Source organism: Coleofasciculus sp. E1-EBD-02 (assembly GCF_040218245.1).
GTDB lineage: Bacteria > Cyanobacteriota > Cyanobacteriia > Cyanobacteriales > Coleofasciculaceae > Coleofasciculus.
The window spans coordinates 1-57,671 of record NZ_JAVJQN010000154.1 but is presented as its reverse complement, the minus strand read 5'-3'; the positions used below and the strand labels follow the sequence as shown (position 1 = coordinate 57,671).

General features: G+C 45.3%; 51 protein-coding genes and 2 pseudogenes (1 of these 53 running past the window's edge). 25 read left to right on the top strand and 28 right to left on the bottom strand.

What is annotated here, in order from left to right:
• Positions 1–67, top strand: the 3' portion of a protein-coding gene (locus RIC07_RS25120) for a Uma2 family endonuclease (RefSeq protein ID WP_446396888.1). 593 nt of this gene lie to the left of the window's left edge; 67 of the gene's 660 nt are visible here — the last part of the coding sequence; the start codon falls outside the window, past its left edge; its stop codon occupies positions 65–67.
• Positions 68–404: 337 nt separating this feature from the next.
• Here RIC07_RS25120 and RIC07_RS25115 read toward each other — a convergent pair whose 3' ends face one another.
• The 3 genes from RIC07_RS25115 to RIC07_RS25105 form a co-directional block, all read right to left on the bottom strand.
• Entirely contained in the window at positions 405–989 is a 585-nt protein-coding gene (locus RIC07_RS25115; protein ID WP_446396887.1) for a general stress protein, read from the bottom strand.
• Positions 990–1,477: 488 nt separating this feature from the next.
• Complete coding sequence (locus RIC07_RS25110; protein WP_446396886.1) at positions 1,478–1,948, bottom strand: BON domain-containing protein; 471 nt, start codon at positions 1,946–1,948, stop codon at positions 1,478–1,480.
• 54 nt (positions 1,949–2,002) lie between these two features.
• Positions 2,003–2,644, bottom strand: coding sequence for a general stress protein (locus RIC07_RS25105; protein ID WP_446396885.1), 642 nt, complete (start codon positions 2,642–2,644; stop codon positions 2,003–2,005).
• Between the two features lie 201 nt (positions 2,645–2,845).
• Here RIC07_RS25105 and RIC07_RS25100 point away from each other — a divergent pair, with 201 nt between their 5' ends.
• Both RIC07_RS25100 and RIC07_RS25095 read left to right on the top strand, forming a co-directional pair.
• The gene (locus RIC07_RS25100; RefSeq protein WP_446396884.1) at positions 2,846–5,680 is read left to right on the top strand and encodes a pentapeptide repeat-containing protein; all 2,835 of its coding nucleotides are present in this window, start codon (positions 2,846–2,848) and stop codon (positions 5,678–5,680) included.
• Between the two features lie 123 nt (positions 5,681–5,803).
• A complete protein-coding gene (locus RIC07_RS25095; protein WP_446396883.1) occupies positions 5,804–6,034 on the top strand; it encodes a hypothetical protein in 231 nt (76 codons plus the stop codon).
• A 24-nt stretch (positions 6,035–6,058) separates the two neighbouring features.
• On the opposite strand, the gene RIC07_RS25090 is transcribed toward RIC07_RS25095, so the two are convergent.
• Positions 6,059–7,780, bottom strand: a complete 1,722-nt coding sequence (locus RIC07_RS25090) for a hypothetical protein (protein WP_446396882.1) — start codon at positions 7,778–7,780, stop codon at positions 6,059–6,061.
• A gap of 271 nt (positions 7,781–8,051) precedes the next feature.
• On the bottom strand, positions 8,052–8,270 hold the full coding sequence (locus tag RIC07_RS25085) for a DUF2442 domain-containing protein (RefSeq protein WP_446396893.1): 219 nt from the start codon (positions 8,268–8,270) through the stop codon (positions 8,052–8,054).
• Positions 8,271–8,432: 162 nt separating this feature from the next.
• Here RIC07_RS25085 and RIC07_RS25080 point away from each other — a divergent pair, with 162 nt between their 5' ends.
• Both RIC07_RS25080 and RIC07_RS25075 read left to right on the top strand, forming a co-directional pair.
• Positions 8,433–8,831 carry a DUF433 domain-containing protein gene (locus RIC07_RS25080; protein ID WP_446396881.1) on the top strand — a complete coding sequence of 133 codons (399 nt, stop codon included), beginning with the start codon at positions 8,433–8,435 and terminating at the stop codon, positions 8,829–8,831.
• Entirely contained in the window at positions 8,824–9,180 is a 357-nt protein-coding gene (locus tag RIC07_RS25075; protein WP_446396880.1) for a DUF5615 family PIN-like protein, read from the top strand. Before RIC07_RS25080 ends, RIC07_RS25075 begins: the two co-directional genes overlap by 8 nt.
• A gap of 39 nt (positions 9,181–9,219) precedes the next feature.
• Here the strand turns inward: RIC07_RS25075 and RIC07_RS25070 are convergent, their stop codons facing one another.
• The 3 genes from RIC07_RS25070 to RIC07_RS25060 all read right to left on the bottom strand — a co-directional run bounded on the left by RIC07_RS25070 (position 9,220) and on the right by RIC07_RS25060 (position 11,453).
• Positions 9,220–9,573, bottom strand: a complete 354-nt coding sequence (locus RIC07_RS25070) for a DUF2442 domain-containing protein (RefSeq protein ID WP_446396879.1) — start codon at positions 9,571–9,573, stop codon at positions 9,220–9,222.
• Positions 9,574–9,648: 75 nt separating this feature from the next.
• Positions 9,649–10,269 carry a DUF4276 family protein gene (locus RIC07_RS25065; RefSeq protein WP_446396878.1) on the bottom strand — a complete coding sequence of 207 codons (621 nt, stop codon included), beginning with the start codon at positions 10,267–10,269 and terminating at the stop codon, positions 9,649–9,651.
• The gene (locus RIC07_RS25060; RefSeq protein ID WP_446396877.1) at positions 10,263–11,453 is read right to left on the bottom strand and encodes an AAA family ATPase; all 1,191 of its coding nucleotides are present in this window, start codon (positions 11,451–11,453) and stop codon (positions 10,263–10,265) included. The genes RIC07_RS25065 and RIC07_RS25060 overlap by 7 nt, the downstream gene beginning before the upstream one ends.
• A 236-nt stretch (positions 11,454–11,689) precedes the next feature.
• Here RIC07_RS25060 and RIC07_RS25055 point away from each other — a divergent pair, with 236 nt between their 5' ends.
• A complete protein-coding gene (locus RIC07_RS25055) occupies positions 11,690–12,685 on the top strand; it encodes a DNA cytosine methyltransferase (RefSeq protein ID WP_446396876.1) in 996 nt (331 codons plus the stop codon).
• A 103-nt stretch (positions 12,686–12,788) separates the two neighbouring features.
• Positions 12,789–13,988 carry a DNA cytosine methyltransferase gene (locus RIC07_RS25050; protein WP_446396875.1) on the top strand — a complete coding sequence of 400 codons (1,200 nt, stop codon included), beginning with the start codon at positions 12,789–12,791 and terminating at the stop codon, positions 13,986–13,988.
• Between the two features lie 13 nt (positions 13,989–14,001).
• Here the strand turns inward: RIC07_RS25050 and RIC07_RS25045 are convergent, their stop codons facing one another.
• On the bottom strand, positions 14,002–14,349 hold the full coding sequence (locus RIC07_RS25045) for a Cfr10I/Bse634I family restriction endonuclease (RefSeq protein ID WP_446396892.1): 348 nt from the start codon (positions 14,347–14,349) through the stop codon (positions 14,002–14,004).
• Position 14,350: 1 nt separating this feature from the next.
• Between RIC07_RS25045 and recQ the strand changes: the two genes are divergently transcribed.
• On the top strand, positions 14,351–16,480 hold the full coding sequence (gene recQ, locus RIC07_RS25040; protein WP_446396891.1) for a DNA helicase RecQ: 2,130 nt from the start codon (positions 14,351–14,353) through the stop codon (positions 16,478–16,480).
• A 404-nt stretch (positions 16,481–16,884) separates the two neighbouring features.
• On the opposite strand, the gene RIC07_RS25035 is transcribed toward recQ, so the two are convergent.
• Positions 16,885–17,067 carry a hypothetical protein gene (locus RIC07_RS25035; protein ID WP_446396874.1) on the bottom strand — a complete coding sequence of 61 codons (183 nt, stop codon included), beginning with the start codon at positions 17,065–17,067 and terminating at the stop codon, positions 16,885–16,887.
• A 51-nt stretch (positions 17,068–17,118) separates the two neighbouring features.
• The gene (locus tag RIC07_RS25030; protein ID WP_446396873.1) at positions 17,119–20,316 is read right to left on the bottom strand and encodes a PAS domain S-box protein; all 3,198 of its coding nucleotides are present in this window, start codon (positions 20,314–20,316) and stop codon (positions 17,119–17,121) included.
• A gap of 658 nt (positions 20,317–20,974) precedes the next feature.
• Between RIC07_RS25030 and RIC07_RS25025 the strand changes: the two genes are divergently transcribed.
• Positions 20,975–21,541 carry a hypothetical protein gene (locus tag RIC07_RS25025; protein WP_446396872.1) on the top strand — a complete coding sequence of 189 codons (567 nt, stop codon included), beginning with the start codon at positions 20,975–20,977 and terminating at the stop codon, positions 21,539–21,541.
• A 128-nt stretch (positions 21,542–21,669) separates the two neighbouring features.
• On the opposite strand, the gene aroB is transcribed toward RIC07_RS25025, so the two are convergent.
• Entirely contained in the window at positions 21,670–22,764 is a 1,095-nt protein-coding gene (gene aroB, locus RIC07_RS25020) for a 3-dehydroquinate synthase (RefSeq protein WP_446396871.1), read from the bottom strand.
• 88 nt (positions 22,765–22,852) lie between these two features.
• Here aroB and petL point away from each other — a divergent pair, with 88 nt between their 5' ends.
• Positions 22,853–22,954 carry a cytochrome b6-f complex subunit PetL gene (gene petL / locus RIC07_RS25015; RefSeq protein WP_044207473.1) on the top strand — a complete coding sequence of 34 codons (102 nt, stop codon included), beginning with the start codon at positions 22,853–22,855 and terminating at the stop codon, positions 22,952–22,954.
• A gap of 311 nt (positions 22,955–23,265) precedes the next feature.
• Here petL and RIC07_RS25010 read toward each other — a convergent pair whose 3' ends face one another.
• Positions 23,266–24,498 (bottom strand): DUF1501 domain-containing protein, encoded by a 1,233-nt coding sequence (locus RIC07_RS25010; protein ID WP_446396870.1) that lies wholly within the window; start codon positions 24,496–24,498, stop codon positions 23,266–23,268.
• Between the two features lie 255 nt (positions 24,499–24,753).
• Here RIC07_RS25010 and RIC07_RS25005 point away from each other — a divergent pair, with 255 nt between their 5' ends.
• Complete coding sequence (locus RIC07_RS25005; protein WP_446380346.1) at positions 24,754–26,133, top strand: RNA-guided endonuclease InsQ/TnpB family protein; 1,380 nt, start codon at positions 24,754–24,756, stop codon at positions 26,131–26,133.
• A 40-nt stretch (positions 26,134–26,173) separates the two neighbouring features.
• Here the strand turns inward: RIC07_RS25005 and RIC07_RS25000 are convergent, their stop codons facing one another.
• Both RIC07_RS25000 and RIC07_RS24995 read right to left on the bottom strand, forming a co-directional pair.
• Complete coding sequence (locus tag RIC07_RS25000) at positions 26,174–27,493, bottom strand: peptidoglycan-binding protein (protein WP_446396869.1); 1,320 nt, start codon at positions 27,491–27,493, stop codon at positions 26,174–26,176.
• A gap of 170 nt (positions 27,494–27,663) precedes the next feature.
• Positions 27,664–28,788 (bottom strand): DMT family transporter, encoded by a 1,125-nt coding sequence (locus RIC07_RS24995; protein WP_446396868.1) that lies wholly within the window; start codon positions 28,786–28,788, stop codon positions 27,664–27,666.
• 296 nt (positions 28,789–29,084) lie between these two features.
• On the opposite strand from RIC07_RS24995, the gene sppA reads away from it, so the two are divergent.
• Positions 29,085–29,909, top strand: coding sequence for a signal peptide peptidase SppA (gene sppA / locus RIC07_RS24990; protein ID WP_446370336.1), 825 nt, complete (start codon positions 29,085–29,087; stop codon positions 29,907–29,909).
• Between the two features lie 243 nt (positions 29,910–30,152).
• Complete coding sequence (gene aroH / locus RIC07_RS24985) at positions 30,153–30,536, top strand: chorismate mutase (protein ID WP_446396867.1); 384 nt, start codon at positions 30,153–30,155, stop codon at positions 30,534–30,536.
• A gap of 157 nt (positions 30,537–30,693) precedes the next feature.
• Here the strand turns inward: aroH and RIC07_RS24980 are convergent, their stop codons facing one another.
• The 3 genes and pseudogenes from RIC07_RS24980 to RIC07_RS24970 all read right to left on the bottom strand — a co-directional run bounded on the left by RIC07_RS24980 (position 30,694) and on the right by RIC07_RS24970 (position 34,588).
• Positions 30,694–33,426 carry a cation-translocating P-type ATPase gene (locus tag RIC07_RS24980; RefSeq protein ID WP_446396866.1) on the bottom strand — a complete coding sequence of 911 codons (2,733 nt, stop codon included), beginning with the start codon at positions 33,424–33,426 and terminating at the stop codon, positions 30,694–30,696.
• A 185-nt stretch (positions 33,427–33,611) separates the two neighbouring features.
• A pseudogene (locus tag RIC07_RS24975) lies at positions 33,612–33,854 on the bottom strand (Uma2 family endonuclease); the annotation flags it as partial.
• A 26-nt stretch (positions 33,855–33,880) separates the two neighbouring features.
• Entirely contained in the window at positions 33,881–34,588 is a 708-nt protein-coding gene (locus tag RIC07_RS24970) for a hypothetical protein (RefSeq protein ID WP_446396865.1), read from the bottom strand.
• Positions 34,589–34,777: 189 nt separating this feature from the next.
• Here RIC07_RS24970 and speA point away from each other — a divergent pair, with 189 nt between their 5' ends.
• Positions 34,778–36,877, top strand: a complete 2,100-nt coding sequence (speA, locus tag RIC07_RS24965) for a biosynthetic arginine decarboxylase (protein WP_446396864.1) — start codon at positions 34,778–34,780, stop codon at positions 36,875–36,877.
• Positions 36,878–37,035: 158 nt separating this feature from the next.
• Here speA and RIC07_RS24960 read toward each other — a convergent pair whose 3' ends face one another.
• Both RIC07_RS24960 and RIC07_RS24955 read right to left on the bottom strand, forming a co-directional pair.
• On the bottom strand, positions 37,036–38,202 hold the full coding sequence (locus tag RIC07_RS24960; RefSeq protein ID WP_006101514.1) for a sugar phosphate nucleotidyltransferase: 1,167 nt from the start codon (positions 38,200–38,202) through the stop codon (positions 37,036–37,038).
• Positions 38,203–38,585: 383 nt separating this feature from the next.
• On the bottom strand, positions 38,586–39,386 hold the full coding sequence (locus RIC07_RS24955) for a segregation/condensation protein A (protein WP_446396863.1): 801 nt from the start codon (positions 39,384–39,386) through the stop codon (positions 38,586–38,588).
• Here RIC07_RS24955 and RIC07_RS24950 point away from each other — a divergent pair.
• Positions 39,378–39,569, top strand: coding sequence for a hypothetical protein (locus RIC07_RS24950; protein WP_446396862.1), 192 nt, complete (start codon positions 39,378–39,380; stop codon positions 39,567–39,569). The genes RIC07_RS24955 and RIC07_RS24950 overlap by 9 nt on opposite strands.
• A 26-nt stretch (positions 39,570–39,595) precedes the next feature.
• Here RIC07_RS24950 and RIC07_RS24945 read toward each other — a convergent pair whose 3' ends face one another.
• Positions 39,596–39,961 carry a lipopolysaccharide assembly protein LapA domain-containing protein gene (locus RIC07_RS24945; RefSeq protein ID WP_446396861.1) on the bottom strand — a complete coding sequence of 122 codons (366 nt, stop codon included), beginning with the start codon at positions 39,959–39,961 and terminating at the stop codon, positions 39,596–39,598.
• Positions 39,962–40,044: 83 nt separating this feature from the next.
• On the opposite strand from RIC07_RS24945, the gene pdxH reads away from it, so the two are divergent.
• Both pdxH and RIC07_RS24935 read left to right on the top strand, forming a co-directional pair.
• Complete coding sequence (gene pdxH / locus RIC07_RS24940) at positions 40,045–40,689, top strand: pyridoxamine 5'-phosphate oxidase (RefSeq protein ID WP_446396860.1); 645 nt, start codon at positions 40,045–40,047, stop codon at positions 40,687–40,689.
• A gap of 222 nt (positions 40,690–40,911) precedes the next feature.
• Positions 40,912–42,192 carry an ABC transporter substrate-binding protein gene (locus tag RIC07_RS24935; protein WP_446396859.1) on the top strand — a complete coding sequence of 427 codons (1,281 nt, stop codon included), beginning with the start codon at positions 40,912–40,914 and terminating at the stop codon, positions 42,190–42,192.
• A gap of 25 nt (positions 42,193–42,217) precedes the next feature.
• Here the strand turns inward: RIC07_RS24935 and RIC07_RS24930 are convergent, their stop codons facing one another.
• Complete coding sequence (locus RIC07_RS24930) at positions 42,218–42,856, bottom strand: Uma2 family endonuclease (RefSeq protein WP_446396858.1); 639 nt, start codon at positions 42,854–42,856, stop codon at positions 42,218–42,220.
• A 332-nt stretch (positions 42,857–43,188) separates the two neighbouring features.
• The gene (locus tag RIC07_RS24925; RefSeq protein ID WP_446396857.1) at positions 43,189–43,380 is read right to left on the bottom strand and encodes a hypothetical protein; all 192 of its coding nucleotides are present in this window, start codon (positions 43,378–43,380) and stop codon (positions 43,189–43,191) included.
• On the opposite strand from RIC07_RS24925, the gene RIC07_RS24920 reads away from it, so the two are divergent.
• Positions 43,379–44,170 (top strand): Uma2 family endonuclease, encoded by a 792-nt coding sequence (locus tag RIC07_RS24920; RefSeq protein ID WP_446396856.1) that lies wholly within the window; start codon positions 43,379–43,381, stop codon positions 44,168–44,170. The genes RIC07_RS24925 and RIC07_RS24920 overlap by 2 nt on opposite strands.
• 150 nt (positions 44,171–44,320) lie before the next feature.
• Here RIC07_RS24920 and hpsU read toward each other — a convergent pair whose 3' ends face one another.
• The 3 genes from hpsU to RIC07_RS24905 form a co-directional block, all read right to left on the bottom strand.
• Positions 44,321–44,932: a hormogonium polysaccharide biosynthesis acetyltransferase HpsU gene (gene hpsU / locus RIC07_RS24915; RefSeq protein WP_446396855.1), complete on the bottom strand. Its 612-nt coding sequence runs from the start codon at positions 44,930–44,932 to the stop codon at positions 44,321–44,323.
• Positions 44,933–45,227: 295 nt separating this feature from the next.
• On the bottom strand, positions 45,228–46,184 hold the full coding sequence (locus RIC07_RS24910) for a glycosyltransferase family 2 protein (RefSeq protein WP_446380691.1): 957 nt from the start codon (positions 46,182–46,184) through the stop codon (positions 45,228–45,230).
• Positions 46,185–46,578: 394 nt separating this feature from the next.
• Positions 46,579–47,298 (bottom strand): hypothetical protein, encoded by a 720-nt coding sequence (locus RIC07_RS24905; RefSeq protein ID WP_446380689.1) that lies wholly within the window; start codon positions 47,296–47,298, stop codon positions 46,579–46,581.
• A 140-nt stretch (positions 47,299–47,438) separates the two neighbouring features.
• On the opposite strand from RIC07_RS24905, the gene cobU reads away from it, so the two are divergent.
• Entirely contained in the window at positions 47,439–48,023 is a 585-nt protein-coding gene (cobU, locus tag RIC07_RS24900) for a bifunctional adenosylcobinamide kinase/adenosylcobinamide-phosphate guanylyltransferase (RefSeq protein WP_446396854.1), read from the top strand.
• 54 nt (positions 48,024–48,077) lie between these two features.
• Positions 48,078–48,689 (top strand): hypothetical protein, encoded by a 612-nt coding sequence (locus RIC07_RS24895; protein WP_446396853.1) that lies wholly within the window; start codon positions 48,078–48,080, stop codon positions 48,687–48,689.
• A 186-nt stretch (positions 48,690–48,875) separates the two neighbouring features.
• Here the strand turns inward: RIC07_RS24895 and RIC07_RS24890 are convergent, their stop codons facing one another.
• Complete coding sequence (locus RIC07_RS24890) at positions 48,876–49,136, bottom strand: hypothetical protein (RefSeq protein WP_446396852.1); 261 nt, start codon at positions 49,134–49,136, stop codon at positions 48,876–48,878.
• Between the two features lie 104 nt (positions 49,137–49,240).
• On the opposite strand from RIC07_RS24890, the gene RIC07_RS24885 reads away from it, so the two are divergent.
• From RIC07_RS24885 to RIC07_RS24865, 5 genes are all read left to right on the top strand, one after another.
• Entirely contained in the window at positions 49,241–51,115 is a 1,875-nt protein-coding gene (locus tag RIC07_RS24885; RefSeq protein ID WP_446396851.1) for an adenylate/guanylate cyclase domain-containing protein, read from the top strand.
• Positions 51,116–51,473: 358 nt separating this feature from the next.
• Positions 51,474–51,683 (top strand): hypothetical protein, encoded by a 210-nt coding sequence (locus RIC07_RS24880; protein WP_006101310.1) that lies wholly within the window; start codon positions 51,474–51,476, stop codon positions 51,681–51,683.
• A gap of 135 nt (positions 51,684–51,818) precedes the next feature.
• Positions 51,819–54,215, top strand: coding sequence for a tetratricopeptide repeat protein (locus tag RIC07_RS24875; protein WP_446396850.1), 2,397 nt, complete (start codon positions 51,819–51,821; stop codon positions 54,213–54,215).
• A gap of 325 nt (positions 54,216–54,540) precedes the next feature.
• Positions 54,541–54,759, top strand: a complete 219-nt coding sequence (locus RIC07_RS24870; RefSeq protein WP_446380683.1) for a hypothetical protein — start codon at positions 54,541–54,543, stop codon at positions 54,757–54,759.
• 180 nt (positions 54,760–54,939) lie between these two features.
• Positions 54,940–57,405: an endonuclease MutS2 gene (locus tag RIC07_RS24865; protein ID WP_446396849.1), complete on the top strand. Its 2,466-nt coding sequence runs from the start codon at positions 54,940–54,942 to the stop codon at positions 57,403–57,405.
• Positions 57,406–57,465: 60 nt separating this feature from the next.
• On the opposite strand, the pseudogene RIC07_RS24860 reads toward RIC07_RS24865, so the two are convergent.
• Positions 57,466–57,671: pseudogene (locus RIC07_RS24860) on the bottom strand (IS5/IS1182 family transposase); the annotation flags it as partial.

Here is a 57,671-nt window from a genome sequence, read left to right as displayed (position 1 = left end):
CGAAGAACTTGCGGAACGCTACGCCGCCAAACTACGAGAATTAAATATCGATCCCGAAACACTCTAATGTAGGATCTGCTACAGGGAGTCTGGTGGTGGGGAGAGGCAATAGGGAATAGGCAATAGGCAACAGGGTGGCAGGCATCGCAAGGATTTGAGGAATATTAAACGAACTTAATCTTAATAAAGTTGAGTTGATTTCCACAAACCTACTTAAAGTAAGTATCGCTTAGTGTAACCAGATTATATTGTTTCATATCATGTCCCAAAGATTGCCCATAATTGCAATGCTGCAATAACAAGAGTTTCAGGCGTTTTTATTAGGGGTGTTTGACCGGACATGATATCAGTCGGTTTTAACCGACTTAAGCTATTAGCCAAGAACTTGAGTTCTTGGCATCTAACTAGCGAGAAGCGGTATTTCGAGGAGCCTCATAAATTTTCCATTCACGAATTCCCATCGGACTAAGAATAGCTTCCGCAAAACCAATTTGATCAGGGGTTCCTTCTACCATAATCAAATACTCACCTTTAGACACTAAATCGTGATAAACCTTAGCTTGCTCGTCAGGAACACCCCAACCGACTAAACCACCAACTAAACCGCCACCGACTGCGCCAACTGCACCGCCAGCAACGGCTGTCGCGAAAGCATTAGCCGCAACCGTACCAAACGCTAAAACCTGACCAGCGCCAGGGAGTAGAAACGCCGCGTAAGTAGTAATACCCAGGGCTTCCAATGCGCCCAAAACAACGCCACCAATTCCACCAGTCGCCGCACCTGCTTTAGTACCTTTACTGACTTGATGTCCTTTGCCTTTTTCCACATCAACACCAGCAAGTTCCTCATTCCTACCTGCATCTTTAGCAACGACAGAAATTTGCTGTTCAGGGAAATCTGCCCGTTTCAAATCCTGTACCGCTTTTTCCGCTTCTTCACGAGTCGGGAATACACCAAGCGCGTGTCTGTTGTGTTGGTCTTCAGCCATGTTTCTCTCGCTTTCTTTTAGGATTGTTTCAGCACAAATTCAGCCTTTGGTGCTAGATTTGTGCTTTCTTCCCACATCTACTACACATTGGGTAAGGTATTCATCTATCAATAGAGATAAATTTAATATCCAAAACCACCATTTGTAGAGGACTCTGAGGTACATAGAGTCTGCTGAATAAGTGTTTTGGTGGGGTAGGGAGCAGGGGAAGCTGGGGAAGCAGGGGGAGCTGGGGGAGCAATGATACATTTTCCCTGATAGCGGTGCAAGGGTATGAAAGGGTTTTACCTTATGTCCTTGAAAATGAGCCAATGTTCATGCTACTCAAAGCTTTGATATCTAAGGGTTTTGGAGTTGTGCAGCAAATCCTACATAGACAGATCCCCGACTTCTTCAAGAAGTCGGGGATCTTGCTTAAGGCTGTACCTCATAAACCTGAAATCTGCTGTATCTGTTGCCTGTTGCCTGTTCGTTAAAAAACAGAAAATTTAACTGTTATAAGGCGGTAAATTGGGTCCTACTTCAGCTTGGACATTGACATTCCGAACCCCTCTAATTTCCCTCGCCAAAGGTTCAATCCGTTCCAAATTCTCTTGCGTTTGCACGTATCCAGTTACCGTAACAATTCCCTGATTAGCCTGAATCGCTAGTTGAGAGGTTGGCAGGTTAACCTCTAACTTACTCCGCACTTCACTTTGGACATTGCGATTAGAGCGTTCCTCTCCCTCCCTAAACACATTGTATCGTTGCTCCCGCGCCCGAATATCAGAATTGGCTTGCGCTCGGCGGATGGGGTTCGTTGCATCGCTTTCATTTCCTAACACGGTGTCCAAGTCTGGAGGATTACCAACTCGATTAATCGAATCGGGAGCGCTAGTACTGGTTCTCGCTACATCACCACAGGCGGAAACCCCTAAACCTAAAACACCTGTCAAGCATAAGAGTGTAAATTTATTCATTTTTTCTGTCCTCTTCGACGGCAAATAATCAGTAAAGATGTATATCAATCCATCTCAATTCAGTTCGTGTTCTCGATAAACCGTTGATCTAGCCATCTGAGCATGAGGCTCATCAACAGCCGCAACTGGGAAATCTGTATTTATCCCATCCATCTCTGGCGCATTGTAAACTCCTAATTCTTCGATTCCTCCATCTTTAAGTAGAGAAATTGCCTGACGAATTTGCTCATCCGTACCTTCAACAATGACCAAAAAATCACCCCGTAAAAATCGTTCTTGATACGCTTTAGCCTGTTTTTTGGGAATCCCTAATCCAATCAGTGCGCCCAAAAGTCCACCACCAACCGCACCAATTCCTGTCCCGGCTAAGGTTGTGGCTACAGCAGTCCCCAAAGCATCGGCTAACATGATTGGACCAATCAGAGGAATCGAAGCAGCACCCACACCGACGAGTACGCCCGTTACCAGTCCAATAACACCACCGACAACAGCGCCATTCGCCGCCTGTTTACCCGTTTCATTACCCTTGCGAGTCTTCCTATCCGTATCGTGAAGCGACTCCTCTTCTAATTCTCTGGCAATCACGGTAACCTGATCCAGGGGAAAATTAGCCAGGTGGAGTTCCTGTAGTGCTTGCGTCACCGCGTCTCGGTTGGTAAAAATACCGATCGCACGTTTGTGTTGATGTAAAGCCATTGTTCTCTCCTTTTACACGCTAGAGATAAATTAGTCTGTCAAACTTTATTTATAAGTAAATCTTATCGTTTATCGGATATTATTTCCTCAATCAATAGGTGTAACTTTAGTCTCTATCCATAGAAAGAAGGAGGTTTATGCACTATGAATTTAAAGTTCCTGTTCCCTGTTCCCTGTTCCCTGTTCCCTTTCCCTTAACGAATGACGAATAAATTTATTACCACCGAACCGCTAGGTAAAGGAGGTGAAGGCGGTGAACAAAAAACCTGGGACGCCGTTCAGAACGCATTTCGCGATCGCACCTGTATCGGGTATTGGCGTTATCCCATATTTTCCAAGGTGGGTAAGTCTCGCAAGGAACCGGATATTCTGATTGTAGACGCCCAACTGGGTTTAATCGTGATTGAGATTAAATCCGTCACGATTGACCAAATTCTGGCGATTACGGGTCATCGCTGGGAGTTCCAAAACTATTACACCACCAGCAGCAACCCTTACCAACAAGCAGAAAATCAATTATTCTCCCTATTAGGGTACTGCGATCGCGAACCGATATTGCGCCGTAAAGTAACCGGACGGGCGTTAATTTGCCTTCCCTTAATTACTGAAACTGAATGGTATCAAAGCGGCTTCTACCAACTTCCTAGTTGTCCGCCAATCCTCTTTAAAGAGAATATTTCTTCCTGGAATGAAGTTGTTAGTCAATTGACGAGAGAGCAGACCCCTCAGAGACCCCTCCCTAACCCTCCCCTACGAGGGGAAGAAAACGGAATAAATTTTTATTTGGAGGGGCTTACGGCTCCCCCTTCCCCATCCCCCCTTCGAGGGGGGAACGAGGGGGGTAGGAAGGGGGCTGGGGGGTTAGGTTTTCTCGTCAAACGGATTCAGCAAACCTCTCCAATTATCAAAGGAACCCCGTTGAGTAACCAGCAGTGGAAATTACTGCAAGCGGTGATTAGTGGCACACCTGTTTTTCGGAAAAAACAACACCTGAAAGGACACAGAAATGCCATCCCAAAAAACATTAATGGCACACCGCAACAAACCCGTGGTAGTATTCTTGCCCAGGTACGCCAACACCTATCCGAATTCGATTTAGCCCAAGAACAAATCGCCAAATCCATTCCTCCGGGTCCCCAACGGATTCGGGGGATAGCGGGTTCCGGGAAAACCGTATTACTCTGTCAAAAAGCTGCCCATATTCATCTCAAGCATCCCGACTGGGATATTGCCCTGGTTTTCTTCAGCCGCAGCCTCTATCACGGAATTATTAGCCAACTGGATAAATGGTTGCGTCGCTTTAGTAGTGGCGAAATCAGATACGACGCCAAACGAAATCGCAAATTAAAAGTTCTCCACGCTTGGGGAGGGAGAAAACAACCGGGATTTTATAGTACCCTTTGCCGACACACAGGAGTAAAAGCACTTACGGTTAACGATATAGAAACCAAGCAACCGCATCAGGCATTAGCTGAAGTTTGTCTCAATCTTTTACAAGAGACAGCGATTCCAAAATTATACGATGTTATTTTAATTGATGAAGGTCAAGATTTAATTGTTGATGAATACCTTAAATTTGAAGGAAAACAGCCCTTTTACTGGATGGCATATCAAGCCTTACGCCCAGTTGACCCCACCCAACCTGAACAACGGCGGTTAATTTGGGCGTATGATGAAGCGCAAAGTTTAGAAAGTTTGAATATTCCTAATGCGAGTGAATTGTTTGGGGAAGATTTAGGACATTTAGTCACCGGACAATATGGGGGCGGAATTAGAAAAAGTGAAACCATGTATCGGTGTTATCGTACCCCAGGGGCAATTCTTACCGCCGCCCATGGAATTGGCATGGGATTATTACGACGGGGGGGAATGTTAACCGGAATTACCCGGATTGAGGATTGGCAAGCGATTGGCTATGAAGTCACTGGAACGTTTCGTCCAGGTCAACAAATTACTGTAAGACGCCCTCCAGAACATTCACCAAATCTGGTATCAAAACTTTGGCAGGGTTCTTTATTTGAGTTTATCGCTTATCGATCGCGTCAGGAAGAATTAACCGCCCTAGCCGATAATATTTTCTACAATCTTCGCTATGACGGGCTGAAACCGAGTCGCGAGATACTGGTGATTGTTTTGGGGTTAGGGTTAGAAGCGATGCGACTAGAAACAGCGGTGGCAGAGTTTTTAATGTCCCAGGGAATTGATATTTATCGTCCCAGTGCGCTGGATTGTAATATGCTGCACATTGATCAAGATACCCGTGATCCAAATAAGTTTTGGTGTGAGGGCGGCGTTACTGTGTCTCGTATCCATCGGGCGAAGGGAAATGAGGCAGATATGGTGTATGTGGTGGGGTTGGATAATGTGGCAAAAGATGAGAGTAATCTACAATTGCGGAATCAGTTATTTGTGGCATTAACCCGGGCAAAAGGGTGGGTGAAATTGAGTGGCGTGGGTTCTTATCCTTTGTATGAGGAGATGTGGCGGGTGATGCAGAGTGGGGATACCTTTACCTTTACCTTTCGCCATCCGCCCCAGCGAGAGATTAGTGTAACCGATGTTGGGGAAGTGCGATCGCGCTATCAGAGTGGCGGGAGAAATTTTCAGAATGCGGAGTTAGCGGGGGCGCAGTTAGCGGGGGCGGATTTGCGGAATGCTAATTTAATTGGCGCGATGTTGCGAGGGGCTAATTTACAGCAGGCGCAGTTAGATGGGGCAAAGTTGGTGATTGCGGATTTAAGTGAAGTTGACTTGAGTGGGGCGAGTTTACGCAAGGCGAAGTTAGTGGGGGCGAGTTTGAAGCAGGCGCGGTTAAGCGGGGCGGATTTGAGTTGGGCGAAGTTAGGGAATGCGGATTTAAGGGGGGCGGAGTTAGTGGGGGCGAAATTGGTGGGGGCGAGTTTGAGTGGGGCGGATTTAAGGGAGGCGAATTTGACGGGGGCGAATTTGGATAAAGCGGATTTGAGTGAGGTAAATTTCGAGGGGGCGAGGATGCCCGATGGGAGTATTTGTAAGACTAATTGGCGTGAAATGTGACAGGGTATGGTAGGGGCGGGTTTGACTACAACGGTGGCGGCGTTTGGAATTCACGTTGGTAAACCCGCCCTGGTTAAACGTATCAGCTATAAAATAAATGATAGGAGTGGGAGAAATTTAATAATGAATCTTACCGCTAAAATTCCAGATGCCTTGTATCAACAAGTTGCCGCTTTAGCCAAGCGAGAAAATATTTCTGTTGAACAATTAGTGACTATTGCTTTATCCGCTTGGATAACGAAAGACTATATCGAGGAAAAAGCTAAACAGGGACGTTGGGACAAATTTCAGCAGGTTTTACATAAAGTTCCTGATATTAAACTGGAAGTCGGCAATGATTTCAGTCATCTATAGAGTGATATTTTGCCTATTCTTTTTCTAGTCAAGCAAGCCAATAGCTAGACCATAATTTTTAAGTTTTTTGAGTACATAATTTGCTATTTCAGCCTGATACCCCCACTTTACCCACATCAACTCCAATCGAACTAATCCCGAATCTGTGGAGCAGAGCAAATCACTTCTAAGATTTATTCTTCCGCAAAGTTCAGCCTCGGTTGTAAAAGAAGAGACTAAGCCATCATCTTTTAGAGCTTTACCAATAGCTCTGTTTAACAATTCATCGTTCTTCTGAGCAATTGCTAAAAGTTTTTCAAAAGCTTTTATACTGCTACTACCGGGACGTCCACTGGAACTTGAACCTCTAGGCTCTGCTAGAAAAGCTTTAGCTAGATCACTTTTCCTAAGCCTCTCGGTTGCCTTACGCTCTTTGCTCGTCTGCATTCCAGCTTGTTTCATCTTTTCCCGTAATTCATCATCAGCATAGTTACTAATAAGAGAGCGTGCTGTTGTTATAGGTAAATAAATTATCTTAGCTTCCAGTACGGTTCCAAGAATGCCAACTTTGTCAGAATATTTTTGTAGTTCCTCAACTATATTGGCTTTTGTGGAATTCATCAAGCAAGAAATATCGGCTTGGGAGCGGACGCGGGATAGCGCCGCTACTTCTTGTGTAGGATTATTACTTGCAATTACCACAACCCACATTTTGAACTTTTCCTGAACTAACAGCTTTTCTACATTTTTCTCATTTTTTAGAAGCTCCTTACGCAAAACCCCTAAATAATGACCAATGGTTTTAGCTTGATCAATCAGTTCTTTAGCTCGCTCTTCTGAAATTCCTAAATCAACTAAAGAAGCTCCCTCATTTAGGGTTTCAATGGTACGGGTTGCAATATCTATATACTGATCGGGTGGTGGTCCCTTAAACCGATAGATGGTATCTTCTACACCTAATAGAGAATCGGCTCCAATACGTTTAGCTAAGGTAATAAGTCTTTCCTGTAAATCATCAGCATTACAAGACCATGCGATTAAAGTTCGTTCGCCAAAACGTGAGCGAATGAAGCTGTTAATAGAATGGAGATCTTTTTCTAACTGCTCTATGGAAAAGTCGGTGAGAGCTTCCCTTCCTTCAATAACAATGATTCGGAGTTTATTTAATCCTGTCTCAAACTTTCTCAAATCAGTTAATTTTTGGGGTACTGGCTCATCAGATTGAATTGATAAAGTTTCCGCTTGGGGTCGAAATAAATTAACTGTATGTAGAAAAGTTGATTTTCCAGAGCCAGACTCTCCTCTGAACACCCAAAAAGCTCCCCTACCAGCAGCTACCATATCAGCGTAAGTGTCATCAAGGTAAGCCAAGGCATCTTTCACAGGCACAATAATAGTCTTTAATTCGTGTTGGTCTTTAGCATGTCTCTCAAGAATATCAAATCGGTCAGGGACAAAAAGACGCCACTTATCCTTAGAATGACCTTCTGTATCTACCGATCTGCTGGTTGATTTATAGGAGGATTTGGCTGTGGCAGTTCGATTATCCTTGGAACTATTCTCTGATTGAGAAGGAAAATTTGACTGTAATGACTCGACATCCTTATGCTTATCTGCTGATTTCAAAAGGGAATCTTGCTGTGACGCTTCGATATTCTTAGATTCATCCGGTAATTTAGAATAAGGCTGCGATTCTTGAGAGTTATCGCACCAGTCGAATAAGGATAACTGATTTGGGTCTTGACTAAAATATTTTGGCTTCGGCATCTTGCTAGATTTTTAGGGGAGCAGTGTTATCAATTTCCATCAAACTTAGAGTTTACTGACCATCTTTTTATTCTGGGGCTAATAGTCTAAATTAAAACTTACCGGGGACAAAGGGATATATAGCAATCCTATTTAGGTTGTGGCAATTTTCAAAACTGAAACCCTTGCTATACATGGGTTTCAAGCCGTTCACTTGTTGCATCCTATTTAGGATTGCTATAGAAGTACAATCACGCCTTTGTTGCTTGGCATAGCGGAATGCGATCGCGCCCTAACTCACCTTCATCTTAACCTGAGCCATCCACGCTGCCGTGCCGAACACACCAGCCAAAAGCGCCGGAACACTAAAATCTGCATCCAGCTTCTCCCAGTGCAACCCATCCCCCGATGGCGTCACTTCAACTTCAGCCAAATCCTCTGGAGAAGCACCTGCTAACCCTTGCGCTAATGCTGGGGGAAAGCTAAACGTCGCGCCACTCTTCAAATTAATTACCAGGCGATAGAAGTGAGTCGTACAAGTCTAGCTGGTTTTCTGGACACACAACACACATAGGTGTTATCCTGCAACGCATCAATTTTTTCCCGCTCAATGAACTCTAATCCTGACTCAATTGATAGGATATGTCTAGAAATGTATCTGTTATAGCAATCAATGACATCTTACTCGCTAAACTTCCCCAATGAATTAAAGCAACAAGCCGAAAACTTGGCTTCTCAGCAAGGTATTCCTCTGGAAGCCTTCATTTTAGACGCGATCGCAGAAAAGGTAAATTCTCTGAAAGGACAACGTAACGAGCCAACCTTTGCTCATGTTACCTATCGTAACAGTGCTAGCGGTCAGCTTATACCGATTTTGCGTGGGACTAATCTACGAGTCCAGACAATAGTCATTGCGGCTCAACAATGGGGTTTATCCTCAAATCAGATAGCCGCTGAGTATGACTTGAATGCAGAACAAATCGATGAAGCCCTAGTATTTTACCACGCCCACCGTGAAGAAATTGAGCGTGCGATCGCGGCTGAACAAGCCATAGAAGCCGCTCATGTCTAAACTGAAACTGCACCTGGATGCTGATACATCAACTAAAGCTCTCCATAATGCCTTAGTTTCTCGTGGTCATGATGTGACACGCACACCCACCGAATGGATGCCTTTGGATGCCAGTGATGACGCTCAATTACTGGGAGCAACAGCACAAGAACGGTGTATTTTTACGTTCAATATCCGGGATTTTATGATTTTAGCTGAACGCTATCCTCAACATTGTGGCATTGTTTTAGCAGCACAAAGCAGTTGGACACTATCGAGTCTAATTTCTGCTTTAGATCAGTTGCTATCAGAAACACAAGCAGAGGAGTGGATTGGACAAGTTCGCTGGCTCAATCAGTGGCGAACCTGATAGCAGAATGAGTTAGTGACAGGGGAAAGCGATCGCGCCCTAACTTACCTTCATCTTAACTTGAGCCATCCACGCTGCCGTGCCGAACACACCAGCCAAAAGCGCCGGAACACTAAAATCCGTATCCAGCTTCTCCCAGTGCAACCCATCCCCCGATGGCGTCACTTCAACCTCAGCCAAATCCTCTGGAGAAGCATCGGCTAACCCTTGCGCTAATGTTGGGGGAAAGCTAAACGTCGCCCCACTCTTCAAATTAATTACCACGCGATCGCGACTCTGGTCATAATATGCTGATTCCGCCCTCGGTTCAACAGCATTGGCAATGTCTGCGGCTTCTCTTGCTTTTGCGATCGCGGCTTTGAGCCTTGTCTCATCCCAACCTGAATTAACCATGAATTTCCTCCCATTTTTTGAGTCATTCTATTTGATGTTCAGTTACGATTTTCAACGCTTTGACAGTCTACCTTTTCAGATTGTCTCTCCCATAATTTGGGCAAGAGTGGTAAAGAGGCGATCGCAATTCGGTGCGGCTTGACGTACTTTGGCAACATCCAATAATCCTAAAAGCTTTGAAGCGTGTTGTATCTTTTGGTATTCACCCTTGGATGTATGGCGAGTAGCTTGCTTTAAACTTGGCTCTAACGAATCCTTATCAATCTTCTCGACATTGGGATTTCTAGGAATTGAATTTTCTTTAAATCCTTTCCCATAGAATTTTTTGAGGGCATCAATGTCGGCAATGAACCAAGCCTCCATTGCTTGAACCATTAAATAGCAATGGGTATCATCAACGCTAGGTGAATCCCAATTATCCCTAGATTTCAAATGCGCCCAAGGTCGTTTTTTTACTGTTCCCTCTGAGTCAACCAGTAGGACATTGAAAGCATCAGGATAATCTTCTATAGCATTTTTAAAAGAGCTAAAAGCATTATTACGAGAACCACAGACAATAATATCCCATTTGATTCGCTTGCTCCGCGCTATCTGCACCAGATCTCTCATAAACCCGCTAAATCCTTGCCGCATTTGCCTTTTTGTATCCCGATCATCTCCACCCCCTTCTATGTAAATACGAATCTCTTTTACCATCGCGTTCCTCCAATCTCACCCATGCTCCAGAGTTCACCTAAAGAATAATTTTCTAGCCACTTTTGCAACCGTTCAGGGTTAAGTCGGCGTAGATGAGTTCCTTGATAATCTCGCTCACACACCAAAACTGATTCAGGAGGAAGAGAGGAAACTAAAGCCTCTGAATGCGTTGTAACAATTAACTGAGTTCGTTCAGACGCTTCGACTAACAAATCAGCGATAGTAGACATCATGTCTGGATGTAAGCCAATCTCTGGTTCTTCAATACATATCAGTGGCGGTGGGGTGGGGTCAAGAAGTAAAGCCAGTAAAAATAGATAGCGCAGTGTACCATCAGATAAACGAGTTGCAGGGATTGGTTGAATTAAACCCTCCTCGCGGATAAATATTTGAACTGTACCGCCATAAATCTTTACGGATAGTTCTTCTGCTTCTTCGTAAAATGTTTTGAGTTTATCGATAATTGCTCGACTTCCTACTTGGTGCTGTAAGTTGTTCAAAACAAGTCCGAGATTACTCCCGTCTTCTAACAAAGGGTGTTCCGGTAAGTCAGCTTTCTGTGGCAATCTCGGTTCTGAATCTCGTCCGATATGCCAGTCACGATATAGACTAATCTGGGAAAATTGATTACCTATATAGGTAAGTTCAGGATATTGATCTGGATCTTTCCTCTGAGATAAAACAGACTGATCGAGAATCAGATCGTCTCGACGTAGCGAACGTTGACTTCTTTGCCCATCAGATGGATTTTTAATGTTTAAAACTGGACGACCTTGTTGATAGCGATAATAAAAATAGACATCATCTTCACCGGGGTAGGAGCATTCATTCTCCACTGCTTCATCGACCAATTCTGGTTTTTGACCAACTACACTCAAACCCATGCGATAGCGAAGCGGCATCAGTCCTTCTGGGTAATCTATAGTCACCTCAATTTTAGCTATTGGAATTTCTTTTTGACCTTTCCAAAGTAAATCACTGACGCCTCCGCCTTTACGAATTGGGGCAGTTAAATCTGTGGGAGTTGCCTTCAGAAGTCCAATGGCTTCAATTAAGTTCGACTTGCCAGATGCATTGGCACCAATCAGCACATTAAGGGGTTGGAGTGCGATTTCTTCACCTTCATCTCCGTAGGATAGTAAGTTTTGCAATCGCATCGTGCGAATAAACTGTTTACCTTCCATTTCTTTACTTTAGCTTTCATTACCTGTCATAATATGCTGACTCCGCCCTAGGTTCAACAGCATTGGCAACTGCTGCGGCTTCTCTTACTTTTTGTTATCACTGCTGTGAATGTTGTCTTATCCAAACCTAAACCCGTCGTCGTAGAGATGTCTATGCTGCGTCTAAAGGCTGACCTATCAATTCAAGGTTAAGGTATGAAGAAGATAAGCGTGCGATCGCGTCCTAAAATAGGAGAATGCGAAACCAACTCCCCTATCTTGATTTCCTCTCTCAAGAACTTCAACTTCCCCCCATTGATGCGACAGCACCTTTGGTGATTGATCTATTTGCTGGCTGTGGGGGACTAGCACTAGGTTTTGAAGCCGCAGGATTTAGAACTATCGGTTATGAAAAATTAGCAGACGCCTGCACCACTTATCAGCACAACCTCCATGGTTTCTGCTATCAGACTACGCTAACACGCCAACCCGATTTAGTCGATGGAGCCGATGTCATCATTGGTGGTCCACCCTGTCAACCCTTTAGTGTTGGTGGACATCAACGGGGACTCAAAGACAGTCGCGATGGTTTCCCCATATTTCTTGACGCGGTGAAATCCTATCGCCCCCAGCTTGCGTTATTTGAAAACGTGCGGGGAATGCTGTTTCGCAATAAAACCTATTTTGAAGAAATTGTCAGCGCTCTCAGGGAACTAGGATATATCGTTGAATGGGATATCCTCAACGCCGCACATTATGGTGTTCCTCAGCGAAGAGAACGTCTTTTTTGTGTGGCTCACCGAGGCAGATGGGAATGGCATTCCAAAACCCATAAAAATTCACCGTATACGGTTGGTGAAGCCCTGGGAGAATTCGCTTTAATTGTACCCTCAAACGCTAAGTTTCTCACTCCCAGTATGGATGAATATATCAAAAAATACGAGAGAGCCTCTAAGTGCATTAGACCCAGAGATTTACACCTTGACGCCCCGTCGAGAACCGTTACTTGCCGAAATTTAAGCGCTCCTACAGGTGATATGTTGCGTATCCGTTTACCCGATGGACGTAGACGACGGTTAACGGTTCGTGAAGGAGCGCGTTTGCAAAGTTTTCCGGATTGGTTTGAATTCAAGGGTACTGAAGAAAGTCAATGTAACCAAATTGGCAATGCTGTTCCTCCCATTTTGGCAAAAGCTTTAGCCTGTTCGGTAAAAGCCTATTTACAAAAAAATGTAGTGATTCTCAAGATTTAATAGTACATCCAACTGTAGGGGCGCAAGGCTTGCGCCCTCACCTAATTACCTGATTATTTATTATCTAAAGTGGTATAATATTCCTATCTTTTAGAATTGATCAATGAGCATTCGCCCAAAACTATTCTCTTTCTTTGCTGGAACTGGATTTCTCGATTTAGGCTTTGAAGCCAGTGGTTTTGATATCGTTTATGTCAATGAAATGAATCACTCCTATATGGAGGCTTACCGTTACTCTAGACAAGTTCTGAATCTGCCATTACCTGAATATGGATACCATTATGCCGACAATGGAAATGTTGAGCAACTGACAGAAGGGGAACAAGCCCTACGTCTCTGGTATTTAATCCAGGATGCTCGGAAATCTAAAGATATTGTCGGTTTTCTTGGCGGACCTCCCTGTCCGGATTTCTCAGTTGGGGGAAAAAATCGAGGTAAGGACGGTGATAATGGTAAGCTTTCTGCTGCTTATGTTGAATTAATTTGCCAACATCAACCGGATTTCTTTTTATTTGAGAATGTTAAAGGATTGTGGAAAACGAAAAAACACCGCCTTTTTTTTGAACAGCTTAAAGAAAAGCTAAACCAGGCTGGCTATCTATTAACAGAGCGTCTAGTCAATGCCATAGAATACGGTGTTCCTCAAGATAGGGAGAGGATTATCCTGCTCGGATTTCGTAAAAGCTTAATCAGAGATATAAAACTCCCCGTTGAGCAAAGTGCAAAATTTATGCCTGAAGGAATTTTTCCCTGGACGACTTATATTTTATATCCGAAACAGACCGTTTTTTCTTGTCCTTGGGCTGCAACTGATCCATTTCAGGAAAATTCTCACTTGCCTTGCTCTAATCAGATTATTCAGGAACTAACGGTTGAATATTGGTTTAGGCAAAACGATGTCCTCAACCATCCGAATGCTCAACATCATTTTAAACCAAGAGCTGGTCTCAAGCGATTTCTTTCTGTGGCGGAGGGAGATGATTCCAGAAAGTCATACAAACGTCTTCACCGATGGCGTTACTCTCCTACGGCTTGTTACGGGAATAACGAAGTCCACTTGCATCCTTATAAAGCGCGTCGCTTATCTGTTGCTGAAGCGCTTGCTGTACAATCTTTACCTAAAACTTTTGTCCTTCCCGATAAAATGTCACTGACCAATATGTTTAAAACAATTGGTAATGGTGTTCCTTACTTAGCATCCAAGGCTATTGCTCAAAGTATTCTAGACTTTTTGTCAACAACCGAATGGCATTACGAACAGCCAAGTCAAAAGCAACTAGAGTTACCCCTGTCGATTCTTTGAGGTTCTTAGTTAATTATTCTTGAATAGCCGATTCGACTAATGGGACTAAATCCAGCTTGTAGTTATATAAGTATGTTCCATCTACAAGGCGGGAATCTTGTTCAATGGCAATGCCATGAGGAGCAATTGCTGTACTAAATATAGTTTGATCGGCATCACTCAGTTCACTGGCAACCATATAATATTTCCAGTTCTGTTGTAAAATATATCTCATTGCTTTAATCATGGCTGCTTCAAACAAGGGTTGATATCTCCGATCAGGGCGATTTGAAGTTTTAAGGGCGTGAGGATACCCGCTGGGTGGTATAAAATACCAAGGAGATGTCAAAATGATTGAGTCAAAAGCGCCCACAGCATCCATCATGTATCAGTTGCAATCCTTGGGGGACGCCCTCAAACAGTTTTTTGGATATACTACCTTCCGCCCAGGACAGCAGCAAATCGTTGAAGAAGCGCTTCAGAACCGTGATTTGCTGATTATTATGCCCACGGGGGGCGGTAAGTCGCTGTGTTTCCAACTCCCGGCTTTACTTAAACCAGGGTTAACGGTGGTGGTGTCGCCGTTAATTGCGCTGATGCAAGATCAGGTGGATGCCTTAGTGGATAACGGCATTGGGGCGACATTTCTTAATAGTACCTTGAGTTGGGATGCGGTGCGATCGCGGGAAATGGCAATCCTCAACGGTAAGATTAAACTGCTGTACGTTGCCCCAGAACGCTTACTGGCAGAGCGATTTGCTCCCTTTTTAGAACAAGTGCGATCGCAGGTGGGAATTTCGGCGTTTGCGGTTGATGAGGCGCATTGTGTCTCAGCCTGGGGACATGATTTTCGCCCGGAATATCGGCAAATTAAACAGTTACGTCAACGGTATCCTGATATTCCCATGATGGCGCTTACCGCTACGGCTACCAAGCGGGTGCAGCAGGATATTGTCCAACAACTTACACTCCGTCAACCGAGTATCCATATTGCCAGTTTTAATCGCCCCAACCTTTACTACGAAATTCAACCCAAACAGCGCCAAAGCTATAACCAACTCTTCAAAAAAGTTCAATCCCATAAAGGATCGGGAATTATCTATTGTCTCAGTCGTCGCAGTGTTGAAGAAGTAGCATTTCGGCTGCAAAAAGATGGCATTTCAGCCTTGCCTTATCATGCAGGAATGAGTGACATTGACCGATCCAGTAATCAAAATCGTTTTATTCGCGATGACGTGCAAGTGATTGTGGCAACTATTGCCTTTGGCATGGGAATTAATAAACTCGATGTCCGCTTTGTGATTCACTACGATTTACCCCGAAATTTAGAAGGGTATTATCAAGAATCGGGACGGGCAGGACGAGATGGAGAACCTGCCTATTGTACACTCTTTTATAGTCCCGGTGATGTGCCTAGACTGGATTATCTGATTGATCAAAAACCTGATCCGAGAGAACAGCGCGTTGCCCGTCAACAGTTACAGCAAATTCGCGACTACGCTGAAGGAACCGATTGTCGCCGCACAATTTTATTGAGATATTTCGGTGAACGGTTTAAGGGAAATTGTGATAACTGCGATAATTGTTGTCATCCTAAACCCGTTGAAGATTGGACAATTGAAGCGCAAAAGTTTTTGTCCTGTGTGGCGCGTTGTCGGGAACGATTTGGCATGACTCATATTATTGACGTGCTGCGGGGTTCCCGGAAAAAGAAGGTAGAACAGAATGGACATCACCTCCTCTCAACTTATGGAATTGGCAGGGATAAAAGCATTGACGCTTGGAAAATGCTGGCGCGATCGCTCTTGCATCAGGGGTTAATGGATGAAACGACGGATGGGTATCGGGTACTGAAGCTGAATAAACGCAGTTGGGAAGTGCTTCGCAAACAACGTTCTGTGCATATTGCGATTACTCAAACCCCTGTAGCAAAAGCTATATCCAATGTTAATCCGAGAACGGCGGAAATTGAATTGCTGTTTGAGAGACTGCGAAAACTACGTAAACAAATCGCGGATACTCAAGCGATTCCCCCTTATGTGATTTTCGCTGATTCTAGCCTTAAGTTAATGGCTCAAATAAAACCTAAAACCCTGGAGGAGTTTGCTCAAATATCGGGGGTAACGGCTCATAAGTTGACCCAGTACGGCGAGCGGTTTGTGTCGGAAGTTCGAGAGTTTTGTCAGGGGCAAAAGTTACCCGTTCCTCTGCCTTCAAATAGCCAAATGGTAACCTTACAACTGTATCAGCAAGGGTTAAGTATAGAGGAAATTGCGGAAAAACGGGGTTATGCTCCTAGCACCATTCTTACTCACTTAAGTGAGCTAATTGAGAAGAATCAGCCTATAGATTTAAACCGATTAGTAGCAGCAGAACGGCAAAAGCCCATCTTGCAAGCGATTCAGAATGTTGGGACAAACTCCCTGAGAAGCCTGCGGGAAGAGTTGGGAGAGGATTATAGTTATGGTGAAATTCGACTTGTGCGATCGTGGTGGATTCGGGAGAAGAGTTAAGGATTGATGGGTTTAGGGTGTCGGGTGTCGGGTGTCGGGTTTAGGGTGTCGGGTGTCGGGTGTCGGGTTTAGGGTGTCGGGTTTAGGGTGTCGGGTGTCGGGTTTAGGGTGTCGGGTTTAGGGTGTCGGGTTTAGGGTGTCGGGTGTCGGGTGTCGGGTGTCGGGTGTCGGGTGTCGGGTGTCGGGTTTAGGGTGTCGGGTTTAGGGTGTCGGGTTTAGGGTGTCGGGTGTCGGGAAAAATTGACGCTTCGACTCCGCTCAGCGTCAACACCGAATTTCGATAGGCTCAATTGCCGCAGAGTCGAGGTGTTGAACTTTACTCAGAGAGTCACCAAAATTGAGTCACCAAAATTGTTTATTCGTTGGCTCGCCTGGAGATCGCTCGCTCCTTACCCTATCTCATCTTATGGGTTTTTGTGTTTCTCTAAGATTTTTCCCACACCCCACACCCCACACCCCACACCCCATACCCCATACCCCACACCCCATACCCCACACCCCATACCCCACATCCCATACCCCACACCCCACACCCCACACCCCATACCCCATACCCCACACCCCACACCCCACACCCCACACCCCATACCCTGCCTACCTTTGACGCGAGCTTGTCACCCCTTCAAGTTCAAGTAACATCAATCAGTGATTGGGATTTGAATCCAGAATTCTGTTCCTTGTCCCGGTTCAGAATGACATTTTAGAATACCGCCATGTTTTTCCACCACAATCTGGTGACTAATGGATAAGCCTAACCCTGTTCCCTTACCCACTGGTTTTGTAGTAAAGAAGGGATCAAATAAGCGATCGCGCACGGTTTCGCTCATTCCGGGTCCATTATCGCGAATCCGAATTACCGCTTGATTCTTGTCTACAACCTCGGTGCTAATCCAAATCGTTGGATTCAGGGTTGATTGGCTCTTTTCTGTGGCACTTTCCTCGGCTTTAATTAAAGCATCAAAGGCGTCAATGGCATTGCTAATAATATTCATAAAGACTTGATTCAGTTGACCCGCATAACAGGCAACTGCAGGCAATTCCCCGTATTCTTTGATCAGCGTAATTCCTGGAGAATTCCCACAAGGTTTCATCCGGTTGCGAAGAATCAATAAGGTACTATCAATGCCTTCATGAATATTAACTGCCTTCATTTCGGCTTGATCGAGCCGCGAGAAATTCCGCAAGGAAATCACGATTTCTTGAATCCGATCGGCTCCCATTTTCATTGAAGAGAGCATTTTCGGCAAGTCTTCGATGAGGAAGGATAACTCAATGTCTTCAATAAAGTTTTGAATATTTGGCAGCGGATTGGGATAGTACTGTTGATAACATTCGATGAGTTGTAATAAGTCTCCAATATAGTTCGTCGTATGACTAAGATTTCCGGTAATGAAATTAACCGGATTATTGATTTCGTGGGCGATTCCGGCTACCATTTGACCGATTGTAGACATTTTCTCGGTCTGAATTAACAGGGATTGGGTTTGCCGCAATTCGTGTAATGCTTGTTCTAATTGATTTGCCTGAGTTTGAGCCGCTTGCGCCGCCGCCCGGGTTTCGGCAAATAATTCCGCATGTTCGATCGCGATCGCGAGTTGATCCACGACAGCTTGCAGCAATTTAACTTCGCGATCGCTCCATTGGCGCGAACCCTGATAATGACTACAGATAATCGCCCCCAGTTGTCCGGTTTTCGTTTGTAGCGGTAACACTAATCCTGAGGTAATTCCCCAGTCAGCGAGTAGCGATCGGGTTTCGGGGGCTAAGTTTTGGGTTTGGCTGACATCATCAATTCGCAGGGGATGTAATCGGTGAATAATGTCCGCTAAGGGGGTAAGTTGTGGGGGAAGACAGTCGCCTAATAAACTGGGTAAATTGGGATCTCGTGCTTCGTGGGTAACGCTTAAACTGGGTTGATCGGCGTTGGACTTTAACCACAAAAAGTGACAGCCGTCAACCTCCAGCAATCCCCGAATTTCCGTGACGGCTATGTCTAGAATCGTATCGAGTTCTAGGGAATTGCGAATTTGGCTAGCTAACTGAAACAGTAAGGCTTCCCGGCGACTGAGGAGTTCTTCGCGTACCCAAATCCGGTCAATGGCTACCGCGATCGCATTTGCTACCCATCCTAATACCCCTTGCACAATTTTAGAGAAGGGTTGGCAACTTCGTAGGGCAATAAACCCAACCAGACGAGATTCAACAATCAGGGGATAAATTCCGATAAAGGTTTTGTTGGACAAGTCATGTCCCGGCGTTAAGATCGGACGATGAATCGGCTTGAGAGTTTGGGCGACTTTGGCGATTAAGCCTTGGTTGGTGAGGATGCGTTGAGGGAATAGGTGTGTGGGTAACTGTTCACCACTATTCGCCTGCAATTCTAAGACTAAGGGCATTTGCGTCTCGTCTGTGATGCCCGCCACTGTCCAAATCCCAGCACCCAAGGCGTTTAGATGGCGGATCATGGCTTCGGTACAGCGTTTAAGACTTTCACCTAGACTGCCATTTTGTCCCACGAGAACAGCGCCAATATCGGCTTCTAAGGTAGACAGACGCGATCGTTCTAGCAGACTAGCTTTTCGTTGCTTGGTGTTGGTAATATCACGGGCGATCGCATGGATGACACCTGCTTCGGCTAAAGGTAAACAGTTCCAAGCCAGCCATTTATATGATCCATCTCGACATCGATAACGATGCTCAAAGTAAATATCTGACGGACTGCTTAAAAGGGTTTGCCAAGCGGTTAATGTAGCGCTGTGATCATGAGGATGTACGAAATCGAGGAATGATTGAGAGAGAAGTTTATCCTGGCTATAGGCTAAGGTTTTTTCAAAGGCGGGATTAATTCGCTTAAACCTACCATCGAAACCAATCACCGCCATTAAATCAGGTGAGAGGCTAAAAAAGCGATCCAGTTCAATCTTGGCTTGTTTTTGTTCGGTGATATCCTTACAAACTGAGATATATTCATAAGGATTACTTTGGTCATCAACCAACGGCACGATCGTCGTATCCACCCAATAGAGGTTGCCGTCTTTGGCGCGATCCTGAATATCGCCACGCCAGATTTTGCCCTGAGAAATCGTGTCCCACAAGTCCTTAAAAAACTGGTGTGAGTGATAGCCAGAATTGAGTAAACGATGATTAGCGCCATAAAGTTCATCCCTCGAATATTGAGAGATCTGGCAAAATTTATCGTTAACGTAGCGGATCTTACCGTGAGAATCTGTAATCGCGACAATTGACGAGTGATCCAGCGCGACTTTCATATCGATCAGGTTCTGTGGGGATGTTTGTAAGGCTTTTTCCAGCCGTTGACATTGATGAACCTGGGATTCTAAGTCAATTACTTTCTTTTGCCATTCTAACTGCGCGATCGCCTGTCGGCTTAATGAGGCTAGGGCATCCTTTTGTTGCACCGTCAACTGTCGCGGAACTCGGTCGATAACTAATAAAATACCCACCGTTTCATCGTTAGGGGTAACTAAGGGAACGGCGGCATAAAATCGGATCGGGAGTGAAGTTGTTGGAAATTTATCAGAGGCTAGAGTATCTTCAACCACTAATAACGGCTTATTTTCTGTTATTATCTCCTGGCGGATTTGGCGACAAAACTCTAAGTATTGCGGTGTGGAATCGGTGTCTAAACCCACCTGTGATGGCAACCACTGACCTTTGGCATCACAGAGACTAATGAGTGCGATCGGAGTTTGGACAACGCTAGCCGCTAACCGAGTTAAATCGTCAAATGTTGCCTTAGCCGCCGCATCAATATGGCGATCTGGATAGAGTTGCTCAAGGTTGACTGTTGTGTTACTCAATACTAGCGTGTTCATTAACTTAACTACTCCTTACCCTTGTCAAAGCTAGATGCACGAGTGTTACGTCCTTGCCATGGATGTGATGACTCTAGTGTGATCGATGTTGTCTGGTTGAGCAAACCCTATCCTGGCTTCAAGATAGGACAATGTGTGCATAGCTTAAACACATTAGGAAACTCTTGTTTAAAGAAGGGCTTTAGTGTACTATTCAGGTTAGCCCAACCAAATCCTTGTCTGCTCAAAGTAGGTAAGCCTGTTCCTAAACCTACTCGTTGGTCAAGGCTGTCGCTACCAAAATTAACGTCTATACTTCGATTCAGACTTCCACTTTCCTGGCTATTCAGGTGCTGCTTGGAAAGAAAATTCACAATGTTTCCCCTATTCAATTGGTACGTTAGCACCAAGGTAATACGTTTTATCACATAGCAACAAGGGAGAAGTTGCGCTCCAGGAAAGGGGCGGGGAAGAGAGGTTAACCATGTTTCTCCTATTTTGGCAACGTGCAAGTTCACGCTGATGAGGCGTTTACCGCTTCTGATCAGGGGCATTGTGTTACGATCTTAACCAATTTTAGGATAGCTTTACATTTTCTTCATAAAAATGGGTCAACGACCCGCTATCATCGTTAGTTCAGGGCTTAATTCAGTGCCATTCAAAATTGGATTGAGGTGAAGTGTTCTACCGAATTTGGCAACGTTGTTTCTGGGGAGTCTCACTGTTCCTCGGTGTTTTCAGTTTGGCGGTAGCGGTTGCAGCCCAACCTGCACCCGTGTTTATTCCGTTTATGGGACGTATCCAAAAAAATTTGCCTGTGGGGTTAGCCATGCGCTTACCCACTGAGTTACGAGTGAATGATCTGTTGGATATTGATCCAAACCAACTGATCGTCCGGGTTTTTCCCTCGGAAGCCCCCCCAAGTTATATGGTAAGTCTGTTTACCTGCGATCGCAGTCCGAATTCCTGCTTACTGGGTAGCTTTTCGGTACACCCCAAGCAGTCGGCGAGTGCGAGGCGTGATCTCCAACGCCATGAAACCCTAGGCGATCGCATTACTTTAACGCCTACTGTGGCGGGATATCTGATTGAAGGACCTCAGCAAAATCCCTCCTACCCTTTCTCTACGGTGATGTGGCAGCAAAATGAGATGATTTATACGATTAGCTTTCCTGCCATTGAACGACAGAATATTCTCTACATGGCGCTTTCTATGGCAAGGGAACAAGGGTTTTATCGTCGTTAGTGATTGGTCATTTGTCATTTGTCATTGGTCATTTGTCATTGGTCATTCGTCATTGGTCATTCGTCATTTGTCATTGGTCATTTGTCATTGGTTAGGGAATGGGGAATAGGGAATGGGGAATAGGGAATTCATAATTTATCCTTCAGAACTTGGCGAATGACATCGGCTGGAACTTGATCGGTTATGGTGACATGACCGATTTCAGTAGGCAAAATAAATCGCACTTTGCCATCTTTGACTTTCTTATCGGTTTGCAAGGTATCAATAATCGCATCAATATCCAATCCTGGTGGTAACTGAGTCGGTAATCCGGCTTTCTCAATTAACGCCTTTTGACGTTCCGCTTCCTGCGGTGTCCACATCTGAAGTTCTACAGCAATTTGACCCGCCGCAACCATGCCAATTGCCACCGCTTCGCCATGATTAACCACTTTATACCCGGTTAAACTTTCGACCGCATGACCAATCGTGTGACCATAATTTAAAATTGCCCTTAATCCGGCTTCTTTCTCATCCTGACTAACAACATCGGCTTTGGCTTGGCAAGAACGGGATAAAATAAAGGACAATAATTCATCCTCTAAATACCGCCGTTGATCGAGACGCTTTGTACTCTCCAACTTAGTAAATAATTCAGCATCCCAGATTACGCCATATTTAATCACCTCTGCCATTCCCGCCCGTAATTCTCGTGGGGGTAAGGTTTGTAAGACTTGCGGATCAATTAACACAAAGCGGGGTTGGTGAAACGCACCAATTAAGTTTTTGCCTTGGGGATGGTTGACTCCTGTCTTACCGCCAATGGCGGCATCCACCATAGCTAACAGGGAGGTGGGAACTTGCACCACATTAATCCCCCGTAACCAGGTAGCTGCCGCAAACCCGGTCATATCCCCAATTACGCCTCCCCCTAATGCCACCATGGTGGAAGACCGTTCTAAGCGGTTCTGGAGGGCAGCATCATGGATTTTTTGAATGGATTTGAGGGTTTTGTACCGTTCGCCTGCGGGTAAGGTACAATGAGACACCTGATAGCCGACTAACTTCAGCGCCGCGATCGCCCGTTCCCCGTAGCGGCGAAAAATGGCGGGATTGGAGACGAGGAGAACCTTTTTCCCTAGTTTCAGCCGACTCATCCAGACGCCGATATCATCCAAGCTTCCTGGCGCGATCGCAATATCGTAAGACTGCGGTGGTACTTCAACCCGAATCACTGACTTCATCTGATTTGCCCCAAGCAACTGTGGGCTGTATTTTATCCCACTTAATGATTTAATGGTTTAAAGTAAGACGTTTTTGAGAGAACGGTAAATGTCTGGATCTGGAATTGTTGCCTACTTTTTAATCCTCGGTGGTGCTACGGGTGTCGCCCTAGCCCTGTTTTTTGGTCTCAAAGCGGTCAAATTGATTTAAACCGAGAGATGAGTTGATTTAAACCGAGAGATGAGACCCAACAAATTCTGGTTGGGTTTCACGTTGTTCAACCCAACCTACTACTCATTTACCACCACCCGTCTAGGAGTATAGCCGTGAACTCAAGTTCCGGCTAAAAGCTAAAACCCGTTAAAACGGGTTAAAATGTCTAGTCAGCTTTAGCTGACTTTAGCTATCAGCCGGAAATTTATTTCCAGGCTGACTCAAGTTCCGGCTAAAAGCTAAAACCTGTTAAAATCAGGTTAAAACCTCTAGTCAGCTTTAGCTGAGTTTCGCTATCAGCCAGAAATTTATTTCCAGGCTGACTGCAAACGATGATTAGAGGTAAAGCCAGGAAAAACCTGAGCAACTTGATTTGCCTTAAGTTGTATATGTTGCTCTAAGATGGATGCGATCGCGTCTCGAAAATCGGTGGTGACGGCTAAGTCTCGTCCTTGAAATAACGCCGATTCACTCAAACCGGACCATTCCCCATAAACTTTACCACCACGAATCCCACCCCCTAAAATCCACATCACGTTACCATGTCCGTGATCCGTCCCGCCATTGCCATTTTCCTGCACCGTGCGACCGAATTCAGATAAGATAGCGATCGCGGTATCGGAATAGACTGATCCTAATTCCTGGACTAGAGTCACTAATCCTTGTGCCAAAGATTTCAGTTTATTGGCAAACTGACCCTGACTACTTCCCTGATTAATATGAGTATCCCAGCCACCTAACGCCATGAATGCCAATTGAGTCTGGGAATCTCCAACCATTAGCCTCGCCAGATTCCGGGTATCTTTAGCAAATCCATTTGGAGGGGGTGCGCCGTTGTCAGCTTCCCGCATTTCAGCCGCCAGGGTAGCCAGCAAAATTTCTCGCGCTTGTTGTCCTTCCTGATAAGCTAGATGAATCGGATCATTCCCCTGGTAAAGGCGTTCAAAGGCTGCATTGAGTTGAGAACGGTCTACTGACAGAGAACGGGTGGCTTTATTTCCCGGTGGTAGACTAGCCACAGAACTGTTACCCATCATAATAGGCGAGATCATCGAACCGATATTAACAGCTTGAGTGGGTCCTGCTTGAGGGAGAGTTGCTAACAGCCGATTCATCCAACCATCGGACGTGGTTTTATCGCCAGGAGTTCCACTTTCCATATAATTTTGAGCATCAAAATGAGAGCGAGTGGTATCCGGTGATCCGCAAGCATGGACAAACGCTAAACTCCCTTGTTTCCATAAAGGCATCAGGTCAGCTAAGGCGGGATGCAAGCCAAAACGACCATCTAAATCTAGCACTCCTCCCTTTTCTTTGGGTTGGGGAATAGCAATTCTGGGTCTGGCTTCGTAGTAGTCTGGGTCTTGATAGGGAACCACCACATTTAATCCATCGATACCACCGCGCAGGAATATGACAATAAGTCGCTTGTTGGTAGTCGTGGAAGCCATTCCTCTAGCCGCCCAACCATGCAACCCAATCGGAGTAAGTCCAGCAGCAGTCAAAAGGCTAGCGTATTGTAAAAATTTGCGTCGGTTCATGGGGATAAGTGACGGAAAGGGAAAATTGAAAGTCGGGGCGGTTTAGCTGTTGCACACACAAAGGATATCATTAATCACAGGGTAAAAGAGTCAGTTTGTCAAGGTTGTGGCAATAGAGATTTTTGGCGATCGGTTTTGGCATAGTATCCATAGTCCGGGCGGATTGACGCTAAAACTATTGTCTAATAAAGGTTTGACCGTATTCAAAAGGGTTAAAACGTCTAGTCATAATAAACAATAAATGAGGTGATTAAACTGTATAAAACTATTCCAATTAAAACTAATTTTACTGATGAGGAGAAAGCCTATTGGGTGAACCAGTGCCAGAATGCTAACAGCTTAATTAATTGTGCAATTTATCACACTAGGCAGACTTATTATCAGTGGAGAGAAAAGCAGTCCAACGCTCTTGCTTTTTATTGGCGAAGCGATGAATTTCGGTGTGGCTGGAAGCTTTACAGGTGTCGCACGACTTACCCTGAGCTAGACAAGCAGCTCAAACTTAACCCGCATTATAAAGCACTAGCCGCTCAATCTGCACAGCAAACGTTGAAGTCTGTAGGTGAGTCAATCAAGAGTTACAATGGTTTAGTTGATGCTTATTATCAGGGTGAAGTTAACCGTCCATCATTACCTGGCTACAGAAAAAAAGGTGGTTTGGCGGCGGTAACTTTTCCCAAACAGGCTTTAACTTACAAAGATGGATGTTTTCGCCCATCCATCAGCAAAGAATCTAAACCTGAATTAATTACTCAGGTTGAGTTGCCATTGCCAGAGTTCATTGATTCAGATTGGGTCAAAGAAGTGACGGTTCGTCCTTGGCTTGGTGAGTTTTGGATTGATTGGGTGATAGACGACGGAAAAGAACCCGTCAAAGTCAACCCCAGTCTGGATTATTCCCAAGCGTGGGGATTTGACCACGGCGGCACTAATTGGTTAACCGGAGTATCAACTCAAGGGAAGAGTCTGATCATTGATGGGCGCAAGCTCAAGTCAATGAATCAGGGGTATTGCCGCTTAGTCGCTAAGTACAAACAGGGTAAGCCCGAATTTCATTGGGATGGCAACCTAGACCGAGTGCAGCGCAAGCGGAATAACCAGATGAGGGATGCCATTAATAAGGCGGCACGATTCATCATCAATCGGTGTTTAGCTGACGGGATCGGCAATCTGGTTATTGGGTGGAACGAGGGACAGAAAAACAGTCCCAAGATGGGCAAACGGGGTAATCAAAACTTCATGCCCATCCCCACAGGCAGACTGATTGAACGTCTCAAGCAGCTTTGCACGGAATACGGAATTGTACTAACCCTGACCGAGGAAGCTTATACAAGCCAAGCATCATTCTTGGATGGTGATTCATTACCGAAGCACGGTGAAAAACCCGTAGGGTGGACACCATCGGGGACGAGAGTGAAACGTGGACTTTATCGGGTATCTGGCGGTCAATTGATTAATGCCGACTGCAACGGGGCATCAAACATAATCAGGAAAGTAGCCACACATCTAGGAATAAACCTAGCCAAGGTGGGTAAGGGCAGCTTGGCACTGCCGAAACGATATGACCTGTTTTCTCACTTGAGACGATCATATCGTGAGAAATGTGAAGCGACAGTCTTTCAAGCTGTCGCGTAACATCAGCTCAGAATCCTCTCTCTTTTAAGGAGAGGAGATGTCAATCAAACATGGGCGGTTCTTTAAGCTGATTTTCCGAAAAACTGAGGGGACTATGGGAAGGGGGTAAACTATTCACTGTGGCAGGTGTGCGAATTCGTTCTAGCTGACTCAATGCCCAACGCGCTGTTTCCTGAACATCAGCCTCCGGATCATCTAAGGCATAGGATAATAACTGACTGATTTGTGCCACTAATTCATACATCAAGGTCACATCCCGAATCGCGTTTTTACGTACCTGGGGATTATCATCCTGTAGGGAAAGTGCTAACGCCCGATTCATGGGTTTGAGTGTCTTCATGCCAATTTGGGATAGCGCTTCTACAATTAAGCTACGCTGTTGAGAATCAGACTCTAGCATTAGATTCACCAACGGTTGTACCGCCCTGGAATCCCCCCGCTGTGCAAGTTCCCAAATTGCTTTGCGTCGTTTGGCTGGATCAGAGTCTTGTAAGTCTTTAATTAACTGATTGACCCCATTTTTTTTCGCTAGCCGATTCTTGGGTTTAGTCAGTGAGGTTCTAGGTGAAGGTTCAACAGGGGATGACGATTCAGTCAGGTGGGAGTTAGTTACGCTTAATCCTGAAGGATTGTATCCATTTTTATCGGCTTCAGAAGCAGGAGATGGGGTATCAACCGATGCGACAGGTGATGATTCTAGCCCATTGCTACTCGACATTACCATGGGCGGTTCCGGTTCCTCTGGAGGGGAAGAGGGCAGAGAATCCTCGGCTTTGGCAGAGGCTTGCTCTTTTTTGGGACTATCCAATACCTTGATTAAAAAGAATAAGCCTCCACCAAATACGACTAAGGTTCCAGACAAACCGGCGAGTATCCACAAGAGTTGCTTGCGCTGGCTGTTGGATTGAGCTTTTTCAGCATTTTGGTTGTCCTCCTCAGCATTTTCTACTTCCGCCGGAGAATTATCAGGTTCAGGAACTTCCGCCGCCGCTGCTTGCAGCTTAGTCCATGTTGTTAAACCAACAACACCATCAGCGTTGAGATCGATTGACTCTTGAAATTCAATAACGGCTAGCCGGGTAGTGTCTCCATAGACGCCATCAGTATCGCCCTCATAGTAGCCTAGCTTTTTCAGTCGAGTCTGTAAGGCTTGCACCGTTTCACCTCGACTACCCACTTGCAGGGGTAATTCCTCAATGCCTTTAGGACTTGGGGATTGGGCGAGGACTAGGGGTTGGGATAGGTTAACCGAAGAATGGGCGATCGCAGGATTTAATCCCACAAAAGAACCAATGCCCATAAACCCACCCAGGCAGGTCATATAGGCAGCTAGAAACACAGGGGAGCGATGGCAAGTCATAGGGAAATTAGGAACTTGAAGGGTTTGCCATGATAGTTTGCCTATTGTAGTCTCACTCCAAGATAGCTCAGATCCTTACTTGTGACGTACTCCTATATTAAATGCCATTCCTCTCATGTCAAATCGAAGATTTTGATGTGAGAGGCAATGGCTATTTAAGCTGAAATAGGTTAGCGGGGTAATCCTTCTACTTCAGAATCCTGAAGTTTGATCGGTAAAGCAATTAACCCCATCGCCTTCAAGCTGCGGATAATGCGATCGCTAGTCGTTAAGGGTTCGGCGGTAACCGTTTGATTGACAGTCGTCCAGGCTTGGCGGAATGATGCTAATCCCTGAGCAATTTCCTGACGCTGATTAATCAAATAGATACTCACTAACGTTAAACTGACGCCTACCCATTGCAAGGAACTCAAGACTTCCCCTAAAAACAGATTGCCAAATAGCAGGGCAAACACAGGAGTCAGAAACGTCAAAGCGCTGAGACTGGTGAGATTCCCCTTAGAGGCAAAATAGAAGAATAACCCGTAGGCGATCGCACTACCAAATATTGTTGAGTAAGCCAGTGCCATCCAACCACTTAAGTCAATGTTCACCCACTGTTGAGATTCCCACATCCCCGACAGCGCAAACAAGGGTAATCCGCCTAAAATCATGTGCCAACCTGTCGCCACAACCGGATCGGCATATCGACAGATAAAGCCAATGAGTACCGTTCCCACAGCCATCGACAGGGACGCCAGTAACATCAGCCATTCCCCATTTTGAAACAGATGCTGCCAACTCAATTCCACAGTTGCCACATTGCCATGGAGCAGGCTCACAATCCAGGCATCGGGCAACCCAATCAAACTAATGCCCACAATACCAATTGCCAGTCCTATGCCACCCCACAGACCAATAATTTCACCAAACAGCCAACCTGACAGTAAGGCTACAGCTAAAGGCTGAGAATCAATCATCACCGAACCCAAGCCAGCCCCGGTTCGCACTAAGCCCTCGGCTAAAAATCCTTGAAATAAAGCACCATCTATCAACGCAAACAGGCTAATCCATAACCAAGCTGCCCACCCTTTAGGCTGAGGACGCCCCATCATCGATGCTGCAATTAGGATCAGCACTCCAGCAGGGACTAAACGCACTCCTGCCATAAATAGAGGAGTTGTATCGGGAATGACGCCTTTCATCGCGACCATCGCCGTCCCCCACAGGAAAAACGGTGCAATCAACAGTAGGGGCGCACGGCGTGCGCCCTTTAAGGGGGCAAAAGGGGATTGGTTGGTTATTTTGAGCTGCATAAGATCGTGTTTATTATCAACGCTGGGGATCAACCCGATATATTTTTTTACGATTCTTTACATAGATTGTACTCAATTTTTACTTTATGTTAAGCATACGAGACAAAAATGTCATGGGTTATTGTCCTTTGTCCTTCGTCCTTCGTCATTCGACAGGTCTGTGCTGAAAACATGATTCGGACAAAAAGTCTGAGATCGTGCAAACTGGTAAAGTAATATAGCGGTTCTCACGCTGGCTAACGTATTTAACGTGGCGGGACACCGCTTCGTGTCTACATCCCTATTTTTGAAACGATATGCCCTGGCCCTTTAAGCCTAAATCGCGTAAACAAATTGCTCGCATCGAAATCACGGGTTTGATTGCTGGTAATACTCGCCAACGGGTACTAGACGCGCTCAAAACCGTGGAAGAAAAGAAATTTCCTGCCTTACTGTTGCGAATTGACAGTCCTGGCGGCACCGTGGGTGACTCTCAGGAAATCTACAGCGCCTTGATGCGCCTGCGGGAGAAGGTGAAAATTATTGCCAGTTTTGGGAATATCTCCGCCTCTGGGGGAGTCTATGTTGGTATGGGAGCTGAACATATTGTGACCAACCCCGGTACGATTACAGGAAGCATTGGCGTTATCCTGCGCGGTAATAATCTAGAACGCCTCTTGGATAAGGTTGGAGTGTCCTTCAAAGTTGTTAAATCGGGTCCCTACAAAGATATTCTGGGGTTTGACCGCGAACTCACTGAACCCGAAAAGACGATTCTGCAAGAGATGATTGATACGAGTTATCAGCAGTTCGTGCAAACCGTTGCTGAAGCACGAAACCTAGCGGTGGAAACGGTGAGAAGCTTTGCTGATGGTCGAATTTTTACGGGTCAGCAAGCCTTGGATTTAGGGGTGGTTGATCGCCTCGGCACTGAAGAAGATGCCCGTCGCTGGGCAGCCGAACTGGTGGGTCTTGACCCAGAGAAAACAAAATGTGAGACGATTGAGGAACCTAAGCGCCTCTTGAGTCGTTTGATTCCTGGCAATACGGGTCGGATGAACTCGGGGTTATCGGCAGGGATAAATTGGTTAGAATTTGAACTATCGACCAGTGGTCAACCGCTTTGGCTCTATCGACCTTAGGGGTTTGCTCCAGGAACAGGGGAGCAGGAGAGCAGAGGTGCAGGGAAAACAAAAGAGTTAACTCACGCACCATGCCCTCGAAGCTTGTGAAGGTTCAAAGCTCAAAACCTAGTCAGGGCGGGTTTTGTACAAAGATTACCATCAATAGCTGGCACGAAAATCCCTAAACCCGCCCCTACAAACCAGATTCCCTTGAGCGAAGCGAAGGGTCAAAACTCAAAACTTTTTAGGAGGATATCAACAGTGGAGTGGCGTGTTCGAGCGATTCGTGGGGCAACAACGGTGTCAGAAAATACGGTTGCAGCAATTCGAGAGGCTGTAACAGAACTTTTAGATGAGATAGAAACCCATAATCAGATCGACCACGAGGAAATGATCAGTGTAATCTTTACAACGACACGGGATTTGGATACGATTTTTCCTGCCGCGATCGCACGCGAACGTCCTCATTGGGAAAATGTAGCATTACTCGATCTCCAGCAAATGCATGTGGAAGAAAGCCTGGAACGCTGCATCCGATGCCTCATCCATATTAATACCCCAGTGAGCCAAACCGAGATTTATCACCCTTATCTGCGCCAAGCGAAAAATTTAAGACCCGATTGGAGTTTGGCTCAATTAAGTTAACTAACCTCCAAATTAAACCCGGGCAAAACCTTCTTTCCTGACAACACGACAGGAATTCTGAGTACTTCCACCTCTCTCAAAGGACAAAGGGAAAAGCGCCCCTGTGATTGCCGAAAAGTCGATTGCCCAAAAAACTGATGACTGATGACTGAAAAACCTACTGCTGACTGACATTCGGTGGATCAATGCGGTTGGCGATCGCGGCCACCACTACAATCGGCAGTCCAATAACCAAACAAATCAGCCATTGATTCAGATTCAACGGGTAAGTGGCAAACAAGTTATTCATCACGCCCCATTGACTGAAAATCGCCTGCAAAACAATCGTTACGCCAATCCCCACCCAAATCATCGGTACAGACGCAACGCGATCGAGGCGACCGCGCAGTTTCCCCCACAAGGTCAGCCCGATTTGACTCAAACTGAGTAAGTAAAAAATCCGTCCGGCCACTAAAGCTTGAATCGCCATCGTCCGGGCTAAATCGATATTGCCCGTGGTCGTGCGAATCCACTCAAAAACGCCAAAAATCACAATCCAATTAAACAGCGAAATTAGCACAATGCGTTTAATTAAACTGCGATTGAGTAACGGTTGATGAGGCGATAAAGGCGGTTGTTGCATGACATTATTGGCTTTCGGTTCAAAAGCCAAAGGAACCGTCATGGCAATAGAGTTCACCATATTCAGCCACAGCACTTGCAAAGATAAAATCGGCAGAAACTCAGCGCGAGCCAGTAATACACTAATAAAAATCGTCATCGACTCACCCCCATTCACTGGTAGAATAAACGCGATCGCTTTCATTAAGTTGCGATACACCGTGCGTCCTTCTTCTACCGCCGCTTCAATCGAAGCAAAGTTATCATCAGTGAGAATCATATCCGCCGCTTCTTTAGCCACTTCGGTTCCCGCTTTCCCCATAGCAATGCCAATATCCGCGCTTTTGAGCGCCGGAGCATCATTCACCCCATCCCCAGTCATTGCCACCACATCGCCTTTAGATTGTAAAGCTTCAACCAGGCGCAATTTTTGTTCGGGAGCGACGCGAGCAAACACAACCCCATCTTCTACTGCATTGGCTAACTCGGTTTCGTTCATCTCCGAGAGTTCTTGACCCGTAAACGCGATCGTCTCTCCTTGACGTTTTAAGCGCATTTGCAGCGCGATCGCCTTCGCTGTGACCTTATGATCCCCCGTAATCATTTTGACGCGGATTCCGGCGTTTTTACAGGCTTCTACGGCTTTAATCGCTTCGGGACGAGGCGGATCGATCATGCCCTGCAAGCCCAAAAATTGAAACCCGCTATTGATATCTTCTGGCTCAATTACGTTTTGCTGAACGGTTTTACGAGCTAACGCCAAAACGCGCAAGCCTTCTGCGGCCATGGTTTCGACAATTTCGTGGATTGGCGCGGCGTTGAGGGCTTGAGGACGAGCATCGACATCTAAAACCGCCTCGCACCGAGACAACACCGCTTCGACCGACCCTTTTAAATAAACCACTTTCTCCCCTTGCTGTTTATCTTCGTGCAAGGTAGCCATATACTGATGCTCGGATTCAAAGGGAATGGTATCTAAGCGGGGTTGCTTTTCTTCTAGATCGTTCGCCCAAAATCCAGCTTTGCGTGCGGCGGTAATCAATGCACCTTCGGTGGGGTCACCGACTACTTTCCAAGTGTCTTCCTGTTTGTCTACATGGGAGTCATTACAAAGCAAACCCGCAATCAGACAATCTTTGAGAACAGGGATTTTTTCAACCTCGATCGTGTTCTCGTCTTGGGAAATTTGGCCTTCGGGAGTGTAACCGCTTCCCGACACGCGATAATTTTGATTGCCTGCATAGATGCTTTGCACCGTCATTTGGTTTTCTGTCAGAGTTCCGGTTTTGTCCGAACAAATAACCGTAGCGCTTCCCAGGGTTTCGACGGCGGGTAATTTACGGATAATGGCGTGACGATTGGCCATGCGCGACACCCCAATGGCTAGGGCAATCGTGACCACGGCGGGTAAACCTTCGGGAATGGCACTCACAGCCAAAGCAATGGCCGCTTCAAACATCGATGTCCAGGCTTCTCCATAACCCAAACCGACAACAAAGGTAAAGGTGGCAACGCCTAAAATAACGTAGAGCAGTTGGCGGCTAAATTTATCGAATTTACGGGTGAGGGGAGTAATCAGATTAGCTTGTTTGTCCATTAATTGAGAAATACGCCCAGTTTCGGTGTTTTTCCCAATGGCAATCACGACCCCTTGGGCTTGACCGGCAGTGACAAAACTGCCCGCATAAGCCATACTTTTACGATCCGCTAGGGCGGCATCAGCATCAACTGCTTCGGCATTTTTTTCGACTGCCGTTGATTCCCCGGTTAATGCCGATTCATTCACTTGTAAGTTTTTGACTTCAATTAAGCGTAAATCTGCCGGGACTTTATCACCAGAGGTTAAAAAGACCAAATCCCCCGGCACTAATTCGGCTGAATAAACGGTGGTTTTATTGCCATCGCGGCGAACGGTTGCATCGGTTTGAACAGAAGAAGATAAGGCCGCGATCGCGTTTTCAGCTTTCATTTCTTGGACAAAGCCGACAACAGCATTAATAAAGACAACGCCCCAAATCACCCAAGCATTCGTCCATTCATTTAAAAAAGCTTTAACAATCCCGGCAAGAATCAATATATAAAGGAGCGGTTGATTAAATTGTTCTAAAAACTTGAGAACTGGATTTTTGCCCCCTTTGGCTTCGATGGTATTAGAACCAAATTTATTTTTTCGTTCTTGAACTTCAGCTTGGCTTAACCCTTGTTGGCGATTGAGTTGAACTCGCTCTAAGGTTTCTGCAACGGCTAAAGAATGCCATTGATTATCTTGGGGGTTTTCTAAATTGTTCATACGCCAAATGTGGTTAAACTGTAATTGATGAAAACTGCGGGACAAGCCAAATCATTAGTTACGCTCGCAGAATAATTGCATCATTCAGTTTACAACGCGCTCTACATCAAGCCATCAACCTATGGTATGACCAATCGGTCGTTTTTTCCTTTCAATTCGGAAAGCTCATCAAGACCATTCACATTGGGTAAACTAAATACAGTCTGAGAGCTAAACACCAAACCTAACTGAGTTTGTTCGTTCCAAACCCCAACCTTAATAATCAAATTTGCCTCTTGAGTGCCTCCTTCACCACCAATAGGCGTCACGATAATCAATTTTCCATTCGATGAACGTTAAAGCTGTAAGTCTGGATTTGCCTGACACAATTGAAAAAACTGCTCCCGTGTCAGGGTCATAATTGGCTCTAAATTCAGTACCGTTGTCATAGCACCTTAAACGCCAGTTAGAAAAATTACTTAGGGTTTAAAAAACTAGAGGGTTGACTCAGGGAAATACCTCGTTTTTTAGACACACTCCGCCCCATTATCGACGCCAGAGATTCACGTTTGCGTAAATCTAGCATTTCTGCCAGACTCTGCTCATCCTTATCCAACGGATTTTTTTCTTGATCAGGTACGACGGTTACTTCAGTTTCCGGATCATAGGCAACTGTCTGGGCAGAGTCCAGCGTCTGGATTGCTGGTGTATTTGCCGCCGATTGCGGCGGTTGGGAAACTTGACGGTGATTTACGGGGCGTCGCCGTTTTTTGCGCCGGGTTGATTTAGACGGTTTGATAACTTGACGACGTTGAGTAGATTGCCTAAACGCCTGAGTAACTAACCAAGAACCGGCAGCACAACCCAAGGCTAGACCCAAAAATAAAGTAAGGGGTAAACCTTCTTTTGGTGAAGCGTTTTCTGGCGAGGAGGTTATCGGAGAGTTCGATAAGGGTGTCTGTCTTGCGGTTGATTCCAAAATCGTTGAGACCAAGGGTTTCGGCACAGACTTATCTGACTCAATCCGCCCTGGATTGAGTAAACCAACTGATGCCACAGTGCCAATCAAGACGAGAAAGCCCCAGATTGTTCCCCAAAAGACAAAGGGATACCTGTTAACGAGCTGCTGTAATACCTGTGGGTAATTGTGCTGTTCGGAAGAATGGTCAGATGAATTGAGCATTGACGCCCTTTACAGTCAGGATCAACTTGAAAACGCGACGCTTTGCGCCTTGAGAGTAGAGAAACCACTATGCTGAAGGAATTTTAACATGGTTTCTTGGACAACATGACAAAAATCCTCTCAATGCCATTACCCAGATGCGCTAGCATTAACAATCGCAAGGCGTAATTTAAAGGGTGATCGAAGAGTATGACAGGAGAGCGAACATCTACACTCAGCATTCGTGAGCAAAAGCAGCAACCGCATCACCCGGATAGTCCTGCTCACACTCGCTTACCTCATGGCAGATCATCACGCCCAACTTGGACGATTGAGGAGAGTGAGAAACTTTATCGGATTCAGGGATGGGGAGAACCCTACTTTTCGATTAACGCCGTCGGTCATGTGACGGTTTCCCCCAAAGGCGATCGCGGCGGTTCCCTGGATTTGTTTGAATTAGTCGAAGCGCTCAAAGGACGTAATCTGGAACTCCCGTTATTAATTCGCTTTTCCGATATCCTTGCCGATCGCATTGAGCGCTTAAATGCTTGTTTTGCCAAGGCGATCGCTCGCTATAATTACCCCGGTCGTTACCAGGGGGTTTATCCGGTCAAGTGTAATCAACACCGACATCTCGTTGAAGAGTTGGTACAGGTTGGACACCCGTATCAGTTTGGCTTAGAAGCGGGTTCTAAACCGGAACTGATGATTGCCCTAGCCACATTAAAAACTGATGGCGCTCTGCTTATCTGTAATGGTCACAAAGACCGAGAATATATCGAAACGGCACTGTTATCCATGCGGTTGGGACAAAAACCGATTATTGTGATTGAGCAACTCGAAGAAGTCCAGCTTGTGATTGACATTTCGGCAAAACTAGGTATTGAGCCGATAGTCGGTGTACGAGCCAAACTGAGTACAAAAGGGAGTGGGCGTTGGGGAGAATCCACAGGCGATCGCGCTAAGTTTGGTCTGACGCTTCCGGAGATCCTTTCCTGTGTCAATCAACTCCGGGATGCTGGATTGCTCAACGCCTTGCAGTTATTGCACTTTCATATTGGCTCTCAAACCTCTGCGATTAGCGTGATTAAAGATGCGATTCGAGAAGCCAGTCAAATCTATGTCGAGTTGCGTGCCTTGGGCGCTAATATGAACTATCTGGATGTGGGGGGTGGTTTAGCCATTGACTATGACGGCTCTAAAACCAACTTCCACGCCTCGAAAAATTACAACATGCAGAATTATGCCAACGATATCGTTGCCGAGGTGAAGGAAGCCTGTGAAGCTCGTCAGATTCCCGCCCCGGTATTAATTAGTGAAAGTGGTCGCGCGATCGCCTCTCATCAATCCGTACTCATCTTTGATGTCCTCAATACCAGCGATGTTCTCTCTGGAGAACCTGCACCTGCTCACCAGAACGAACATCTGATTATCCGTAACCTCTGGGAAACTTACGGAAATATCACTGTCGAAAATTACCAAGAAGCTTACCACGACGCTATTCAATTCAATGAAGAAGCCAAAAGCCTGTTCAATCTCGGTTATCTCAGCCTGACTCAACGGGCTAGAGCCGAACAATTGTACTGGGCGTGCTGTGAGAAAATTCTCAACATTGTTAGGACTCAGGACTATGTACCTGACGATCTCGAAGACTTAGAAAAAACAATGGCGTCAATTTATTACGTCAACTTATCGGTCTTTCAATCAGTTCCCGATTCCTGGGCGATGAACCAACTCTTTCCAATTATGCCCATCCATCGGCTGAATGAGGAACCCACCTGTCGAGGTATCTTAGCCGATTTGACCTGTGACAGTGACGGCAAAATTAACCAGTTTATCGACCTACGGGATGTTAAATCTGTGCTGGAACTGCATCCGTTAAGAAAAGCGAAAGTACAGGAAAACCAGGGTAGTGGCGGGGAGTTTACGGATAAGGTAACTCAATCGACTGTTCTAGAGAAATCGGGAACAACCTCTCATCCTCAAACCAGAGAACCCTATTACCTCGGCTTATTTTTAGTCGGAGCTTACCAAGAAATTATGGGCAATTTACACAACCTATTTGGCAACACTAATACTGTCCATATTCGACTCACACCCAGAGGCTATGAAATTGAGCATCTGGTTAAGGGAGATACCATAACAGAAGTATTGAGTTATGTACAGTACGACGCTGAGGACTTAGTGGAAAGCATTCGTCGTCGCACCGAACAAGCTCTACGAGAGAATAGCATTACCTTGGCAGAATCCCAACGGTTGCTGCAAAACTACCAGAAGAGTCTGAGTAGTTATACTTATCTGTCTTCTTAGGAGAAGTTGCCCCCAGCTTCCCCTGCTTCCCCAGCTCCCCCTGCTCCCCCTGCTCCCGAACCCCACCACAATACTTATTCAGCCGACCCGAAATACGGTGAAATTGCCCACCCAACCAGCAACATGGATGGTTGGGTGAGCAACTCAGAGGTTATGGACTAACCATTTTGACCCAGAAGAATTTCATCAATCGCTTGCTTTTCTTCAGGATCTTGGGATGGAGGTGTCTGGCGGGTATCCGTAATCAGCCAATCGAGGGCAGCCGCTTGCACGTCAATTGTTGCACCCGTCTTATCAACGCAGTAACGTCCAAAGACCAGCTTATCGACTAAGCGAACGCCTGCACCCAAGCGGGAATATTCAAAAATAACGCTGTTATCAACCGTTGCACCTTTACAGATCCAGCAATTCGGACCAATCATCGATGGACCAATAATTTTGGCACCATCTTCAATATGGGTCATGCCGCCAATGTAAACCGGTCCTTTGACATCCACTTTATCCCAATTGACCGCCACATTTAATCCGGTGTAAACCCCGGGAGCCACTTGTTTACCGGGAATCGAGACATTTTTGATGTCTCCCGTCAAAACACCCCGAACCGCATGCCAATAGTCGGGAACTTTGCCAATGTCTACCCACTGGAAATCCATTGATACGGCATAAAAGGGCGCATCCATTTCCACTAATTTAGGAAATAAATCGCCACCGATGTCATATTCCTGACCAGATGGAATATAATCTAAGACTTCGGGTTCAAAAATATAAATGCCCGTATTGATATTGGTGCTGAGAGCTTCTTCTACCGAGGGTTTTTCCTGGAAAGTTTTAATCCGACCGCTTTCGTCAGTCACCACCACACCATAGCTAGAGACTCGCTCTCGCGGCACGGGTTTGGTCACAATCGTAGCCACAGAACCTTTTTCTTTATGCCACTTGACAGCAGCAGACAGATCGAGATCAATCAGAGCATCCCCGCAAAGGACAACAAAGGTGTCGTCAAAAAAGGGATAAAAGTCTTGGATCTTACGCATGCCACCTGCAGAACCCAAGGCTTCTCCTACCAGTTGACCATCGATAATTCGACCTTCAAATGAATAGGTAATTTCGACACCAAATCGTTGACCGTCCCGGAAGTAGCCTTCAATTTCATGAGCTAAGTGAGAGACGTTAACCACAACTTGCTCAAAACCATGCTGCCTTAGAAGTTCTAATAAAAACTCCATCACAGGTTTTTGCAGGATGGGAATCAATGGTTTGGGAATGGTGTAGGTAATGGGGCGAACCCGAGTCCCCTTACCGGCTGCCAGAATCATGGCTTTCATAAAATTATCTTCCTCAAGCTATGCCACAAATGTTCAAGTTGGTCAATAGAGTCTGATGCTCAGTGGTTGCCCTTAAGGACGTTGAACCGTTGTCAAGACTCATCCTATATACCGGGAAAAATGACAGAGATCAGGTGACAAAAGGGTAGGTTCACAAAAGTTTGAGTGACTACCGATACCTAATCAATCACTATGCACCACTGACCTGGGTAAGTATGTAGGAGGCTACATACCCTATACATAAGTATCTGAATGCTCTTGCCTGAAGCCAAGAGGCAAAACGGCAAGATGCGGTTCGTTCGACTTGTATTGGTGCATTCTGTCAAGTGTTGAACAGCCGATTAAGCTGCCAATCGGAATCCCAGATAACACCCCTGATTGATTTACCCCAGCGTCCGGATTTTTAAGTCTTGGTAGAATTCCTCTTGGGATAATTCCACCTTAGACTGAGCCGATAATAGGAGCAGCGCCCAAAACACACCGACTCGATCGCTGACTAGGGGTTTAGTGGTATCAACAGCCCTTGGGCGATTGTCATTCGTCGATACTGTTGGTGATACCGTCCACCACTCTAGCAATTGCTCTAGATTCAGCCAATCTTTTCCTGCTGCTATTTCATGCCAATGACTGGAAATAAACTGTTCTAGGCGTTTAGCAATGTCGGTTAGATTTTCATCGTGAGCTAGCTGGGTGATAGCTTGTGCTGCTTGTCCTCGTGATAGAGATTGTCGGCGGGTTGAGCGGATGGGTGTGGGGGTGGCTTCGAGTTGATCTCCCATTTGCTGCAATTGCTCGATCAACTCGTTTAGGGTGACGGGGCGTTTTTTGGGCGGGGGTGCAGCCGTGCGACGACGGATATGGCGTTCTAAATACAAGGGTAAGCGCGGTTCACTCGTGGGTTCGATTTCCGCTTCGGTATCGCTGAATTCGGGTTCTTCGGGTTCCTCTAAACGTTGTAGCGTGTCGGCTTTGAGTAAGACAAGCATTGACGCCCATAAAAAAGCTTGTCCGGATTGGGACAAATCGGTGTCATGGGGATTGAGTTGAGCATCGTTCCCCCAGGGGAGACTACTGAGATAGCGATCAATCACTTCAATCACCTGAACATCCCAGGGATCGATTTCTCCGCGTTGGGCTAGGTCAATTAATAGCGCGATCGCTTCGGTAGCAGGTGTTTGTCTCATCAGCAATCTTCAGATAGACACAAGGGAGATGGGGAAGCTGGGGGAGCAGGGGAAGCAGGGGGAGCAGGGGAAGCAGGGGAAGCAGGGGAAGCAGGGGAAGCAGGGGAAGCTGCGGAAGTTAACTCACGCACCATGCCCTCGAACCATGTCCTCAAACGAAATGAAGGAGAAGTGAAGGGTTAACACTCTCACATTGCCCCAAAATCTATTCACCTTTCAACGATGGTACCTTCTGTTACCGTTTCAGATGCCGATAGTGCAGGTAATTGGTGTTCTTCGACTTCTGCCTTATACCGTTCCATATCTTGCTCTAATTCTTCAATGCGTTCCTCTTTCGCTCGGATCTGACGAGCGGCTTTCCAGGACTCTAGCTGTCGCTGTAGCTGCGCCCAAACACTAAACAGCCATGCCAATACAGAACCTAGTCCCATGGCTATAATCAGTTCTAGGGCTAGAGGAGCCTCAACATCAATGCCTTCAATAATTTGAATCGACGTGGGCTGCGTGTTTTGCAAGCTAAACAAAACCAACGCTAAACACACAGCAAATATGAGCAGAAAGTTTAGTTGTCGCATTAGTTTAGTCCTCTAGTTTACAGTTTCTTGACAATTTTAGCAAGAGACTTCAAAACCTTTTGTCTAGAGCAAAAATTGAGACAATGAGTAAAAGCATCGCCGATTTGCGGCAAGAGTACAGCCTACAACGGTTAAATAAAACAGATGCTCATCCCAATCCATTTGAGCAATTTACCGTATGGTTTGACCAAGCGGTAGCCGCGAAGTTGCCAGAACCCAATGCGATGACTCTGGCGACGGCAACACCTGATGGGAAACCGTCGGCGCGAATGGTACTGCTTAAAGGATACGATGAGCGGGGGTTTGTCTTCTATACCAACTACAAAAGTCGCAAGGGACAGCAGTTATTGGCAAATCCTTGGGGCGCGATCGCGTTTTGGTGGACTCAGCTAGAACGACAAGTGCGGATTGAGGGACAGATTGAACAGGTGTCGGCTGAGGAGTCAGATGCTTATTTTCATAGCCGTCCCCAAGAGTCTCAACTGGGGGCTTGGGCATCTGAGCAAAGTCAGGTGATTGAAAGCCGCGAGGTACTGGAGCAACGATTACAACAGCTTAAAAAAGAGTATGAAACTAAAACCATACCACGTCCACCTTACTGGGGAGGATTTCGATTAATTCCTGTCGCCATTGAGTTTTGGCAGGGGCGTCCAAGTCGGTTACATGATCGGTTGCTCTATCAACGTACAGCAGAGGGTAGCTGGATGATACAACGTTTATCTCCGTAGCAGGGAACAGAGAACAGAGAATAGGAAATTCATAATTCATTATTTAAAATTTATAAGTCATCAGCTATTGCCGATCGCCAAAATCAAGGTTATCTTGGAAAAGCTATGACACCAGAACTTGATGTTGATTTTTTCAGCATCAATACGAATACTAATTGTTAAAAGTAAACCAGTGGGGTGCATCATTAGATTAACTTTATTCCCCTTTGGTAGAAAATAAAAATGTTGAGAGCAAAAGTTGGTCAAACACTGACTTTACTATTGAGCTTACCAATACTTTTAGCCGCTTGTAGTCCGGCTCAAAATCAGTCTGCTCAAAGCAATACTGTGACCATTATGGGAGTCGTTACAGGCAAGGGTGAGGAGGAACTTAAAAAAGCCCTAGCACCATTTATTGAAGAAACAGGAATTAAGGTAGTTTACGAAGGCACGAGTGAGTTCGCCACTCTATTACCCGTGCGGGTTGATTCAGGTAATGCGCCGGATATTGCCATGTTTCCCCAACCGGGTTTGATGGCTGACTTTGCCCGCGAAGGAAAGCTGGTGGCGATTGATTCCTTTATGGATATGACGCAGCTATCTGATGCTTATGCTCAGGATTGGTTGAATCTAGCTAGCGTTGATGACCAAATCTATGGTATCTGGTATCGGGCATTTGTCAAAAGCTTAGTTTGGTATAACCCAACCGCCTTTAAAGCCAAGGGCTATGAAGTTCCGACAACATGGGATGAAATGATCACATTGTCAGACAAAATTGTAGCGGATGGCGGTGTTCCTTGGTGTATCGGTATGGAAAATGGTAGTGCTACAGGTTGGGTGGGGACAGACTGGGTAGAAGATATCATGTTGCATCAGGCTGGGGCAGAGGTTTATGATCAGTGGATTACTCATGAAATCCCCTTCAATCATCCCACTGTTGAGGCAGCTTTTGAAAAATTTGGCACAATTGCCCTTAACCCTAAATATGTCCTTGGGGGTACAACGGGTGTACTAAGTACCCCATTTGGAGACTCACCGAAGGGTCTTTTTGAACAATCACCCAGTTGCTATATGCATCATCAGGGGAGCTTTATTACATCGTTTTTCCCCGATGATGTGGTGATGGGTAAAGATGTTGATGTTTTTCCATTCCCTACGATTAATCAAGACATTGATACTCCTGTATTGGTCTCAGGAGAAATCGTTGCCATGTTTAATGATACTCCAGAAGCGCGAAAGTTAATGGAGTATTTAGCCACATCAAAGCCTCATGAAATCTTGGCAGGTATTGGCGGTTATCTCTCTCCGCATCAACAGGTGAGTTTAGAGGCGTATCCGGATGAGGTAACGAAACGACAAGTTGAGATTTTATCTAATGCAAAAGTGGTGCGCTTTGATGGTTCAGATATGATGCCAGGAGCCGTGGGAACAGGTACGTTTTGGACAGGTATTGTAGATTATGTGGGTGGAGAAGAGGTGGATAGTGTTTTGAATAGGATTGAGGAAAGTTGGTCTGATCAATAATCTAATTTTTCTGTTTAATTTAGTTTTATTTTCGCTGTCTCACCCAAGCCCGGAAAAGTTTCATCGTTTGGTTTCGCCCCTCAATTTTACTCCGTTCTAAATAGTCTGGGAGTGCTTCACCCAAATAAAATCCGGGAAAATGAGGACTTTCGCTCACCTGGATGTATTCACCGTCTTGCAGCACGTTGATTTCTAATTTCGTCCCGTTAAACCGCCACAGTTCTCCTACTCCTAATGCTTCGTAGTTATTAAATCGAGTGCGGGAGGTAAGATCAATTTCTAGGGCTAAATCGGGCGGCGGATCTACACTTAAATCGATGCGTTTTTTACCACGAACGGCTGCTTCGTTTTCAATATAGAAGCAATCATCCGCTTCTATCCCTTGTTGCATGGTTTCACTTTTAAAAGTTGTTGAACCCAAACTTCTAAATTCTATGTCTAGTTCTTCTAGGAGTACCTTTACAAAATCAGCAATCATTACTTTATCATCTTCATGTTCGGGTAAAGGTACCATAATTTCTAAGAATCCTTGACTGTAGTTAATCCGCGAACCCCGTTTTTCACCGAACTCCTCTAACAGTTGTTCATACATTTTCCAACTGACATCGTTCATCAGCAGTTGTTGACCGGGGGGAAGAATTATTTGCCTGAGTTGGACTTGCATGGTTTCCTCCAATAAGTACAGGACTTACGCAGCTACACCACATATAGCAAGCCTAAATAGGATGCAACAAGTGAGCGGCTTGAAACCCAGGTATAGTAAGGGTTTCAGTTTTTGAAATTGCCACAACCAATTTAGGATCGCTATATCGTGGCAAAGGTGCGTTACGCTACGCTAACACACCCTACACATAGAGGTTTTGCGTAAGTCCAAAAGTAGGTGGGGAGCGTTATTTATCATTTGTCATTTGTTGATTGTTGATGGTTCCGCCGAGCTATACCGTAGTGGCGTGACCCAGCTAAAATTGTGGAATAGATTAGTTATGTAAACAAGCCTCAAACCCTTACTGTTCCCTGTTCCCTGTTACACACCGAGCGAAGTCGAGGTGTTCCCTGTTCACTAATCTCCACCGCTAACTTTAATTGTGTCCACCTACTTAAAAGAGATTCCGGAGTTTTTTTGTCCGACGACTTATTGGATGCTACGCTAAAACTAATCCCTAACGGACAATCACGATCAATCACCATGGTTCAACTTCCGACTCAATCATATCCACCACTTTCACCTCGGCAAACTCTACCGACGATGTATGATCTACCTTCTGATAACCCGGAGGAACCTGGATTGCCAGACGAGTTTCATTTTTTACAACCCCTACTGCTGTTTCTGACCTTTCAACCGACGAATTGGAGTCCAGAGTTAGTCTTTTCAGCTTGTGATTTGAATCTCTACTATAGTGTTACTCATCCGCAGTGGTACAAGCGTCCAGATTGGTTTGGAGTGGTGGGTGTTCCTCGGTTATACGAAGGGCAGGATTTACGCTTAAGTTACGTGGTTTGGCAAGAAGAGGTGAGTCCTTATGTAGTGGTGGAATTATTGTCGCCGGGAACACAAGAGGAAGATTTAAGTCGCACAGTATCAACACCTGGAAATCCACCGACCAAGTGGCAGGTTTATGAGCAGATTTTGCGAATTCCCTACTCGATTATTTTTAGTCGTTATACCAATGAATTACAAGCCTTTCATTTGCTTGGGGGTCATTATGTACCGATGAACTTGGTAGATAATCGGTTATTAATGCCAGAGTTAGGGTTAAGTTTAGGATTATGGCAAGGGAGTTTTCGGGAGATTAACCGTTTGTGGTTGCGGTGGATGACACTGGAGGGAGAATTGATTTTAACGCCGGAAGAGGAAGCGATTACAGCACAGGAACAAGCGGTTACAGCACAGGAACGGGCTGTTGCGGAACAGGAACGGGCAGAACGATTGGCGGCACGATTGCGGGAGTTAGGGGTTGATCCTGATGAGTTGGAATAGTCCCTAAGTTCCTCCACTATTAATATCATGTCCGGTCAAACACCCCTAATAAAAATTTCTCCGTGTCTGGAGCGTCTGGAGCGTCTGTCCTAATTATGGATGGGTAATCGTTAGGACATGATATAACTTTTATTTTGCCTATCGATTTAATTACCGAATTTGCCGTAGATAACGGGGGCGAGCGGGTGTTCCCCAACACACCTGTTGAGCGGGAATATTACTAAAAACACTACTGCGGGTACCAATAACGGCATTCGCTCCAATTTGTACACCGGGAGCAATAAAGCAATCGGTAGCAATCCAAACTCCGTTCCCAACGCTAATTTCTGCCGTTTTCAGGCTAAAAGCCGCATCTTGAATATCATGACTTCCGGTGCAAAGATAGCTTTTTTGAGAAATCACACAATGGCATCCGATGTGAATCTGCTCTAAGCTGTACAACACCACATCATCCCCAATCCAACTATAGTCCCCAATTTCTACCTTCCAAGGATAGGTAAAGCGAGCGGTTGGGCGGATGAGTACGCCTCGACCAATTTTGGCACCAAATAGCCGCAGGATAAAGCGGCGAAAGCCATTAAAATTATGTGGACTTATTGGAAAAGCAATAGCTTGCACTAACCACCAGAGTAAAATGAACCAGCTTGGACGCCCTCGGTCAAAATTGGACTGGTCATAATTTCGCAAATCAACTAATGGGGTGTCATCTAAAACAGGAGGTTCGGTGAAATCTGGAACGTTGGTGTTTAAGTCTCGGCTCATAGATAAGCTTTTCGGCATTTAAACCTTAATATCAATAAGTAGGTAGACACAATTAAAGCTAGCGGTGGAGATTAGGGAACAGGGAACACCGAGCGAAGTCGAGGTGTTGCCCATTCCCGAAAATCATCAGATTTTTGGACACAACTCAAATAGGATTGCTATATATACCATTCTATTTTTTCAGCGCATTGGCTAATCAATTATTATTTTTTTCATTGCCAAATCAATGAAAATTAATTTTTTTTCTTTCCTTTAACCAAATATTAATCAGTAATTTGAACAATGTAACAGCCGATTAGGAATTGGGAGAAACCACAGAAGTAGCTGGAGATTTCGCAGATGATACGGTTGATGTTTCCACCTCTGGATTGAGATGACCGCCAAATTTACGTAATTCGTAGAGTTTGACACCAATTTGATATTCGTATTGACTCAACAAGCGCCCGTAAGTATATCCTGCTTTACCATCCAGAAAACCGAATTGAATAAAGTAAAAGATAATGAACCGCAAGGTGGGTTTAAATGGCATCCACACCCAAATTTTTCTCAAAAAACGCTTACGCTGTACCGCATCTCCAAATAAATTAGCACCAATCGTACCTGATTCATCATGACCCGTGAGCATATTAAGGTAGACCCGGGCTTCCCAGTTAGAATAGCGATTGTGTCGTTCCAACCAATGGTAGATATCTCGGAAGTCGATGTGATCCATATCTGCTTTGAGATAACCGACTAAACCTTGCAGGATAACGTGTTCGTGAACTTCATTATCTCCTGTATTGGGGATTCCTTCAGTTCCCAGATTTTCATAGCGACCTTTTTGATGTTTAAATAAGCGCAGATTCCAGTCTGGATATTTTCCCCCGTGGCGAATCCACTTGCCTAAGAAATAAACGCGGCGATTGATATAGTACCCTTCATAGTTGGGATTTTTTATCGCCGTAGCAATTTCATCCCAAAGCGCTGGGGGAATGCGTTCATCGCAATCCACAATCAGCACCCATTCATTACGAAAGGGCAGATTTTCCAAACTCCAGTTTTTCTTTTTGGGCCAATGCCCATTGAAATAAAATTGCACGACTTCCGCACCCGTTTTTTCGGCAATTTCGATAGAGCGATCGCTACTTTGGGAATCCACTACAAATACTTCATCGGCTCTAGCCACACTAGCCAGACAAGCCGGAAGGTTAGCTTCTTCGTTTTTTGCCGGAATTAGAACCGAAACGGGAACTTTAGAATCAAGACTAGTCATACTTTAAAAAGATTTAATCGGTGAAAACGGGAACGGTTTACTTGTAGTTTGAACGCTGATAATGAATACGATTCAAAACGGATTCGAGTTGGGGCAGGCGGAACTGTGATAAATAGCGCAAATCGTAGCATTCCCTCGATTCCTGGAGAGGATTATGAAATTTTGTCACTTTGACCATACCATCTCTACTGGTTCAACAAACGTTTGGCTAGATGCTCAAATTCATAGTTTAGCGTTTTGAGCATCTTTATTCTGGTGGAATAGGCTACAGTGTCATTCTCAATTAAAGACTTTGAACGGGATAAGAGATAGGAAACAGCGACAGAAGTGCCATTACGTTCCACCAATGTTATAACTTCCTGACTCACTAACCTGCCAACTTTTAGCTGAAGGTTCAGTCATTACCCAGATGAGCGTGCAATACCGCTAGGGTTTCGGCAAGCTGGCTGAGGCGCGTTTCCAGATCATCTTTGCGACTCAGTAGTTGTCGTAGCTTCTGATACCGTGCGATCGCTAAACTGACACTAGGCACTTGATCCGCTGGACAGGTACGCACCCAAAATTGACCATCTGCATCTAATCCACAAAGGCGATACCCTGCACGGGGGGATTCACAGGTAACATTCTCATCACCCTGGGATTGATGCCACGGTTGGGTTACGTAGTCCATGAGTCGATCCACCTCAGCACGACGTACTCCTGAGTGATCCGCTTCCGGTTGACGGGCATGAGATTCTAACCACCCCTCAACGATTGGTCCATCCATATAAATATCTTGAATTTGCCGGACTATGGTATGCAGTTGCTTCTGCCAACCAGAGACAATCTCTTCAATTTCTTTGAGCAGGTTCATTGCCAAGGCGGGATTGGCACTATGGCGATGTTCACTGAAGCTAGCCGATTTAAGTTTCGGCAGTGTTGGGGTTTTATCTTGCTGCTTTTGAGCCGGGAATGGCGTCACACTAATCGAGAATGAAGGTTCTTTCCCTTTGGCGGAGTCGCTAGACTGATCCCCAGTTGAGTCCACTGGGGACGCCACAGCCGTGGATGGGGTTGAGTCATCCTCGGCTAATTGAGATAGAGTGCTTTCGATCCGTTGCAGTTCTGGTTTCATGTTTCTGATGCCACTGGGCAAAAATCACGCTGATTACAGCAGATGCAGTCCACCTACCTATTCAATTTTTACCCAATCTGGGAAGAGATTCGGCAAATCGCTAATTTTTGATCATTGTCGATTAAACTTGATCACGGCAGATGAAAGCGATCGCAGGAACCATACTATCCATGGGTCAGCTTATCCTGGTCACGGGTCCAGCCCGTTCTGGAAAAAGTGAATGGGCAGAACAATTAGCCGATAAGACAGATAAGCAGGTTGTTTATGTGGCAACGGCACAGGTTGATCCCAACGATTTGGAGTGGGTTGCCCGGATTGAGAAGCACCAACAGAGACGCCCCGCCGAATGGACTTTGGTGTGGACGCCGATAGAATTAGTCGAGACGATTCTGGAGTGGGATCAACCGGATTATTGTCTGTTAATTGACTCCTTGGGAACCTGGGTGGCGAATTGCCTGGATCAAGAGGATAGGATTTGGCAGGATACCACAGACACCCTCTTGCGGACTGTCAACCAAAGCTCAGCCACCATCATTCTGGTTGCTGAAGAAACGGGTTGGGGTGTAGTTCCGGCTTATCCCCTAGGCAGAACTTTTCGCGATCGCCTCGGTCAAGTCGTGCGTCAGTTCGGTATGATTGCCAACCCCGTGTATTTAGTTACGGGTGGTCATGTGCTTAATCTCAGCACCCTGGGATCACCGCTATCGCGGGAATCGCTACCATAGAAATACAGACGGTAACAATAAAGCAGCTTTTGCTGCTGAGGTCTTATATATTCTATGGCATCTGAACAACAAGTCAAACGCTACCTAGCCTATTGGTTTCAGGTTGGCAAAACAATTGTCGTCCGCAATGGTGAAAAGGTGCTGCAACCACAGCGAATCATTGCAGGCGATCGCTATAGTCAGGAGTTTGAGGAACTCTGGCAATATCTGCTTTCCCCCGAAAGCGGGGATTGTTATCTCACCGGAACCAGCCAGACGATTTCTGAGTTGTTGACATCCAAGTGGGATCTTGAACCCTGTTCCCGCTGCGATATGCCTGTTCCTATGTTCAACGTGGGATTACCGCCAGAGTCTTGCGCCTGTAGCGATTTATCCAATTGGCCCAATACGGATTTACCCAAACCGCGAGAACCGATCAATAATCAGGATCGCTTGAGGACGATTCACCACCGCCTTCGTCAGGGTGAGAATCGAGAGGGTAGTGATCGAAAGGCTTCTCCCCATCCAAACAATCAGAAACGAGAATCACCTCACCCCCCAGAATCCTTAAATCAGCAAGATTATCTACGGTTGGTGCGCGATCGCACCTCTTGTCTCAGGAAACCTTGGTCAGCATCACCTGATAATTCCTTGGCATCGGGTAACCAGAAATCCGCGACCGATTAATAATTTCTCAATAAAACTTAACGCTGTTGTATGGGGTAACTCTTCCGGACTGGATTGGAACCGGAAGTTATTTTAAGTAGAACTTACACCCCAGTGCAGCGTGTTTCTATATTATCTGGCTGAGAGTAAAACGTCTTCACCCAAAGGTGACGGAGAAGTCCATTCTGGTCTGACATGTTTTTTTGGCTACTCCGTCGCTGTCAGTATAGACGTGCGATCGGCTTTGAGCAGAATCAGGCAGACGCTTGTATGTCCCACCTGGAGAGCAGAGCGAGACATCCACCCAGGTGGGGCGATGAATTTAAACTGTTTTGCCGACTCTAGGTTGAAGGTATCCAACAAGACATAACCTAAACCGAGCCAACATCCTAGCTGGAGCAGTTTTCCGGCTGATGGATCATCATGTTCGCAAAGTTTTGCAAACGATGTCTTTGTTAGCCCTTTCACGCCCTGAAAAGAGTGGATAGGATATCTATCCCGATCGAGTCGCCTGTTTGGGTGTAAGGTCTGTTAAATCGATTGAACCTGAGCTGATTATGAAGTTCTCCGCTATGCGAAATATAGGAATTGCTGCAGGCGGAACTTTTTTATGGGTTATATTATTCATTAAAGCTCAGACTATCAATTTTAGTCAACACCATCAGTATCTGTCAAACTTACACCAACTCCAGGAAACTGACGCAACTTTAAATACAGATATATTGCAGGCTCAACAGGATTCGTTTAATGATCCTGAAACTATTCTTAATGATTTAAGCCAGATTGACAACTTACACCATAACTTAGAAGATATACCTGATTTTGTTAATAGAGAGTATTATCCCGAAATTAAGTCAGCCTTACAACAGAATCGCTCACTCTTTCAAGACAAGCAGGTTTTAATCGAAGAAGTAATTGAACAAGAAACTATTCTCAATCAATCTTTAAAATCCCTGCCTAATACGATTCAAAAATTATCGAGTCAAGTCGCAACGGAACCAGGCGCTGAGGCGTTAATCAATCAATTAAATACTCTGTTGAACGATGTTTTAATTTATACCCTATCTCCCAGTGATGAATTAATTCTCAAAATCCAGAGACAAATGGCAGCAATTCGGCAACGTGCCGATGTATTGACAGCATCCTCTGCCCTGAGTATTTCGGAACTCGATGCCGCCCTAATCTATGCCGAAATTATTGTGACCCATGAATCTCAGGTGGATAGTCTGGTGATGCAAATTCTGGAATTGCCCACGGAGCAACAAAGTGAACAGATCCTGGACATTTATCAGCAGTCTTATCAAGTATTTCTCAGGAAAACTAAAATTTATCGGATTTTATTTTATGCAGTTTCTGGTTTGATAGCGGCAACCTTATTCATTGTGCTTATTCTAAAAACCAAACAGTTAACCAAAAATCTGCAAAAATGCGAGGAAAAATATCGGAGTAGTTTTGATAATTCAGTAGAAGGGATTTTTAAAATTACTCCGAGTGGGCGTTTTTTAACGGCAAATACTACATTGGCGACTCTTTATGGTTATGCTTCAGCGGAGGAAGTTTGTGACAATTTAGTTAATCTTAATCGTCAGCTTTATGTTCAGCCAAACCGTCATGATGAATTAGTCCGTATCCTGGAGAAATATGGCTCAGTTTCAGATTTTGAATCGCAAATTTACCGAAAAAATGGCACAAAAATATGGATTGAGGAGAAGGCAAGAGCTGTCCGCGATAACCACGGTAATTTTATTTACTATGAAGGAACAGTAGAAGATATTACGGTACGTAAAGCATGGCAAGAAGCACTGCACTATGAACAAGAGCAAGCCGAACGCCTACTGCTAAATATTTTACCCAAAGTAATTGCTCAACGGTTGAAACAACTCGAAAGTACAATCGCAGATAATTTTGAGGAAGTCACAGTTTTGTTTGCCGATATTGTTGGCTTTACCGAATTATCGGCTCGCTTCCCTCCTGCCCAAGTTGTTGAATTACTTAACCGAATTTTTTCGGAGTTTGATGAATTGAGTGATTATTATGGATTAGAGAAAATTAAAACAATTGGGGATGCCTATATGGTGGTAGGGGGACTTCCCACTCCTCGCCCCGATCATGCTGAAGCTACGGCGAATATGGCGCTCGATATGCAACAGGTAATTACCAAATTTAATAACCAGAATAATCAAACCTTAAGTATTCGGATTGGGATCAATACCGGACCCGTTGTTGCTGGAGTCATTGGCATCAAAAAGTTTAGTTATGATCTGTGGGGAGATACGGTTAATATTGCCTCACGCATGGAATCCCAAGGGCTTCCTGATAAAATTCAGGTTACTGAGTTTACGTATAAAAAGTTGCAGGATAACTATCTGTTTGAGGAACGAGGCACTATTCAGGTTAAAGGTAAAGGGAAGATGACAACTTATTTTCTTAAGGGGAAGATTAAATAAGCTGTCATGCATTTAAATTGGGTATTAGTAGCGAGCAAGATGCTCGCACTACATACAAGGATCATGACAGATTCTACCTTAGACTGCAACTTGGTATAAGCCATGTTAACTAGCCTCAAATCCTTACTGTTCCCCGTTCCCGGTTCACCAACTTTGAGTAGATTTACTTAAGTATATCTACTGGTTTAGCTTAGAGCGGATCAACAATCACCGAGAATCATCATCAGTTGCCGATCAGAGCTAAAGATGGCAATAGGAGTGATAAGCTATCTCTATAGAAAAAATTGCTCATTATTGCTTTTTCTTAATAAACTAAAAAAAGAATATCTAAGTGGATTGAGATTATAGGGGAAGAACGATGCCAAGAAATCGGGGAAATTCAAAAATGCCGTTAAATCACAAAGACACAGCGGCGTTAGATAAAATCTTTTCAGGCTTAGATGGTGAGTTCGTTAATCAAATAGAAACGATTAGTTCTTACTATGCTGTAGCCCCCTTAGATCGTTGGGAAGAGAAAGGATGGGTGCGCGGTGGCTGCTTATCGGGTTGTCACAACTCTAAAGTTTGAAGTCCCTTGAAGGTAGAATGTAGTGTTAAAGGCATAAACTCAGCAACAGTACGCCTGCAAACTTAAAGTTCCTCGGATAAAATGTGGGAAAGAGTGCGATGCTAAGGAGCGCATCTTAATCATTTTACTCCTCCCATGATTAACCAGGTTCTCTACGTTTGGCTACAACAGGTGCAAGGCTTACTGGAAACCAGTCTGAAATTAATCAGTGAAAACAAGGATATTTTCATCGTCATCCTTGGCGTTGGTATTTTCGGTCAGGCTGTGGGTTTCCTCTGGTGGATACTCCAGCAACGTCGCCAGCGGCAAATTTTTCCTGACACTTTTCCTTTTGATATCATAAAACCACAAAATAAGGTATTGCCAGCTATTCTCGGTGGTGATACGAATGATCCGCTAGCTGATTACAAGATCCCATATCAGGAGCGAATTTCCGGGCGTAGTATTCACGACGAATTGAAACAAAAGCTGGACGAATCGCGCTGGGTTTTGATTCTCGCACCGACAGGAATCGGGAAAACACGGGAAGCGGCAAACTTAGCACAGAGACTGAATACCGAAGGCTGGACAATTCTTCACCTGAAACGTGGTGAATGGCTGGATGCACTCCCTAGATTTCCAGAGGATAAGATTGGTACGGATAGAAAGTTGCTGTTTTTCCTTGACGACTTGAACAGCAAAATGTACGGTGGGCGCATTGAGCAATCACCAAAAGCCGATGAGCCATTACAACGGTTAAATATACCACTACAAGAACGATTACTTCGAGCAATCGAATTTTATGAAAAATCTTGCCGTAAACAGGATATTCGGGTTATTGCCACGGCTCGTAATGAAAAGGAACGAGAATTTCCTGATGAACCAAGCGAGTGGGAAAAATTGGAATTTGATAAATATCCAGCGCTGTGGAAACGCTTTGCTATCTATGAATTACCAGAACCCGAAGAACCAGCTATTATTAGCGTTTTGAGAGAGACTGTTTCCCAGGCAAAGATTGAAGCAAACCCGGATGATTATGCCTGTCTAGCCCAGAGAAATGACCATACTTTCAGAAATATTGTCGAGAATCTTCGCAGCGCGAAAAATAATCGCCAGTCTTTGACGAGGGATATATTCCGCGACACACTGAAGGGAACTTGGGAAAAACGGTATCAAGAGGTAGTTAAGAAATATCCTATTGCTCCCTACATTTACGATGCAGTGGAATTACTGCAGATGGTGGGTATTTCACTTTACCCTTTTACTGTCAAGCCGACAGCCCTGCTGATTGCAGATGGAAATTTGCTGCGGCGCTTACAGCATTGGTGGCAAATTCGCCATGCTTGGAACTATCTCATAAGTCGAGAACGCATTCTTCAACCGTGCGATGGGCAAATTGAAGCCAAGGGTACATGTGTGCTGTGGAGAAGATACATTCCATCAATATTTCGCATTCTCCTGAAACTCGCTGAAAAACACCACAATAAGATGCTGGGTTCACTACTCAACTTTGGTTATGGGCTTACGCTCCTAGGTCACTATGAGGATGCACTCATTAGCGTCAACAAAGCCTTAGAAATTCAACCTAACAGCTACAATATCTGGCGCGATAGAGGTGTCGTACTGTCTTACTTAGGTCGTCACGAAGAAGCCATTACCAACTACCAAAAGGCTATTGAGTTCAAACCTGATGATCCTTATACTTGGTACAACCTGGGTATTACGCTAGCTGATTTAAATCGCCCTGAAGAGGCACTTGCCAGTTACGATCAAGTAATTAAGCTTAAACTTGACTATTACCAAGCTTGGATCAACCGGGGTAATATACTGGTTAAATTAGACTGTCTTGAAGAGGCACTTGCCAGTTACGACAGAGCTTTAGAATGTGAACCTGACTTTACTCTGGAATTTGATTCTGAATTTCACTTAGCCTGGGTCAATCGTGGCAGTGTATTAGATGATTTACAACGTTATCAGGAAGCAATTCTTAGCTGTGACAAAGCTCTGGAAATCAAATCTGACAACCCCAGTGCCTGGAATATTAGAGGTATTGCGCTGTACCACTCAAACCGCTATGAAGAAGCGATTACTAGCTACGATGAAGCTCTGAGGCTCGATCCGGAGTATGGTAAGGCTTGGGAAAACCGGAATAAAGCACTAAGAGATCTCAACAAAAAAGGAATTGCATTGACAAAATTAGGAAGATTGGAAGCAGCAATTGCTAGCTTCGACACGATCCTCCAATCCCAATCAGACTTTGATGAAGTTTGGATTCACCGGGGTATTGTACTGGCAAACTTAGAACGATTTGAAGAGGCTATCGCTAGCTTCGACAAAGCCCTAACATTTCAACCAAATGATGCTAACGCTTTTTATGGTAAGGCTAGCTGTTATGCTTGGCAGAATAAAGTTGACCTAGCAATTGAAAGCTTGCAAAAAGCCATAAACTTGAATCCGTCAAAATACCGAGAGATTGCAAAAACCGATTCAGATTTTGATAACCTTCGAGGAGATAATCGATTTCAGGCTTTGATTCAACGTGACATCGATTGACTGAACCGATGAATAAGCAAGAGGACATTACATTTTCGCCGAATTCTAGTGGGGGCGAGTTGTGTCCTCAAGTTATCAATTAAATTTATGGCGTTTGTGCCTAAACCTGTCCCGACATACCCGACAAATAAATCTTAAAACAGCCTTTTAGTTAAATTTTATACAGTTCATGAATATATTGACAAAAGACACAACGTATGGAATGCCTCTCTAGTCAGAATCCCGGAGCAGACAATCTCCGTAAAATGGCGGATGTATTTATGTAAAGCTTCTGTAATATTTGTTAATAAGCATCCCCATGCAGAAATTGATTCAGGATTAAACTATGGTAAGACAGACACAAACTCGTATATACCCTAGGGTTCCTCTAACCTCAGCCGATCGCGACGCCTTAGACAAACTCTTTCAGGGAGTACAGGTTGAGGATTTGCGTCAGCTTGAGAAAATGACATCCTCTTATTCCATTACTCCGCTTGAACCTTGGGAAGAACAAGGCTGGGTGATTAATAGTTCCCTATCTATCCCCAGGGAAGCAACTGCATAGGCAACGGGTAAACTGGGTGTATTATAAATTACTTCTTCTTTGGGCAGAACTCATTGACTATTTCCTCCAACTAGAGAACAACTCCACAGAATTTCTCAGAGACATTACGGTTAAACTCACTCCCCGGTACGGGAAAATTGTCTAATAATAAACATATAGGGTAACCTTTAATATTGGGCTTTGATTCAATCTGAAACGTTAGAACTACTCGAATGGCAACGCCTGTGCCAACACCTGGCAACCTTCGCCGCCACCAAACTAGGCGCGATCGCGTCTCGCCATCTCCATCCTCCCGCTACTTTGGAGGAAAGTCTGCATCTATTGGCGCAGACGAAAGAAGTCTATCAACTTGAATGTCAGTTAACCAGTGGCTGGACGTTTGAGGGGATTCAGGATATTGGTGATGCGCTAGAACGCGCTGAACGACAAGGGATATTATCCGGGGAAGACTTACTGGCGATCGCAACCACTCTAGCAGGAGTCCGGCGTTTACGGCGGCTCATTGACGATCAAGAAGATATCCCGGTTCTCAACCAACTTGTTGCTGATATCCGTACCTATCCCGAATTAGAACAAGAAATTCACCGTTGTATCGATGAACGCGGGGATGTCGCCGATCGCGCGAGTCCGAAATTAGCAGAAATTCGACAGCACAGTAAATCCCTACGCGATCGCATTTATCAAACGCTCCAGAATATAGTACAGCGTCAAGGCGGCGCACTCCAGCAACCCTTAATCACCCAACGGGGCGATCGCTTTGTTCTCCCGGTAAAAGCACCTCAGAAAGACTCGGTTTCGGGTATCGTTCATGACGCTTCCAGTACGGGTGCTACGCTGTACATCGAACCCCATGCGATCGTTGGGTTGGGAAATCAACTTAAAACCTATCAACGCCGGGAACAAGCCGAAGCCGAAGCCGTGCGCCGCGCCTTAACTGAACAAGTCGCCGCCGTTAAGCCGGATCTAGAACAAGTATTAGCCGTCGCCACTCGGTTAGATTTAGCCACCGCCAAAGCCCGATATAGCCTCTGGCTTCAGGCAAATCCGCCGCGCTTCATTGATCCGAATCAACGAGAATCGATTACCCTGCGCCAATTGCGACATCCTCTGTTAGTCTGGCAGCATCAGCATGAAGAAGATGCGCCAGTTGTACCGATTACCATCCAGATTCAGCCCCAAATACGAGTCGTGGCGATTACGGGACCGAATACAGGGGGTAAAACCGTTACCTTAAAAACATTGGGATTAGCCGCACTCATGGCAAAAGTGGGTTTATTTGTCCCTGCTAAAGAACCCGTAGAACTGCCGTGGTTTGAGCAAATTTTGGCAGATATTGGTGATGAACAGTCTTTAGAACAGAGTTTATCCACGTTTTCCGGTCATATTCGCCGGATTAGTCGGATTTTAGATGAATTAGAAAATTGTAGAGACGTTGCATGCAACGTCTCTACAGATGGGGGAGACGAGGATTTAGCACCAAGGGAACCAGACACCCCCCATCCCACATCCGCCCTCGTATTACTGGATGAAATTGGCGCGGGAACTGATCCAGCCGAAGGAAGTGCTTTAGCGATCGCACTCCTCAACTATCTGGCGGATCATGCCCAGCTTACTGTAGCCACCACCCACTATGGCGAACTCAAGGCGCTGAAGTATCAAGATGAACGATTTGAGAACGCCTCGGTTGAGTTTAATGATGTCACCCTTTCTCCCACCTATCGCCTACTCTGGGGAATTCCGGGTCGATCTAATGCGTTAACCATTGCCGAACGGTTAGGATTAAAATCAGACGTGGTATCCCTTGCTCAAACCTTAGTCGGAAGCAGTTCTGAAGACGTAAACCAAGTGATTTCTGGACTAGAAGCCCAACGGCGGGATCAGGAAACCAAAGCCCAAGAAGCCAACCAACTCCTCCAGCAAACCGAACGTTTGCATCAAGAAGTCTCTAGTAAAGCCAAACTCTTGCAGGAGAGAGAACGGGAATTGAAACTCTCGCAGGAACAAGCGGTACAAGATGCGATCGCCCAAGCCAAAGCAGAAATTGCCCAGGTGATTCGCAAATTACAGCAAGGACCCCAAATCGCTCAAAACGCCCAAAAAGCCACCAATGCGCTGAAGGAAATTGAGCAGCGTCACATCCCCAAACCCCCTGCTAAAGCCAAACCCGCCTTTCAACCCAAAGTAGGCGATCGCATCCGCATTCCTCGCCTAAATCAAACGGCGGAAGTCTTGACGCCTGCGGATGAAGATGGGGATCTTACAGTACGCTTTGGCTTAATGAAAATGACGGTATCCCTAGCGGATATCGAATCCCTAGAGGGTGAAAAGGCGCAAATGCCAGTAAAATCAAAACCTGCATCTACTCCTGCACCCGCTGCTTCATCGCCACCGACTCCCCCGATTCGCACCGAGAAAAATACAATTGATTTACGCGGATCGCGTGTTGCGGATGCTGAAGTAGAGTTAGAACAAGCTATTTCTAAAGCGATCGCCTCTGGGGTATTGTGGATTATTCATGGCAAAGGAACTGGAAAATTAAGGGCTGGGGTGCATGAATTCTTAGAACGCCATCCCCTCGTTGATCGGTTTGAATTAGCCGAACAAGCAGAAGGCGGATCGGGGGTAACAGTCGCTTACCTGAAATAGCTAGGGCTTGCTGAATAAGTCGGAGAAAAACAACCGATTGACTAATTAGTTATTTAACTATTAAGCAACATAAATATTTCCGGCTTTATTTTCTCTTAATGATAAGGTTTTATCATGATTAAAGCCTGAAAAATACCTGATTGTGGAAAGAAACAAAAAAAGACAAAAAACCTGCCGTAGCAGGGCAGACAGATTCATTACTAAAAATGTAATAGCAATGGCTGTTTCTGAAGTATGGGGCAGTCTAGCCATGACTCGATTCAGGC

Excerpts from the sequence above, each read along its gene's own strand:
- RIC07_RS25010 (WP_446396870.1), bottom strand. The coding sequence starts at position 24,498 with ATGAACCGACGCAAATTTTTACAATACGCTAGCCTTTTGACTGCTGCT.
- RIC07_RS25060 (WP_446396877.1), bottom strand. The coding sequence starts at position 11,453 with ATGGAAGGTAAACAGTTTATTCGCACGATGCGATTGCAAAACTTACTA.
- RIC07_RS25050 (WP_446396875.1), top strand. The coding sequence starts at position 12,789 with ATGAGCATTCGCCCAAAACTATTCTCTTTCTTTGCTGGAACTGGATTT.
- RIC07_RS24880 (WP_006101310.1), top strand. The coding sequence starts at position 51,474 with ATGCCAAGAAATCGGGGAAATTCAAAAATGCCGTTAAATCACAAAGAC.
- RIC07_RS25000 (WP_446396869.1), bottom strand. The coding sequence starts at position 27,493 with ATGACTTGCCATCGCTCCCCTGTGTTTCTAGCTGCCTATATGACCTGC.
- speA (WP_446396864.1), top strand. The coding sequence starts at position 34,778 with ATGACAGGAGAGCGAACATCTACACTCAGCATTCGTGAGCAAAAGCAG.
- RIC07_RS25035 (WP_446396874.1), bottom strand. The coding sequence starts at position 17,067 with ATGGGGTGTGGGGTGTGGGGTGTGGGGTGTGGGGTATGGGGTATGGGG.
- RIC07_RS24910 (WP_446380691.1), bottom strand. The coding sequence starts at position 46,184 with ATGACTAGTCTTGATTCTAAAGTTCCCGTTTCGGTTCTAATTCCGGCA.
- RIC07_RS25030 (WP_446396873.1), bottom strand. The coding sequence starts at position 20,316 with ATGAACACGCTAGTATTGAGTAACACAACAGTCAACCTTGAGCAACTC.
- cobU (WP_446396854.1), top strand. The coding sequence starts at position 47,439 with ATGAAAGCGATCGCAGGAACCATACTATCCATGGGTCAGCTTATCCTG.
- RIC07_RS24995 (WP_446396868.1), bottom strand. The coding sequence starts at position 28,788 with ATGCAGCTCAAAATAACCAACCAATCCCCTTTTGCCCCCTTAAAGGGC.
- RIC07_RS25110 (WP_446396886.1), bottom strand. The coding sequence starts at position 1,948 with ATGAATAAATTTACACTCTTATGCTTGACAGGTGTTTTAGGTTTAGGG.
- RIC07_RS24895 (WP_446396853.1), top strand. The coding sequence starts at position 48,078 with ATGGCATCTGAACAACAAGTCAAACGCTACCTAGCCTATTGGTTTCAG.
- RIC07_RS24955 (WP_446396863.1), bottom strand. The coding sequence starts at position 39,386 with ATGAGACAAACACCTGCTACCGAAGCGATCGCGCTATTAATTGACCTA.
- pdxH (WP_446396860.1), top strand. The coding sequence starts at position 40,045 with ATGAGTAAAAGCATCGCCGATTTGCGGCAAGAGTACAGCCTACAACGG.
- RIC07_RS24980 (WP_446396866.1), bottom strand. The coding sequence starts at position 33,426 with ATGAACAATTTAGAAAACCCCCAAGATAATCAATGGCATTCTTTAGCC.
- RIC07_RS25065 (WP_446396878.1), bottom strand. The coding sequence starts at position 10,269 with ATGGTAAAAGAGATTCGTATTTACATAGAAGGGGGTGGAGATGATCGG.
- RIC07_RS25055 (WP_446396876.1), top strand. The coding sequence starts at position 11,690 with ATGCGAAACCAACTCCCCTATCTTGATTTCCTCTCTCAAGAACTTCAA.
- sppA (WP_446370336.1), top strand. The coding sequence starts at position 29,085 with ATGCCCTGGCCCTTTAAGCCTAAATCGCGTAAACAAATTGCTCGCATC.
- RIC07_RS24875 (WP_446396850.1), top strand. The coding sequence starts at position 51,819 with ATGATTAACCAGGTTCTCTACGTTTGGCTACAACAGGTGCAAGGCTTA.
- RIC07_RS24905 (WP_446380689.1), bottom strand. The coding sequence starts at position 47,298 with ATGAAACCAGAACTGCAACGGATCGAAAGCACTCTATCTCAATTAGCC.
- RIC07_RS25075 (WP_446396880.1), top strand. The coding sequence starts at position 8,824 with ATGTCTAAACTGAAACTGCACCTGGATGCTGATACATCAACTAAAGCT.
- recQ (WP_446396891.1), top strand. The coding sequence starts at position 14,351 with ATGTATCAGTTGCAATCCTTGGGGGACGCCCTCAAACAGTTTTTTGGA.
- RIC07_RS25070 (WP_446396879.1), bottom strand. The coding sequence starts at position 9,573 with ATGGTTAATTCAGGTTGGGATGAGACAAGGCTCAAAGCCGCGATCGCA.
- RIC07_RS24970 (WP_446396865.1), bottom strand. The coding sequence starts at position 34,588 with ATGCTCAATTCATCTGACCATTCTTCCGAACAGCACAATTACCCACAG.
- aroB (WP_446396871.1), bottom strand. The coding sequence starts at position 22,764 with ATGAAGTCAGTGATTCGGGTTGAAGTACCACCGCAGTCTTACGATATT.
- RIC07_RS25115 (WP_446396887.1), bottom strand. The coding sequence starts at position 989 with ATGGCTGAAGACCAACACAACAGACACGCGCTTGGTGTATTCCCGACT.
- RIC07_RS24945 (WP_446396861.1), bottom strand. The coding sequence starts at position 39,961 with ATGCGACAACTAAACTTTCTGCTCATATTTGCTGTGTGTTTAGCGTTG.
- RIC07_RS25090 (WP_446396882.1), bottom strand. The coding sequence starts at position 7,780 with ATGCCGAAGCCAAAATATTTTAGTCAAGACCCAAATCAGTTATCCTTA.
- RIC07_RS24960 (WP_006101514.1), bottom strand. The coding sequence starts at position 38,202 with ATGAAAGCCATGATTCTGGCAGCCGGTAAGGGGACTCGGGTTCGCCCC.
- hpsU (WP_446396855.1), bottom strand. The coding sequence starts at position 44,932 with ATGAGCCGAGACTTAAACACCAACGTTCCAGATTTCACCGAACCTCCT.
- RIC07_RS25045 (WP_446396892.1), bottom strand. The coding sequence starts at position 14,349 with ATGGATGCTGTGGGCGCTTTTGACTCAATCATTTTGACATCTCCTTGG.
- RIC07_RS24935 (WP_446396859.1), top strand. The coding sequence starts at position 40,912 with ATGTTGAGAGCAAAAGTTGGTCAAACACTGACTTTACTATTGAGCTTA.
- RIC07_RS25080 (WP_446396881.1), top strand. The coding sequence starts at position 8,433 with ATGACATCTTACTCGCTAAACTTCCCCAATGAATTAAAGCAACAAGCC.
- RIC07_RS24925 (WP_446396857.1), bottom strand. The coding sequence starts at position 43,380 with ATGGTGATTGATCGTGATTGTCCGTTAGGGATTAGTTTTAGCGTAGCA.
- RIC07_RS25095 (WP_446396883.1), top strand. The coding sequence starts at position 5,804 with ATGAATCTTACCGCTAAAATTCCAGATGCCTTGTATCAACAAGTTGCC.
- RIC07_RS24920 (WP_446396856.1), top strand. The coding sequence starts at position 43,379 with ATGGTTCAACTTCCGACTCAATCATATCCACCACTTTCACCTCGGCAA.
- petL (WP_044207473.1), top strand. The coding sequence starts at position 22,853 with ATGTCTGGATCTGGAATTGTTGCCTACTTTTTAATCCTCGGTGGTGCT.
- RIC07_RS24930 (WP_446396858.1), bottom strand. The coding sequence starts at position 42,856 with ATGCAAGTCCAACTCAGGCAAATAATTCTTCCCCCCGGTCAACAACTG.
- RIC07_RS24885 (WP_446396851.1), top strand. The coding sequence starts at position 49,241 with ATGCGAAATATAGGAATTGCTGCAGGCGGAACTTTTTTATGGGTTATA.
- RIC07_RS25100 (WP_446396884.1), top strand. The coding sequence starts at position 2,846 with ATGACGAATAAATTTATTACCACCGAACCGCTAGGTAAAGGAGGTGAA.
- RIC07_RS25105 (WP_446396885.1), bottom strand. The coding sequence starts at position 2,644 with ATGGCTTTACATCAACACAAACGTGCGATCGGTATTTTTACCAACCGA.
- RIC07_RS24870 (WP_446380683.1), top strand. The coding sequence starts at position 54,541 with ATGGTAAGACAGACACAAACTCGTATATACCCTAGGGTTCCTCTAACC.